The organism is Mycobacterium sp. IDUB_37 (genome assembly GCF_055419245.1).
This window is the reverse complement of record NZ_JBVAXG010000001.1, coordinates 1305635-1363305: the sequence shown is the minus strand read 5'-3', so window position 1 is coordinate 1363305 and position 57671 is coordinate 1305635. Positions and strand designations below refer to the sequence as shown.

Below are 57671 nucleotides of genomic sequence, written 5' to 3'. Positions count from 1 at the left end.
GAAATGGAGCCGCCGTTGCCGCCGGCACCGCCGTTGCCGCCGTTGGCTCCGGCATTGCCCGCCCCGCCGGGTTGGCCTTCGGCGCCGATCTCGCCGAAACTGCCCGGGGTGCCACGGCCCCCGGCCCCGCCGTTGCCGCCGTTGCCGACGGATCCGCCGTTACCCCCGGCGCCGCCGTTGCCGCCGACCACGCCCTGAGCACCTACCGGGCCGGTGCCACCCTGACCGCCAAGGCCGCCGTTGCCGCCGCTGGTAACCGGGGTGCCGTCGCTGCCGGTGGCGCCGGCTTTGCCGCCGCTGCCGCCGGTGCCGATCGCCCCGCCCTGGCCGCCGGCGCCGACCTGACCCGGATCACCACCGTCGCCGCCGCGTCCACCGTCATTGGGGATGCCCTCTCCGCCATAACCGCCGAAGCCGCCGTCGCCGGGTTTGCCGGCGTCACCACCGGTGCCGCCGACGCCGCCGGTGCCGTTGACGCCCGCGGTGCCGGATCCGCCTACGGCCACGCCACCGGCAGTACCGCCGGCGCCGCCCTTGCCGCCGACACCGCCCTTGCCGCCGTCGCCGCCGTCTTGACCTGCGCCGCCGATCGAAGTTGCGGGCGATCCGTCGAGTCCGTTGCCGCCCGTGCCGCCAGTCCCGCCCATTCCGCCGGTGCCACCGGTGCCGCCGTTGCCCGCAATGGACCCGCCCAAGCCGCCAGCGCCACCGGCCCCACCAGTCCCGCCCGCGTTGCCGGCGGTGCCCGAGTCACCCGCGATGACGCCATCGGTGCCATCGGCACCGCTACCCCCGGTGCCGCCGGTACCTCCCTGACCCCCGTTGCCGACGTTGCCGCCGTTGCCCCCGGCACCACCTTTTCCGCCTACGCCAGCGGATCCCGCGGCGGCGTCCCCACCGATGCCGCCGATCCCGCCATTACCGGTCCCAACAGGGCGCTGACCAGCGGCGCCATCGGCACCTGTCTTCCCACCACCACTGTCACCACCGGCACCACCCAGGCCGACCGTCCCAGCGTCGCCACCGTTTCCACCGGTGCCGCCGTCACCTCCTGGGTCACCCGCGCCCCCGCCTCCGCCGTCGCCGCCGGCGCCGCTGTTGCCGCCGGCACCCCCGCTGCCACCGGCGCCGTGGCCGCCATCGCTGTATCCCGCAGTCTGATGCCCGCCACCGACGCCACCGGCGCCGCCGTTGCCGCCGGCCGCACCGGCCCCACCGTTGCCGCCGTTGTTGCCCGTCCCGGCGGGAGTCGCGCCGGGTGCGCCGTCGATGCCGTTGCCGCCCGCTCCGCCGACCCCGCCGTCGCCACCGAGTCCGCCGGCCCCGCCGTCGCCGCGGACCGCCCCGCCGAGACCACCGGTTCCACCTGCCCCACCGTCACCACCGGCGGTGCCCGCCGTGCCCGAGTCACCGGGGTTGACGCCGTCGACGCCGACCATGCCTTTCGATCCGGTACCGCCGGTGCCTCCCGTACCGCCGTCACCCAGGTTGCCGCCGTCTCCGCCGGCACCACCATTTCCGCCGCTACCACCGGTGCCGGCAGTCGAGGTACCACCGTCACCGCCCATCCCGCCGTTGCCCGACACTCCCGTCGCCAACTGGCCGGCCGCGCCCTGCGCCCCGGCCTTGCCGCCCCCGCTGTCACCGCCGCCACCACCTTGACCGACGGCACCCGCATTACCCCCGCCACCGCCGGCTCCGCCGTTGCCGGCGGTGACCGCCTGCCCACCGACCCCGCCCTTGCCACCAGCACCACCAGCCCCGCTATTACCGCCCGCGCCGCCGTCGCCACCGACCCCGTGCGCGCCGTCGCTGTAACCCGCAGCCTGATGTCCCCCACCGGCACCGCCCGCGCCACCGGCACCGCCCCGGCCTCCGCCGCCCCCGGTACCCCCGGCACCACCAACACCACCGTCACCGCCAGTCGAGGGCCCGACCTGATTCATGAGCGGGAAATCTGTGGAATCCGCCGATCCGCCCGCGCCGCCGATCCCACCGGTGGCCCCAGCAGCGCCCGCACCGCCCGCACCGCCCTGACCGCCGACACCCCCTCCGCCACCGCTCCCGCGGACCGACCCACCGGCGCCACCGACACCACCGGCACCACCCGCTCCGCCGGCCTGGCCTGCGGCTCCGTCGCCGCCTCGACCACCCGTGCCGCCGGTCGCCCCGGTGGCCTGACTCAGATCCAGCGATCCGCCGGTGCCGCCGTTTCCGCCGTTTCCGCCGGGCGCACCCAGACCGCCGTCGCCGCCGTCGCCGGCGGCCGCGCCCGTTCCAGGTCCTGCGGTGGCGACGTAGGTGCCGCCGTCGCCGCCATTGCCGCCGGCCTGCCCGCCCACCGTCCCGTTGTCGCCGCCAGTGCCCGGAGTTGCGGTATTGAATGACGCCGGGTAGCCGGTGCCGTTATCGCCATTGCCGGCTGGAGCCACCGGCGGCGGATTGACCCCGTTCGCGCCGGCCGCACCGTTACCACCGGCGCCGCCCTGTCCACCGTCGCCGAAGTTGCCGCCCGCGCCGCCGGCCCCGCCCGCACCGCCGTCACCCGCACCAGCCGCGGTCGGGCTGAAACCAGCCCCACCGGCTCCGCCGTTGCCCATCACTCCGTCCGGAGTCGTGCCGGCGATGCCGTTGATACCGGTGCTGACCCCGCTGCCTCCGGTGCCCCCAGCACCCCCGACACCCGTGTCGCCACCGGCCCCACCAGCCCCGCCATTGCGGTGACTCGCATCCCCGGCCGCACCCGCGCCGCCGTTGCCCGGGGCGGCGCCGTTCCCGCCGTCACCGGCGTTGCCTCCGGCCCCAGCCGTTCCCTGCGTGCCGTGGGCGGCTAACCCGCCGGCGCCGCCATCTCCGCCGTTTCCGCCACCGCCGCCGTTTCCGCCGTTTCCGCCGGCCTGTCCGGCCTCACCTGCGGTCGTCGCGTCCGCGCCGAGCTCACCGGCTCCGCCGTGGCCACCCGACGCGCCGTTGCCACCCTTGCCGCCCGCCCCACCGTTCCCCGCCACCGACCCACCCGCACCGCCGGCGCCGCCCTGGCCGCCGGTGCCACCATTTCCGCCGTTACTGCCGGATTGGCCCGTTGCGGTGGCCGCCAACCCGTCCTCGCCGCGCGCGCCATCACCTCCGGCCCCGCCGGCACCGCCATTGCCCTGGCTGCCACCGGTCCCACCCGCGCCACCCGCACCGCCGTCACCGGCACCAACCGTGGTCGCGCTGTAGCCGGTTCCACCCGCACCGCCGTTACCCAACACCCCGTCCGGAGTCGTGCCCGCTACGCCGCTCGTGCCGGTGCTGACCCCATTACCGCCGGTGCCCCCAGCACCCCCGACACCCGTGTTGCCGCCGGCCCCACCAGCCCCGCCATTGCGATCGCTCGCGTCACCGCCCGCACCCGCGCCGCCGTCACCCGGGGCGGCGCCGTTCCCGCCGTTACCGGCGTTGCCCCCAGCCCCAGCCGTTCCCTGCGTGCCGTGGGCAGCTAACCCGCCGGCGCCGCCATCGCCGCCATTGCCGCCGCTGCCGCCGCTTCCGCCGTTTCCGCCGGCCTGCCCCGCCTCACCCGCGCTGGTCGCGTCCGCGCCGAGCTCACCCGCCCCGCCATGACCACCCGACGCACCGTTGCCACCCTTGCCGCCCGCGCCGCCATTCCCCGCAACCGACCCACCCGCACCACCGGCCCCACCTTGACCACCATGACCGCCATCGCTGCCGCTACCGCCAGATTGGCCCGTCGCCGTGGCCGCCAACCCGTCCTCGCCGCGCGCGCCATCACCTCCGGCCCCGCCGGCACCACCGTTGCCGTGACTACCCCCGGCCCCACCCGCACCCCCGTTTCCTCCGGCGCCCCCAGCGGTGGTGGCGTTGAAGCCGGCACCGCCCGCACCACCATTGCCACCGGCCACCAACACGCCCGCCGCACCGTTCACACCCGAAGCCGCACCCGGCCCCCCCGCGGCCCCACCGACACCGCCGGCACCCGCGCCGCCGGAATCACCGCCCAGCCCACCCGTACCCCCTATCGTCGCCGAATCCCCGGCCCCACCGGCACCCCCGTTGCCCGCGACCCCGGAATCGCCGCCGGCACCCCCAGCCCCACCGGTCCCATTCGCGCCCGATCCGCCCCCGAACACACCTCGCGCGTGCCCGCCCGCACCACCCGCGCCGCCGGCGCCACCGTCACCACCGGTGCCGCTGTCACCACCTTCACCGCCGCTACCGCCCACCAGCGTCGACGTCCACCCCAGACCACCGGCCCCGCCCGTGCCACCCGCGCCGCCCGCGCCGCCAACACCCCCGGCGCCGCCGGCACCCCACAACAGGCCACCACTACCCCCTGCGCCACCCGTGCCGCCGGCACCACCATTACCGCCCAAATGGCCGGTACCAGCTGCCACGAACTGTGTCCCCGCCGACCCCGCACCACCCGCGACACCACTCATTCCGGTCCCGCCCGCCCCGCCAGCGCCACCCGCCCCCAGCAACATCGCGCTTCCGCCGGCGCCACCCGCACCGCCCACGCCGCCAGCTAGCCCGACTCCACCCCTGCCCCCGGCACCGCCGTCGCCCCACAGCCAGCCGCCGCTACCCCCCGCGCCACCGGAGGCCCCGCCACCACCCGTGCCGCCAACGCCGCCCGGCCCGATCAACCCCGCGGCACCACCAGCCCCACCAGCGTGACCGGCAGCACCCGACCCCCCATTACCCCCACGACCCCACAGCAACCCACCCGCACCACCCGCAGCCCCCGACCCCGCCGCCCCATCCGTACCCGGACCGACCAACGGACGCCCCAACAACGCATTCGTCGGCGCATTCACCAGCGCCAACACGCCCTGTTCGAGCGCCTGCAACGGCGACACATTCGCCGCCTCAGCCACCGCATACGCCAACCCACCCGAGCTCAGCGCCGCCACGAACTGATCGTGAAACAGCGCCGTCCGCGCACCCAGCACCTGATACTCCGCACCAAACCCGCCGAACAACGCCGCAATAGCCGCCGACACCTCATCCCCAGCAGCCGGCAACACCTGCGTCGTCGAGGCCACCGCCGCAGCATTCGCCGACCGCAACGCCGAGGAGATGCCAGTCAAATCCCGCGACGCCGCTGCCAAAGCGCCGGGCCCGGCCACCACAAATGACGACATTTCCAACTCCAAACCGCAGCTCAAGGCAGTGGCGCGGTATCCCGCCACTGCACCACGGTGATTCTGCGGCGAATCAGCGCCATCTCAATCCGGAACCGACTACTGCAAATTCCGCGCCCGCGGCGACCGACTACGGCAAATCAGCAGAACCGAGCACCCTCAGTCCGACTTCAGCTTTCATTTCCGCGCATCATCTCGGCGAGCGCGGATCGCCCGCTGACGCCGGCTTTGGTGCTGGCGCGGTAGATGTGGCTCTCGATGGTCCGCACCGACAGTGACACCGCCTCAGCGATCTCACGGTTCGACAGGCCTTCCGCCACCAGCACCGCGATCTCGCGTTCGCGGTTGGAGAACGGAGGGGTGAACGACGCGGCCCTGATCGCCGAGCTGGTCGCGCCTCCGCACTCCGTTGCCAACCGTTGCGCGCGCGCCGCCGAGGTCATCGCGCTGCCGGACCGACCCGCACGCCGGTGCGAGGTGGCGGCCTGCCCGGCGGCGTCGGCGGCGGCCAGCAGGTCGCCCATGGCCTCGAATTCGGTTGATGCGCGATCGAGTTCGACGGCGTCATCGGCGTCGACGGCCGCCGCGTAGCGGGCCGCGACCGCCGCGCGCGGCCCCTCCACGAGCGTGGCCAACTCCGCGAGCCGGTCGGCGACGTCGGTGTCGTCGAACTGCGCCGCAGTCTGCAAAGACCACACTTCGCGGGCCAGTTGATCGTGTTCTCGTGCGAACTGCGCCGCCTCGCGGGCCAGGCGGCGTGCCTCGGTGGGCCGCGAGCGCGCCGCCGCCAGCCATGCTTCGGTCAGCAGTTCGCTGGACCTGATGTACACGTAGGCCGGATGCCGGTGGGCTCGGGCGATTTCCAGCCCAGCTTCGGCCGCGTCGGCGTGGCCGGACCGAGCAAGCGCCTGGGTGCGCAGCAGGTGGTACCGGTGGAAGCTGTTCGCCACGTGAAAACTGTTGGCCATCTCCGGTCCCATCTCGGCGAGCAGATGCCGCAGGGCCGCGTTGAGGTCCCCAGCCGCCAACATGACCAACCCGAGAATCTGGGATGCCAATGCCTGCACGTCCGCAGGCTGCTCACTTTGGTCACGTAGGTTGCGCTCGGCCACCTCGACGGCATCTGCGATATATCCCGCGGCCAACAGGGCGAACGTATGGAACTCGGTAAACGTCTGACGCAGGAACTTGCCCTGCTCACTCATCGTGACCGCTTCATCGGCCTCGACGGCCTTTGCCGCGGCCTTGTGAGGTTGGCCGAGTTCGCCGTAGGCCATGCTCTCGGCGCCGAAACCCATTGTCGCCCCGTAATGGTCGAGGTCGTGATACGCCACATCGGCCATCGTCGCCAGGACTTCGATCGGCTTGGCCTGTAACGCAAGCTGATTGGCGCGGAACACCAGCAGTTGCTGACGTCGCGGTCCGCGCGCGGTCTTGAGCGCGTCGTCGATAAGCCGCCAGGATCGCTCGGGCTCGCGCATGCCCCACAAAAGATTCGACGCGCGCATCACCACCTCGTTGATGAATGCCGATTCCGTCGCTTCATCGACCTCGACGCCCTCGAGGACCTGCAATGCAAGCTCGCCCTTTTCCCGCATGAACAGCGAGTAGGCCAGCGGTATCCGGGCCTGCGCACCGATGCCGGTCGCGGCGGCCGCGGTGAAGAGCCGCTCCGCCGTCTCGAAGTCCAGTAGCGAACTCGCCGCCGTGGCCGCCGCTAACAGCACGTCCGGCTCGGGCGGGAGGTCGGACTCCAGCCACAGCAATCCCCGCTTGACCACCTTCGCGGCTTCTCCGCCGTCCTTCATCGCAGTAGCGACCTGGCCGCGCAGGCGGCGCAACCGCGAGGTGCCACAGCGATCAAGTCGGGCCTCGGCATATAGCGGGTGCCCGACGTACACCTCGCCGGATGTCGTCCGGATCAGTTCACGCTGTTCGGCCTCTTCGATGGCGTCGGGGTCGGCGAGCAGCCGCAAGCACCCCCAGTCAATGGGCTCGGAGATTGCCACCAGATCCACGACGTCACGCACGGTGCGGGAAATCGCACCGATCTGCGCATCCACCAGCTCAGCGAGCGATCCCGAAACCGTGATGTTGCCGAGCCAGCGGACGGCACCGTCGTCGGCAAGCATCCGTCCCGCTCGGTGCTCCTGTTCCACAACTTGACGGAGAAACAGCACGTTGCCACCGGTGAGACGCCACAGTCTGTCTGCGCACTGACGATCTGGTGCAGCTCCCAGGGTTGCCGCCAACAAATCGTCAATTTGTTTGCGGGTCAACGGTTCTAGTTCGTGGCGCTGTAGCAGGCCGTCCTTCCACAACGCCGTCACCGCGGCCGGAGCCACCTCGCCGGTGCGGATCGTCACGATCACGGCGGCAGCCCCTGACTGGGCCAGTTGGTGTAGGACCAGCGAGGACAGATCGTCGAGCAGATGTGCGTCGTCGACGAAGACGAGCAGTCGGTGTGGCTGGGTGCCGTCGGTCACCGCCTCAATGACTCGGCGTGCCAGCGCAAAGGGGGCGCTTTCCACATCGTCAGTCCATTGTGAGAAGGCACCGAGCGAGATCGGGCGACTCGTCGTGGTCGCGGCAATGTTGCGAACGGTCCACCCGTTTGCCGCCGCCGCCGCGACTGCCTCTCGGGCCAGCCGCGACTTACCGATTCCAGCCTTGCCCGCCAGCGCTACTCCCCGCGCTGTATCACCGGCGATCGAGCGCATAATCGCGCTTATCTCATGATCACGGCCGACCATCGGCCACAGATCGAACACGGCAGGGATTTTAGTGAAGCATTCGCGTTCCCTCTCGACAATCGGCCTAAATCATCGGGCGCTGATAAGGGGATTTGCCGTGGTGGGCGGGGCATGCGGGGGCCTTAACCATCAATTCCCGTAGCCTGTCGGTCATGCGATTACGGCGGTCAGTTCGATGCGCGCTCGCTGCGCTATGTGCGGCGGTGCTGGTATCGAGTGGCTGCGCGCGTTTCAACGACAACCAGTCGCAGCCGTTCACGACCGCGCCCGAGTTGAAGCCGCAACCCAGCTCCACGCCGCCTCCACCTCCTCCGCTGCCGCCGAATCCTTTTCCGAAGGCATGCCCGGCACCAGGGGTTATGCAGGGCTGCCTGGAGAGCACGAGCGGCCTGATCATGGGCGTCGACAGCAAGACCGCACTGGTCGCCGAGCGCACCACTGGTGTGGTCAAAGAGGTCTCGGTCAGCGCCGAGCCCAAGGTGAAGATGGTGATCCCGGTCGACCCGTCCGGCGACGGCGGATTGATGGACATCGTGCTGTCCCCCACCTTTTCCCAGGACCGGCTGATGTACGCCTACATCAGCACTCCCACCGACAATCGGGTCATCCGGATCGCAGAAGGCGACGTCCCCAAAGACATCCTGACCGGCATCCCCAAGGGTGCCACCGGAAATACCGGCGCGTTGATCTTCACCAGTCCCACCACCCTGGTGATATTGACCGGGGACGCCGGTAACCCGGCCATGGCCGCTGATCCAAAGTCGTTGGCCGGCAAGGTGCTACGGATCGAACAGCCCACCACCGTCGGCCAGGCACCGCCCACGACGGCACTGTCCGGCATCGGGTCCGGCGGCGGCATGTGCGTCGACCCCGTCGACGGCTCGCTGTACGTCGCCGACCGGACACCCGGCGCCGACCGACTGCAGCGCATCACCCGCAAGTCTGAGGTGTCCACCGTGTGGACCTGGCCGGACAAGCCGGGCGTCGCAGGCTGTGCCGCCATGGACGGCACGGTGCTGGTCAACCTGATCAACACCAAGCTCACCGTGGCCGTGCGGATGGCGCCGAAAACCGGCGCCGTCACCGGCGAACCCGACGTCGTCCGTAAGGACACCCACGGCCACGCGTGGGCGCTGCGCATGTCGCCGGACGGCAACGTGTGGGGTGCGACCGTGAACAAGACCTCCGGTGACGCCGAGAAGCTCGACGACGTGGTCTTCCCGTTGTTCCCGCAGGGTGGCGGGTTCCCGCGCAACAACGACGACAAGACGTAGCGCCCGGGTTTCAGGGCACGTCGAGCGTGAACTTCATGCCGTAACGCTGCGTCACGCTGGCCCGGTCATCGGTGTAGAGCCGCTGCTGCTGCGGCGCCTCCTGGCCGGGGTCCAGGTCGTCGATATCAGACAGATAGAGCAGCTCTTCGGCGTTCTCCGGGGCCCACACGGCGACCGGCTCGAGCAGATACGCCACATGGTCGGCGACATCGCTGCGACTCACCGTCTTGCCTACGAACCACGCGGCCGACTCATCAAGGATCGGCATGCCGGCCGGACCTGTCCGCCAAGCGCAATGGGCGAATGCCTCGTCGGGTCGTTCAGCGAACAGTTCGGCCAGCACATGCTGGCGATGGGGCAGCACGTGCACGGCGACATATTCGGATAGAGCCGCCGCCGCGAGCAGGTTAGTACCGAGGGCCAATCCGACCATGAAACTCGGGGGCTGCACGCTGGTTTGCGTGGCGAAACCGACCAAGGCACCGGACGGAACACCCTCGGTCTGCGTGGTCACCAGGAACACCGGACCATCCAGCATGGACATCAAGTCATCGAACGATTCCGCCATCACCACACCATGATGGATGCGCGCGGCCCGTTTTCACACTCATCCGCGGTGATGAGTCTGCGAGTTCTTATTTGTCACGCCGCCGCGGCTGCGCCCTAACGAACCGACCGCTATCTCGGACAGCGATCGAAATGCATCGCTGACCAACCGCGCTAGGGCGCGTGACCGGCGTCAAGGTCGGCGACATCGGCGACACAGACCGGCTCACCGGCCTCATCGGCAAACCACGCATCGACGGGTTCGAGCAAGTAACCGAGGTCGATACGTTTTCAGCATGTTGCCCAGCAGCCAGCCGACCGCGCAGTCGAGAGTCGGCATGCCCCGCGGGCCGTGGTGCCACGCCCAACCAGTCAGCACTCACCGGCGCGACACCTTCGGGTCGGTTCAGACTTGACCGCAGGCAGCCAGGACGAGTTCGCGGACGCGCGCCGCATCGGCCTGGCCGCGGGTGGCCTTCATCACCGCACCCACGATGGCGCCTGCGGCCGCCACCTTGCCACCCCGAATCTTCTCCGCCACATCAGGATTGGCGGCCAGCGCCTCGTCGACCGCGGCTTGGGTGAGCGAGTCGTCGCGGACAACCGCCAACCCGCGGGAGGTCATCACCTGTTCGGGTTCGCCCTCGCCGGCCAGCACACCTTCGACGACCTGGCGTGCCAGCTTGTTGGACAGCTTGCCCCCGTCGACCAGTGCGATCACCTCGGCGACCTGAGCCGGGCTGATGGCCAGTTCCTCCAGCCCGATGCCGGCTTCGTTTGCCTTCTGCAACAGGAAGTTTCCCCACCAGGACCGCGCCTCTTTGCTGGGCGCTCCGTGTTTGACCGTGGCGGTGATCAATTCGATCGCACCGGCGTTGACGAGGTCACGCATCACCTCGTCGGAGAAGCCCCACTCTTCCTGAATTCGCTTGCGGCTCAACCACGGTAGCTCGGGAATGGTCTCGCGCAGCTGCTCGACCAACTCGCGGCTGGGCGCGACGGGCTCAAGGTCGGGCTCGGGGAAATACCGGTAGTCCATGGCGGTCTCCTTGGCACGCCCCGGGCTGGTGTAGCCGGCCTCGTGAAAGTGCCTGGTCTCCTGCCGGATCTCGCCGCCGGCCAGCAAAACTGCCGCCTGCCGCCGCATTTCGTAACGGACCGCGATCTCGACGCTTTTCAGCGAGTTGACGTTCTTCGTCTCGGTGCGGGTACCGAATTCGGTTGCGCCCCTGGGCTTGAGCGACACGTTGGAGTCGCAGCGCATGGAACCCTGGTCCATCCGGACGTCGGATACGTCCAGAGACTTCAACAGATCTCGCAGTGCAGTCACGTAGGCCCGGGCGATCTCCGGTGCCCGCTCGCCGGCTCCCTGGATGGGTTTCGTCACGATTTCGATCAACGGCACGCCGGCCCGGTTGTAGTCGATCAGCGAATTGGTGGCGCCTTCGATTCGACCGGTCTCGCTGCCGATGTGGGTGAGCTTGCCGGTGTCCTCCTCCATGTGCGCGCGCTCGATCTCCACGCGCCAGGTGGTGCCGTCCTCCAGCGGGGCTTCGAGGTAGCCGTTGATGGCGATCGGCTCGTCGTATTGAGAGATCTGGTAGTTCTTCGGCATGTCCGGGTAGAAGTAGTTCTTCCGGGCGAACCGGCACCACGGCACGATCTCGCAGTTCAGAGCGAGGCCGATCCGAATTGCCGACTCCACTGCGACGTTGTTGAGCACGGGCAGCGAACCCGGCAGGCCCAGGCACACCGGGCACACCTGGGTGTTGGGCTCGGCACCGAACGCGGTGGCGCAACCGCAGAACATCTTGGTGGCGGTCGAAAGCTCAACGTGGACTTCGAGTCCGAGCACCGGGTCGAAGCGTTCGAGGACCTCGTCGTATTCGAGCAGGTCAGCCTTGGAAGCAGCCGTCATAAGGGTCAATCCTAGTGGTGGTTGCGAGCGCGGCTGACCCGGGCGAAGTGCGGCCCTTACCTGCTTGGGAACAACCGGGCCACCGCGGCGGCCAGCTCGAGGTAGCAGCGCCTGCTCTCGCCACTCAAGCGATCCAGCCCGATTTCTTGACCTTGATGCACGTGCCGATCGAACGGCAACATCACCGTGGCGGCGACCTGGGCCGACAATTGTTCAAGCTCCTTGGCAGCCAACGTATCCAGTCTCGTCCGCTCGACGTGATTGACCGCAAGTACGGTCGACTCGATCAGCTTTCGATATCCGTTGTTGCGCAACCACTCCAACGTCGTCCGCGTCTTGTGAATCGCATCCAGGGAGGTGCTGGTGACGACCACCAGTGCCCGGGACTCCGGCAGAACGGCTTCCATCACACCGGTTTTGAGGGCCTTGGGGCAATCGACCAACACCAGCGAGTAGTGGCTGCGCAAAATGGAGAACGCCTTGACGAAATCCCGGCGCCCGATACTCCACTGGCTGCGCGCGTAATCGGGAAGCCCGAGCACTTCCAACCCCGAGCTGTTCATATATGTGTGCGCCCGCACGTCGGCGTAGCGCGCGATCGCACCGTCCGTCAGCAGGTCGGCCAGGTTCAGCGGATTTCGACGTCCATGCCGGTCGGCCAAATCTCCCGCGTCGATATCAACGGCGATGACTCGATCATTGCGCATGCCGGCGAAAGTCGATCCCAGCAATTCGACGACGGCGGTTTTGCCGACCCCACCTTTGAGGTTCAGCACGGAAATGGGGAACGCGCCACCCACCGGTGCGACGATCTGCTCCCGGAGTGAGTTCTCGTGCGCCGCCTCGCGACCCGCACCGAGATCGACCCCGGAATAGCGATAGACAACGTCACGCCAGCTTCGGCGGACGGGAGCCTCGAACCCGAGTTGCTCGATACCGTCCAGTGCCAGCCCCCCGGGAACGCGCTGACGCGCGACTGGCGGTTGAGGCAGCGGACCAACCACAGTTGGCGGACCTGAACTGGCCTTTTGCCGAAATGGTGACGGCACCGGACGAAGCGGTTGAGGTTCTGTGGACGCCGCGCTGACGTCGCCGTATCGCCACCCCGAATGACTGATATCGCCGCGCTGGGCAGGCCCTGGAGCTGATTGCTGCAGGACTCCGCGATGAAGACCGCGGTTACTCATACTTGACCTATAGCCGATTCTTATAAACGAGAAACCTACGAACCGGTGGAGCCTGGACTAACGGTTATCGAACAACCGGTCCGCTGGTCAGGGCGGTCTCAGCCAAAGAAAGCGGCGGCGTCGTCGTAACGACTCTCCGGAACCAACTTGAGCTGACGCACCGCGTCGGCCAGTGGCACCCGACCGATGTCCTGGCCGCGCAGCGACACCATCTGGCCGTACTCCCCCGCGTGCGCGGCGTCGGCGGCGTTGACCCCGAAACGCGTGGCCAGCACCCGGTCATAGGCCGTCGGCGAACCACCTCGCTGTACGTGACCCAACACGGTCACCCTGACGTCCTTATTGATGCGCTTCTCTACTTCGATCCCGAGTTGCGCCGCCACACCGGTGAACTTCTCATGGCCGAACTCGTCAATTCCGCCCTCTCGCAACGCGATCGAGCCGGCGACGGGCTTGGCGCCCTCCGCGACCACGCAGATGAAGTGCGAATCTCCGCGCTGGAAGCGACGTTTCACCAGCCGGCACACATCCTCGACGTCGAAGGGCTGTTCGGGGATCAATGTCATGTGGGCGCCGGACGCCAGACCCGCATTCAACGCGATCCATCCGGCGTGGCGGCCCATCACTTCGACCAGCATGACCCGCTGGTGGGACTCAGCGGTGCTGTGCAGTCGGTCGATGGCGTCGGTGGCCACGGTCAGCGCGGTGTCATGGCCGAAAGTCACGTCGGTGCAGTCGATATCGTTGTCGATGGTCTTGGGCACCCCGACCACGGGGACGTCTTCCTGCGCAAGCCAGTGCGCCGCCGTCAGCGTGCCCTCGCCGCCGATCGGGATGAGCACGTCGATGCCGTTGTCGTCCAGGGTCTGCTTGACCTGGTCCAGCCCGGCTCGCAACTTGTCGGGATTGACTCGGGCCGTGCCGAGCATCGTTCCGCCCTTGGCCAGCAATCGGTCGTTTCGGTCGTCGTTCTTCAGTTGCATGCGGCGGTTCTCCAGCAACCCGCGCCATCCGTCTTGGAATCCGACCACCGAGGAGCCGTATCGGGCGTCGCAGGTGCGCACTACCGCCCGGATGACAGCGTTGAGGCCGGGACAGTCGCCGCCCCCAGTGAGAACTCCGATCCGCATGTAATCATCTTGCCCTGCGGGTCGGCAGATGGCGCGCTAAATGGCCGACGGCAGCGCGCCGCGGGCGGCCTCGTAGGCGGCGCCCACCCGGTAAAGCCGGTCGTCAGCCAGAGCGGGCGCCATGATCTGCAATCCCACCGGCAGCCCGTCGTCCGGGGACAACCCGGAAGGTACCGACATCCCGCAGTGCCCGGCCAGGTTCAGCGGCAGCGTGCACAAGTCGAACAGGTACATCGCCAGCGGGTCGTCGACCTTCTCCCCCAGCGCGAACGCGGTGGTCGGAGTTGCCGGCGAAACCAGCACGTCGACGGACTTGTACGCCTCGTCGAGATCGCGGGCGATCAGGGTGCGGACTTTCTGCGCCTGGTTGTAGTAGGCGTCGTAATATCCAGCCGACAACGCGTAGGCGCCGATCATGATGCGTCGCTTCACTTCCGGCCCGAAACCCGCGGCCCGAGTCATCGCCATGACTTCTTCGGCGCTGTGAGTGCCGTCGTCACCCACCCGCAGCCCGAAGCGCATTGCGTCGAATCTGGCCAGGTTGCTCGACACCTCCGACGGCAGGATCAGGTAGTAGGCGGGCAAGGAGTAGTCGAAGTGCGGACAATCGACCTCGCTGACCTGGGCGCCCAATGCCTTCAGCTGCTCGACGGCGGCTTCGAACGAGGACAGCACGCCTGGCTGGTAGCCCTCGCCACTGTGCAGCTGGCGCACCACCCCCACCCGGACGCCCTTCAGGTCGCCGGCCGCACCCGCCTTGGCGGCGCCGACGACGTCGGGCACGTCGGCCTTGATCGAGGTCGAATCGCACGGGTCGTATCCGGCGATCACCTGGTGTAGCAGCGCGGTGTCCAGCACGGTGCGGGCGCACGGCCCGCCCTGGTCCAGCGACGAAGCGCACGCCACCAGGCCGTAGCGGGAAACCGTTCCGTAGGTGGGTTTGACGCCGACGGTGGCGGTCAGTGCTGCCGGCTGCCGGATCGAACCTCCGGTGTCGGACCCGATCGCCAGTGGCGCCTGGAACGCGGCCAGCGCCGCGGCGCTGCCACCGCCGGAGCCGCCGGGAACGCGTTCGACGTTCCAGGGATTGCGGGTCGGGCCGTACGCGGAGTTCTCGGTGGATGAGCCCATCGCGAACTCGTCCATGTTGGTCTTGCCCAGAATCGGGATGCCGGCCGCACGCAGCCGCGCGGTGAGGGTGGCGTCATAGGGCGCGCGCCAGCCCTCGAGGATCTTCGAGCCGCAGGTGGTAGGCATGTCCGTCGCGGTGAACACGTCCTTGAGCGCCAACGGCACCCCGGCCAGCGCGGAGGGAGGCTGCTCGCCCGCGGCCAATGCCTTATCGACGGCGGATGCCGCCGCGAGCGCCTCGTCGCCGGCGACATGCAGGAAGGCCGCGTAGCGGTCGTCGGTCGCGGCGATCTGGTCCAGGCAGGCCTGGGTGATCTCTACCGAGGACAGCTCCTTGGCGGCGATCCGAGCGGCCAACGTCGCCGCGTCGAGCCGAATGATCTCCGTCACTGGCTCTCCCCCAGAATCTGTGGGACGGCGAATCGGCCCTCGGTGGCTTCCGGCGCGGCGGCGAGCGCCTGCTGCTGCGTCAGCGACGGCCGGATCACGTCCGGGCGGGTGACGTTGACGTCTTTGAGCGGATTGTCAGTGGCTTCCACACCGGTGACGTCGACGGCCTGGATCTGGCTGACGTGCGTGATGATGGCGTCGAGCTGGCCGGCGAAGTTGTTCAACTCGTCGTCGGTCAACGCCAACCGGGCCAGCTTGGCCAGGTGGGCCACCTCGTCGCGGGAGATCTGGGACACGAGCGCCTAGCTTAACCCCTAACTTCGGCCTAACCTGCCGCGAGTGTGCGGCTGGCTTCACACTCGACGCCGAGTGTGCGGCCAGCGTCACACTCGTCGGCTCGCAACGGCGAGTGGCCCCGGCCGAAATGCCGCATGCGCGTCTCTGTGAAAGGGTGTTTGCCGTGCCCTCGTATCTGCTGCGCATCGAGTTGGTCGACCGACCAGGCAGTTTGGGCTCGCTTGCGGTCGCGCTCGGTTCGGTTGGGGCCGACATCCTCTCGTTGGATGTCGTCGAACGCATCTCGGGGTACGCCATCGACGACCTGGTGATCGAGTTGCCCGCAGGATCGATGCCGGACACCCTGATCACCGCTGCCGAGTCACTGCCTGGCGTTCGGGTGGACAGCGTGCGCCCGCATACCGGTCTGCTCGAAGCTCACCGCGAGCTGGAACTGCTCGATCTGATCGCCGCGGCCGGCAACCGTGCGAACAAGCTGCAGGTCTTGGTCGACCACGCACCCAGGATTCTGCGGGTCGGCTGGTGCACAGTTCTGTGCAGCACCGACGGCAAGTTGCAGCGGCTCGCCGGCAGTCCCGGTGCACCGGAAACCCGGGCCGATTCGGCGCCCTGGCTTCCGATCGAGCAGGCATCGACGCTGGATGGCAGCGCGGAGTGGGTGCCGCAGGCGTGGCGCGATTTGGATACCACGATGGTCGCCGCCCCCCTGGGCGACTCCCATACGGCGGTGGTTATCGGCCGGCCCGGCCCGGAGTTCCGCCCGTCTGAGGTGGCCCGACTGGGTTACCTCGCGGGCATCGTTGCGACCATGCTGCGATGAGACCGGCAGCAAACCCGCTTCGATTGGAATCCGTCACGTTATATTGACCGCGTCAAGCAGACCTCAAGCGGGTGGGCACATGCACGCGACAAGGACATAGCACCTCATGCAAGGCCATAGTCGCACGAGAAGTCTCAACGTCACGCCGCGGGCGATCAGTTCATCAACGATTTTGCGACGGGAACCGCGGCGGCCATGCAGGGACAAGGCCTGCTCGCCCGGATTGGAGGCAACGAGTTCGTCGTTATCCCAACGGCAGCAACGGATCTCGATGATGCGGCACGCCTCGCGGAAAGCCTCCACACCCGCCTGACGGACCACGTGACGATCGGCGGTGACGTCCTCAATCGCAGCGTGACCATCGGCGTCGCAACCGGCATCCCCGGCAAGGCAACAGCTTGGACCTGCTGCGGCGTGCCGACGAAGCGCTGCAGTGGGCCAAAGCAACTGGGACAGAACGCATTGGCGTCTTCTCCAGCGAGATGCTCACCCGGCGTGAGGCACGCGCGGACGTCGAGTTGCACCTGCAGGGCGGCATCGAAGGCGATGCGCTGACGCTGCTCTACCTTCCCGAGGTCGGTATGCCGACCGGCCGGGTTGTGGCCGTCGAGGCCTTGGTGCGCTGGCAGCACCCGAGTCGCGCACTGTTGCCGGACTTGTTCATTCCCGTCGCCGAGTCGCTGAATCTCGCCGGAGAGTTGGGCAAGTGGGTGATTAACGCGGCGTGTGCCGACTTGGCGCGGTGGCGTGCGGACGGGGTGGCCCTTGATACTCTGTTGCGCGTCAACGTTTCTCCCGCACAACTCGTCGCGCACGATCTGGTGGGCACCGTGCGACATGCGCTCGAGAAGTTCGGACTCGACGGCACAACCATCAGCCTGGAAATCACCGAGAGCATGCTCATCAGAGACGTGCTGAGCACCAGAGCCACCCTCAACGCACTTACCGAAATCGGTGTCGACATCGCGATTGACGACTTCGGCACCGGCTTCAGTGGGATGGGACTACTGCGCACGCTGCTGGTCAGCACCCTGAAGATCGATCGCGGGTTCGTCCATGATTTGGCCACCAGCGCCGACGACCGAGCGATCGTCCGGGCGGTGATGGGCCTTGCCGAGGCGCTGGACCTCAATGTGGTCGGCGAGGGGGTCGAGACCGAAGCTGCGGCCCGATCCCTGCTCAACGAAGGATGTAGCCGAGCGCAGGGATTCTTGTTCTGCCGTCCCATCAACGCGGAAGCAACTCAGCGACTGCTGGCCACCGGCTTCGTGCCGACGCGAATAGCGATGTAGAAATCCGTTGCGCTAGTGCGCTTTCGACGGCTCGGCGGAACTCTTCGCCATGATGGGATCGTCGTCCTCCCACAGCAGCAGTTGCCGTACCGCCGACCGCGAGCCGTAGGGACGCAGCATTGCGCTGGCCGGGCGCGGACGCACCCGCTGCGGCCACCAGAACCACCGCCCCAGCAACGCCGCGATGGATGGCGTCATGAAGGACCGCACGATCAGCGTGTCGAACAACAGACCGAGGCCGATGGTGGTGCCGATCTGACCGAGCACCTGGAATCCGCTGAACAGGAACGCACACATGGTCACGGCGAAAACCAACCCGGCGGAGGTGACCACCGAGCCTGACCCGGCCATCGCGCGAATGATGCCGGTATTCAGCCCGGCATGGATCTCCTCACGGAACCGCGAGATCAACAACAGGTTGTAGTCGGATCCCACTGCAAGCAGCAAGATCACGGCTAACGCAAGCACTACCCAGTACAGCGGGATGCCGAACATGTACTGCCACACCAACACCGACAGCCCGAACGATGCGCCCAGGGACAATGCGACGGTGCCGACGATGACCAGCGCGGCGACCAGACTGCGCGTCAGGATCATCATGATCAACAGAATCAGGCTCAGCGCAGCGATGCCGGCGATCATCAGGTCGTACTTTGCGCCTTCCTGAATGTCTTTGTAGGTCGCCGCGGTGCCGCCGAGATAGAACTTCGCTTCAGCGAGAGGGGTGCCCTTCACGGCTTCGTGCGCGGCCGCCCGGATCGGGCCGATATGCGAAATGCCTTCCGTGGTAGCGGGATCGCCCTCATGGGTGATGATCAGTCGAGCGGCCTTGCCGTCCGGCGACATGAACAACTTGAGCCCGCGCTCGAAATCCGGGTTCTTGAAGACCTCTGGCGGCAGGTAGAAGGTGTCGTCGTTCTTGGAGGAGTCGTATGCGCGTCCGAGCTCCGTCGAGTTCTCGATCGCCGCGGCGGTTTGGGCGTAAATTCCAGACAGGGTCGCATAGTTGGCCAAGGTCAGGTCGTGATTGACCTCCTGGCTGGCGATCTGCTGCGGTATCAGCGCGACCAGTTTCGGCTGCAGCGCATCGAGCCTGTCCAGCGTGGCCGTAAGGTCCTCGAATTTTCCGGCGAGCTGGTCGACGCCGTCCAGCGCATCCAGCACCGACCTGATCGCGAAGCAGGCCGGGATGTCGTAGCAGTGCTTGTCCCAGTAGAAGTAACTGCGAATCGGCCGGAAGAAGTCGTCGAAGTTCGCGATCTTGTCGCGCAGGCTGTTGATGGTGGCGATGGTGTCGTGGAAGCTCTGCGCCTCACTGTGCGTAGTGGAGGCAAGCTCCTGCTGGAGGGTGTACTGCTGCCGGAGAATATCGATTCCAGTCGACAGCTCACCGGCCTGCCTGAGCAGGTCGTCCGCGCGATCCCGTTGGTATCTCAGGTTTTCGGATTGGTTGGCGCTTTGCGTACTGATCTGGAAGGCGAGCGAGGTGTGGTCCAGTGGGGTGCCCAACGGCCGGGTGATGCCCTGCACCTGAGCGATGCCGGGGGTATGGAACACCGCCTTGGCAACCCTCTCCAACACCAGCATGTCGGCGGGATTGCGCATGTCGTGATTGCTTTCGATCATCATCAACTCGGGCTCCAACCGGGCCCGGGAGAAGTGCCGCTCGGCGGCCGCGTAACCGACGTTGGCCGGGGCGTCGTCAGGCATGTACGGGCGGGTGTCGTAGCTCGTCTTGTAGCCCGGCAGGGTGAGTATGCCGATGAGGGCCAGGATGCAGGCCACCACGAGAACTGGGCCAGGCCAGCGGACGATGGCCGTGCCGATCCGCCGCCACCCGCGGGTTCGCATTGCGCGCTTGGGTTCGAAGATGCCCACCAGCGCGCCCAGAGTTACCACCGCAGGAGCCAAGGTGAGGGCGGCCACGAGGGCGACGAGGATGCCGAGTGCGGCGGGTATGCCCAGACTCTGGAAATACGGCAGCCGAGTAAAGCTCAGACAGGCCACCGCCCCGGCAACGGTCAGGCCCGACCCCAGGACGATATGAGCGGTCCCACGAAACATGGTGTAGTAGGCGACTTCTCGGTCTTCGCCGACGCCTCGGGCTTCCTGGTAGCGGCCTACCAAGAAGATCGCATAGTCCGTGCCGGCGGCGACCACCAGCAACGTGAGCAGATTGGTTGCATAGGTCGAGAGCCCGATGACGCCGGCGTTGCCGAGGAACGCGACGATACCGCGGGCGGCGGCCATCTCAACCAATACCGTCACCAGCACCAGCAGCATGGTCAGGAAGGATCGGTAGACGAACAGCAGCATGATCGCGATGACGCCGACGGTGAGAGCGGTGACCTTCGCGGTGCCCTTACTGCCGACATCGAACTGGTCGGAGATGAGGGGTGCGGCGCCGGTGACGTAGACCTTGACCCCGGCCGGCGGTTTTGTCTGGTCGATGATTTTGCGGATCGCGCCGACGGACTCGTTCGCCAGCGCCGAGCCCTGGTTGCCGGCCAGGTTGAGCTGCACATATGCGGCTTTGCCGTCCGAGCTTTGGGATCCCGCAGCGGTCAGGGTGTCGCCCCAGAAATCTTGCACGTGTTCGACGTGCTTGCGGTCGCGCTGGAGCCTGCCGATCAGGTCGTCGTAGTACTTGTGCGCATCCGCACCGAGCGGCTGATCGCCTTCGAGGACGACCATGGCCGTGCTGTCGGTGTCGAACTCCTTGAAAACCTGGCCGATGCGCTTGGTGGCAATCAGCGAGGGCGAATCAGGGGAGATCAGCGCGACATTATGGGTCTCCCCCACCTTTTCCAGCTGCGGCACCAGGGCGTTGCTGACGCCGGCCAGGATTACCCAGAACAGCAGGATCGGCACCGCCAGCTGACGGATGAGGTGCGGTACACGAGGTGGTTTCTGATCACTCATCCGGATTTGTCCAGGCAGTAGGTGTAAGCATGGGCAGTGTTGACGGTACGTTCGTCCTTGACTTCGCCATTGACGATGATGCGACAACCGATGGTGTCGCCGTTGCCTTGTGCCACAACGTTTCCGAGCACAGCGGGCTGCGTTGTGGTGATGGTGAACGACCATGGCAACGGCGCGTTGAGGACTTGCTGAGGCTGGGCATTGACATCGAGGTAGTTGATGGTTGCCACTGCACCCGGCGCGCCGAAGACTTCGAGAACAACGTTCTTGGGATTGAACGGAACGATCTCGTTGGAGATGCCGCTGTTAGCCGCCCCGTTGTTGTGTGCACCGAACATTCCATGTAAGCGATAGATCGCGAACGCCGCGGTTGCGACGACGACGACGGCGACCAACGCCATCCACCCCCGTTTGACGGCAAGTGAAATCCCCTTCACCCGTTGGCCTTTCGCTGATCGGGCATTACCCGCCACACTCGGCGGATGACGCGAGAGCGATCGATGGGTATGACAGTACGGTACTGGACCGTACTGCACAAGAGACGCCAGCGTGCACTTTGCGGGATGCGCAGCCCGGTCAACTTACCGGCTGGATCGGGTGAGACCCGGGAGAATGAACTCGTCGACCAGAGCTTCCACGGTTTCGCGGGTCGGCGGCCGATCAGGGACGATGCACCGGAAGATGAGGTACCCCGACAGGACGTCCCAGAGGTCGTCGGTGACGGACTCCGCGCCGATCTCGCCGCGGTCGACGGCTTGTCGAAGTATCTCCCGCATCGTCGCTTCGCGTTGATTCAGGAAATCGTGCTGAAAGGCGTGACTGAGCGCCGGGTGGCGCGACAACTCTACAAGTACTGCCCGGATCGTGCCGGCCTGTTCCAGGCACTGCTCGGCACAGACCTCGCCGAGCGTGATCAAATCGCCCCGCAGCGTCCCGGTGTTCGGCAGCACTGCCACTTGCCGCACGCCTTCGGTGAATGCGGCCAACACGAGTTCAGCTTTCGACGGCCAGCGACGGTAGACCGTGGCCTTGCTGGCGCGGGCAGTATTGGCCACGGCGTCCACCGTCAACCCGTCATAGCCATGTTCTTGCAGCAGGTCCAGCGTCACCGCGAGTAACTCAGCCTCGCGCGGCGACCACGGTGATGCTGGCCGGTCGGCAGTCTGGGTCATAGCGCCCACCATAGGACTATCGCGGCGCTGCGGCGAGAATTTACTCTCCGCCGACTTCTTGGTCCCCTGCTTCGTCCTCTTCCGAGTCCATCTGGACTTCGGGACCCTCGTCCAACAATTTCCGGAACCCGTCCTCATCCAGAATCGGCACTCCGAGTTCAACGGCCTTGTCGTACTTCGACCCCGGCGAGTCGCCGGCCACGACGTAGGACGTCTTCTTCGAGACCGAACCCGCGGCCTTGCCGCCCCTCGAGACAATGGCCTCCTTGGCGTCGTCGCGGGAGAAGTTGGGCAGCGAACCGGTGACCACGATCGTCAGCCCGGCCAGGGTGCGCGGCACGCTGTCGTCGCGTTCGTCGGCTAACCGCACCCCGGCCTGGCGCCACTTGTCGACGATCTCGCAGTGCCAGTCGACGGTGAACCACTCGGTCACGGCGGCCGCGATGGTGGCCCCGACCCCCTCGACGGCGGCCAACTGATCGGTGGTCGCCTCCCTGATCAAGTCGATATCAGCGAATTCGGTAGCCAGGGCGCGGGCGGCCGTCGGCCCGACATGCCGGATCGACAGCGCCACCAACACTCGCCACAGCGGTGCGGCCTTAGCCTTGTAGAGGTTGTCCAGCAGTCGTTTTCCGTTGGCAGACAAAGTTCCCGCCTTGGTGCGGAACAACTCAGTCCGCAACAGGTGGTCCTCGGTGAGATCGAACAGCTCACCTTCGTCGGTGATCACTTGCGCCTGCAGTAATGCGACGCCCGCCTCGTAACCCAGCCCCTCGATGTCGAGGGCATTGCGGCTCGCGACGTGAAAAACCCTCTCCCGCAACTGCGCCGGACAGCGCCGGGTGTTGGGGCAGCGGATGTCGGCGTCGCCCTCCTTCTCCGGCGCCAACGTGGTGCCGCACTCGGGACATGTTGTCGGCATGACGAATTCGCGTTCCGATCCGTCACGCAGGTCGACCACCGGCCCGAGCACCTCGGGGATCACGTCGCCGGCTTTGCGGATCACCACGGTGTCACCGATCAACACGCCCTTGCGCTTGACCTCCGAGCCGTTGTGCAGCGTGGCTTGCGCAACGGTCGAACCGGCCACAAGCACCGGTGTCATAAAGGCGAACGGCGTGACCCGACCGGTGCGGCCGACGTTCACCTTGATGTCCAGCAGCTTGGTCTGAGCTTCTTCGGGCGGATATTTGTAGGCGATAGCCCAGCGCGGGGCCCGCGAGGTGGAGCCCAGGCGGCGTTGCAACGCCACCTCGTCGACCTTCACGACGACGCCGTCGATCTCATGGGCCACCTCGTGGCGGTGCTCGCCCCAGTAATCGATGCGCTCCTGCACGGCGTTCAGGTTGTCGACCAGGGTGGTGTGCTGAGAAACCGGCAACCCCCACGCCTTCAGCGCCAGGTATGCGCCGTGTTGACTGTCCGGCCGGAAACCTTCGGTCTGCCCGAGACCGTGGCAGATCATCCGCAGCTTCCGGCGGGCCGTGACGGCCGGGTCTTTCTGCCGGAGCGACCCGGCGGCGCTGTTGCGTGGGTTCGCGAACGGCGGCTTGCCCGCCTCGACCAAGCTCGCGTTGAGCGCCTGAAAGTCCTCTAGCTGGAAAAACACCTCACCGCGGACCTCGAGCAACTCGGGCACCGGGTATTCGTCGCTGTCGGCGAGGCGCTGCGGGACATCGTCGATGGTGCGGGCGTTGTTTGTGACGTCCTCGCCGGTGCGCCCGTCGCCGCGGGTGGCGGCCCTGGTCAGCCGGCCATTGCGGTAGACCAACGCCAGGGCAACGCCGTCGATCTTGAGTTCACACAGATAGTGCGCGGCATCCCCGACCTCGGCGTGCACCCGCGCTGCCCAGGCGGCGAGTTCGTCGCTGCTGAACGCGTTGTCCAGGCTCAGCATCCGCTCGAGATGCTCAGCCGCCTCGAAATCCGTTGCGAAGCCGGCGCCACCGACCAACTGGGTCGGCGAATCGGGGGTGCGCAGTTCCGGATGCTCGGCCTCGAGCGCCTCCAAACTGCGCAGCAGCTTGTCGAACTCCGCATCCGTGATGATCGGGGCATCGCGCACGTAGTAGCGGAACTGGTGTTCGCGCACTTCCTCGGCCAAGTCTTGCCATTGGCGCAACACGTCGGGCGAAGTCACTCTGGAAGGCTATCGAAGTGGTACGACAAGCCCTGGCCTCCGGTCATTCCTCCACGAACGCGCGCAATCGGTCGATCGCGGCGTCCCACCGCCGGGACAATTGCGCGAGGTAATCGCCGGCCAGGGCCAGTGGCTCGGTCTGGACAGTCCAGACCCGTTCGCGACCACGACGCGAGCTGGTGACCAGTCCGGCGGATTCCAGCAGCTGCAGATGCTTGCTGGCGGCTTGCCGCGTTACCGAAACCGACTGTGTCAGTTGAGATGTCGAGCTCGGACCGGAATCGCACAAGCGAACGACGATGCGCAGCCGGTTGGGATCGCCGAGTGCGTCGAAAACGAGCGCGTCGACGGTCACTGAGCCAGGTAGCGGCGCACCAGGTCGGCCTGGATGCTCCACCCCTCGGAGTTCGCCTCGAACGAGTCGTTGCGGCGCGCCTCGGGGATCGCGTCGAAGCCCGATTCGACGATGGTGAGCAACACCCCGTCTGGCGTGTCGGAGAGTGTGAACTCCACCAGCGTGGTCGGCTCTCGGTCGTAGTCCACATCGGGGTCGATCGCGAACGGGTGCCACCGGTAGGCGAATCGCCGTTGCGGTTCGATCGCGACGATCTGCCAGATGCTCTTGACGCCCGCGTGGGGTTCCTGGCGACGGGCGACGTCGGCGTCGACGGTGGTCGGCGCGATGGCCCCGGTGACCGAACTTCCCTCGACGAAGGGTCCATCGAAGCGGACGCCAAACCATCGTCCGAACTGCTCGGCATCGCTGATGGCCCGCCACACCCGCTCCAGCGGCGCTCGCAGCACCACCTGCTTCTCGATCCGATCAGCACCCATATGCAACCTCCTGGTTGCTTATCACCGTAGGCGACTACCGACAGAAGCGCAACTAAACGGTTGCCTAACCTAGATCTGGTCGGGGTCCTGGGCAAAAGCTTCGGCGACCTTGCGGGCCAACTCCACTGCCGTACGAGCCCACTGTGGCGTGGCACCCGCCAGACCACACGCGGGCGTGACCCCGACGCGGTCACGCAGCGCCGAACGGCTGAAACCCAGCCGGTCGGTCACCCCAACCAACGCGGTGGCCACCTCTTCGGCGGACGGCCGCCGCTCGGGTGCACGGGCGGGGACGACGCCCAACACGATGGCGCGTCCCGATTCGACGAATGCAGCGATACTGTCCAGGTCTTCGGCTTTCAGCGTGCCGGGATCGACCGAAACTGCGCTGATTTCACTGCGCTGCAACAGATCCCACGGAAGATCCGGTGCGCAGCTGTGCAGCAGAACCTCCGCACCGACCCCCTTGACGCAGGTTTCGAGCAGGGCTCCGGCCACCTGTTGATCCAGCGGGCGAACCGGACTCAGCGCGGTGACACCGGTCAGTCGTCCACCCAGCGCGGCCGGCAGCGTGGGTTCGTCGAATTGCACCACCACCGGTGTGTCCAAGCGGCGGGACAACGACGCACGATGCACTGCGACACCTTCGGCCAGCGACGCAGCCAGATCGCGCAGCGCACCCGGGTCAGTGATTGCGCGGTGGCCGTTGCTCAACTCCAGGCCCGCGGCGAGCGTGATCGGCCCAGGAGCTTGCACCTTGACCACACGGTCGCCGCCACGCAGACCCGCGGCCTCCCAGGCCTCTTCGAGCGCATCCATGTCCTCGTCGAGGAGGCTGCTCGCCCTGCGCGCCACCGCACCGGGCCGCGAGACGATCCGGTAGCCGCGTGGGATGGTGTCGATGGCCACGTCGACCAGCAGGGCGCCCCCCCGCCCCAACATGTCGGCACCCACTCCCCTGGCCGGCAACTCGACGAGGTGAGCCATCGCGCCCGCCAGTTCGCCGACCACGACCTCGGCCGCCGGCCGTGCCGCGATGCCCGGCCACGATCCGACGCCGGTGGCAGTTGCGAAAACACTCACCCGGCAACCGTATTCGACATCACATTGCGTGCTGGTCGCCAGGGGTGTCTAGCGCCGGTCCCCACCTGTAGTTTCGACGCAGAAGGGTGACAGATGGCGAGATTGGTGCAGCTGCTTTTGTGTGCGGCGTTGCTGACTACAGCGTGCACTCGAACGGTGAGCGGCGAAGCTTTGACTCCTTACAACGCGGTCCCGCTCGGGGTCCTCGACGCTGGCGCGCTGCTGCTAGACCAGTCGCGAATGCGTGCGATCACCGGCGCGGGTGAGGCGCTCACCATCGTTCCGTCGATGGACGGCAGGCAACTGGTCGACATCGACAACCTCGCGGCCACCGCCCCCGGTGAATGTCGGTTTATCTTCGCCGACACGTCGACCTTCGGCCCGGACGTCAAAGCGTTTCACAAGACGACATTTCAGGACCCGCCCGATGGCAGGCTGATCTCGGAGGGCGCGGCGAGCTACCTCGACGCGGACACCGCCCGGCGCGCCTTCGATGCGTTGGTGCACACCGTCAAGGACTGCGCGGAAAGTTCGATGGGCTCACTGTTCATCAGCACCTGGGACGCCGACACCGACGCTCTGCACATGCGGCCGGGCTCGTGCGGGCGTGACTATCGGGTTCGGTCGACCGCCTTGGTGGAAGTCACCTTCTGCGGTTTTACCGATTCGGTGTCCGACATCGTGATGACGAACATCCTCACCAAGGTGCCAGGGAGCTAGGTGCGACAATCAGACAGGCCAGGCGTGTCTGAATTAGCTTTACGGTCAATATTTGAGAAACTTATGCGTGCGAAGTGAGCCTCTTATGTTGCGCGATGGGGATCGAGAGACGTTGCTGTCGTTGACCCGGTCCTCGACGGTGACGGCCGGGGAGGCCCAGCGGGCGCGGATCGTACTGATGGCTGCCGATGGGACGTCCAACACTGAGATCGCCGCCCGCACTGGGGTATCCCGCCCGACCGTGATCGCGTGGCGGGCCCGTTACGAGCAGTCCGGGATCGACGGACTGGTCGACCGGCCTCGCTCGGGTCGCCCGCGCCGACTTGACTATGGCGACATCGTGTCAACGACATTGACACCACCGCCATCGAAACTGGCTGCAACGCAATGGATTTCACGACTGCTAGCCGATCACTTGGGCATCAGCTTCTCGGCGGTGGCCAAGGCCTGGCGTGACTACGGAATACAACCGCAGGGAGCCGAGACGTTCAGCTTCGCGACCGAACCGGAACTCGTCGCCAACGTCACGGACGTCGCGGGGCTGTATCTGGACCCGTCGTGCAGCGCGGTCGTGCTGTGCGGTGATGCGCAGAACCGGGCATCGGATCGCACCCAGCCGACGCTGCTCTCGGCGCTCGAGAGCGCAACCGGCGAGGTGGCCGGCACCCGCCAGGATTGCCACCACCGTCAGGGATTGCTGGAATTCCTCGAACACACGGCCTGCGCCTACCCGGACCAGCAGCTACACCTGGTCGCGAACAGCAGCTCCGGCCTCAGGAAACGAGGAGTCCGCAACCGGCTGACCGCCAATCCCCGCATCCACGTGCACTCCACCTCGACCTCAGCTTCATGGCTAAAGCTCCTAGAGGTCTGGTTCGGCCTCGCGGAGCGCCAGGCCTCCAGTTGCGGCACCAGCGGAAATGCCCGCGAAATTGTCGCCGTCATCACCAAGCTCATTGCCGATGGAAACGACCTGAATTACCCATTCTTGTGGACCAATTTGTGAAATACGACTTATGACAAATAGCAACCTTAATCGGTTAGGTCGACCGGATGGCGGTCGCGGATATTCGGACAACCAGCGTGCGCCAATTTCGTTGCTGGTTGCCGCGTGGACAAATCGGCTAACGGTGTCGAGCAAGTAGACGCTGACAATAATTCATTGGACGCGTCCGGCACAAAGTCACTCGGAACAATTGCTCCGACCGCGACACACGTTTTCCAAACTTCCGGCGTGGCTCGAACACAACGAAAATGACCGCCGGCTTGACAGCGTCGGATCCAGTCGGCTTCCGGCGGGTGCAGCAGAAGCGTTGCAGGCCGCTCGTGAGTTGTGGACGGAAACACACCGGTGGCCCGGGTGCGTGCAGCACCCGGGCCACCGGTGTTTGAGGTCGATCGCTTTGGTTTCTGGCCGATTAGGCAGGTCCGGCGGTACCGCCCTTGCCGCCGGTGCCGCCGGTGCCGCCAGAGGTGCCGGCGTTCGCATTGCCCGGGGTGCCAGCACCGCCGCTGCCGCCGTTGCCGCCGGTTCCGTCGCCGCCATCACCGCCCTGACCGCCGCTGCCGCCACTAGCGCCCGCCGCGACGCCGTTGCCGCCCTTGCCGCCGCCGCCGCCGGTGCCACCGACCCCGCCGGTGGCGGTGTCACCCGGATTCTGGCCAATGGCCACGCCGCCCTCGCCGCCCTTGCCGCCGACACCGCCAGCACCGCCGACGCCGCTGGCGCCGGTGCCATTGCCACCGTTACCACCCACGCCGCCGACACCGCCGACGCCTCCGACGCCGCCGTTGAGCGAATTGACCCCGTTCCCGACACCGCCTTGGCCGCCAGTGCCGCCGATGCCGCCGGCGGAGGTGCCGTTGCCGCCGTTCCCGCCGACACCGCCGGCACCGCCTGGGTCGCCAATGATTGGCCCGCCTCCACCGCCGGTGAATCCTGGGAATGCGCCCTGTCCTCCGGTGCCCCCGTTTCCGCCGACTCCGGTGGCTCCGGTGCCGGCACCTCCGTTGCCTCCGTTGCCTCCCGCGCCCTGCAAGCCGGTGGTAGCGAAGCTAGTCCCCACGCCGCCGGTACCACCTTGACCGCCTCGGATGTTGCCGGCGCCGCCGTCACCTCCATTGCCGCCATTGATGCCATCTCCGACGCCGCGGCTTATGCCGGCAGAACCGCCATTGCCGCCGGCGCCGCCGATGCCGGAGTTGCCGAGAGGACTCGAGGGGCCGTTGCCGATGCCCCCCGCACCGCCGTTGCCGGCCGTTCCACCGGCGCCCGAGCCCTGGCCTCCCGTCATGTCGCCACCACTGCCGCCGTCGCCTCCCCTGCCGCCGCTCACGCCGTTGCCACCGGCGCCGCCGTTGCCGGCGTTGCCGCCGTTGCCGGTAGTGGCGGAGTTGCTGTCACCTCCATCACCGCCCCTACCTCCGGCACCACCGGCGCTCGCATCGCCGTTAACAGCGCCGAAGGTGCCTCCGGTTCCGTTCACGCCGGCGACACCGCCGTTGCCGCCGATGCCACCGTCACCGCCATTAGAGCCGTTGCCGGTGTTGGAGGTGAAGCCCGCGCCGCCGGCGCCGCCCTTGCCGGCAGCGCCGGCACTGCCGCCGCCGCCGTTGGCCCCACCGACCACGCCGTTACCGCCGACACCGCCGTTACCGGCGTTGCCGCCGTTACCGCCCTTGCCGCCGTTGACCGCCGAACCGGTGCCCGTTGCGCCGGCGCCGCCGTCACCGCCGTTACCTCCGACGCCACCGGCGCCGGCGTTACCTACACCGCCGGCCACACCGGCGACGGTGCCAGTACCGGCCTTGCCACCGGTCCCCGCCACGCCACCAGTCCCGCCGGTGCCGCCGTCGCCGCCATCCAGGCTGGGGCCGCCGGTCGCGCCGTTGCCGCCGGCGCCGCCCGTGCCGCCAGTCCCGGCCTTACCGCCATTGCCAGCGGTGAAGCCGTTGCCGCCAGTGCCGCCGTTGCCGCCCTTGCCGCCGGTGAACCCGGTTTGGCCATCGCCGTTGACCAATGTGTTGTTGGCGCCGCCGGTGCCGCCGGTGCCGCCGGTGCCGCCGTCACCGCCGTTGCCAGTCGTGCCGGACGTACCGCCAGTGCCAGTGCCGGCGGCCCCGGCCGTCCCTGCGTTGCCACCGACGCCACCGACGCCACCGGTACCACCCGCATTGCCCGCCACCGAGCTGCCCGTGGCGCCTTGGCCGCCGTCGCCGCCGTTACCGCTGTTGCCGCCGCTGCCGGCCACGGTGCCGTTGCCACCGACGCCGCCGTTACCGCCGTTTCCGCCGGCGAACCCGGTTGCGCCGTTACCGGCGGTGTTCAGGCCGCTATCGCCGCCGTTACCGCCGTTTCCACCGTTGCCGCCGTTGCCGGTCGTGCCCGCGGTGCCGCCGGTGCCGGTGCCGGCAGCGCCCGCCGTCCCGGCGTTGCCGCCGGCGCCACCATTACCGCCGGTGCCGCCGGCCTTGCTCGATGCGACACCGGAGGTGCCGGTGGTGCCATCGCCGCCGTCACCGCCGCTGCCGCTGTTGCCACCGTTTCCGGCTTTACCAGCGGTGCCCGGGCTGGAGCCGGTTCCGGCTGCGCCCGCATTGCCGCCCTTACCGCCGTCGCCGCCGGTGCCGCCCGCTTGCCCGGTCGCGCCCGAGCCGACACCGTTGTTGCCGTCGCCACCTTGGGCGCCGCTGCCGCCATTACCGCCGGTGCCGCCGTTACCGCCGGCACCTTGCGTACCAGCGGTGCCGCCGTTGGTGGCGCCGGCAACGCCGCCGACCCCGCCCTGGCCGCCATTGCCGCCGGCGCCGCCGACGCCGCCGGTCGCCCCGGCCGCGGCGACAGTGGTGTTGTTCGTACCGTCGCCGCCGTTGGCGCCGGTGCCACCCGCGCCGCCGTTTCCGGCGGTACCGGCGGTCCCGGCCTTGGAGCCGGTGCCGGCCAGACCGGCGTCGCCGCCCTTGCCGCCAGCCCCGCCGTTACCACCGGCTTGTCCGCTCACACCGGAGCCGACACCGTCGTTGCCGTCGATACCTGCGCCGCCCTTGCCGCCGGTCCCGCCGTTGCCGCCGTTTCCGCCGACACCCTGGGTTCCTGCGGTGCCGCCGTTGGCGTTGCCCGCGCTGCCGCCAGCACCGCCTTGGCCGCCGTTGCCGCCGGCGCCACCGGTGATGCCGTTAGCTCCGGGCGGCAGAATGATCGAGCCGTTGCCAGCCGCACCGTTGCCGCCCTTGGCGCCGTTTCCGCCCGTACCGCCGTTTCCAGCGGTGCCGGCGGATCCGGCCTTGGAGCCGGTGCCGCCTAGACCTGCGTCACCGCCCTTGCCGCCGACGCCGCCGTTACCGCCCGCTTGTCCTGGACCGGCGTCCACACCGTTGATACCGAAACCGCCGTTTGCACCCTTGCCGCCTACGCCGCCGTTGCCGCCCAGGCCGCCAACACCATCGGTGCCTGCGGTGCCGCCGTTAGTGGCGCCCGCCTTGCCGCCGGCACCGCCGTTGCCGCCGTTTCCTGCGTCACCGCCGGCTCCGCCGGTCGACCCGGTGCCGACCGCGTTGTTGTTGTCCGCGCCGTTGCCGCCGGTGCCACCGGTGCCGCCAATACCGCCGTTACCAGCAGTTCCGCCCGTTCCCTTGGTGGAGCCGGTGCCCCCCAGGCCGGCCGCGCCGCCATTGCCGCCGGATCCGCCGTTGCCGCCGGACGTACCGGCCACCGTCGGGTCAGCGCTGTTGGTGCCGTTACCACCGGTGGCACCCTTGCCGCCGACGCCGCCGTTGCCGCCGAGGCCGCCGACTCCGTCAGTACCTGCGGTGCCGCCGTTGGTGCCGCCCGCCTTGCCACCGGCTCCGCCGTTGCCGCCGCTGCCGGCGTTACCGCCGGTGCCGCCGGTCGCTCCCGGCCCGACTGGCGTGGTGTTGTCCGCACCATTACCGCCCGTTCCGCCGGTGCCGCCCTGGCCGCCGTTTCCGGCGGTGCCGCCGTCGCCCTTGGTGGAGCCGGTACCGCCGGTGCCTGCGTCACCACCCTTGCCGCCGGACCCGCCGTTGCCGCCGGTCGTGCCCGCCACGGTCGGGTCCTTGCTGTCGATGCCGTTACCACCGTCGGCGCCTTTACCGCCGACTCCGCCGTTGCCGCCGACGCCACCAGCGCCGTCGGTGCCGCCGGTGCCGCCGTTCGGGTTACCAGCCTTGCCGCCGGTGCCACCGGTACCGCCGTTGCCGGCGTCACCACCATTGCCGCCGGTCCCGCCAGGTGTAACGGGGTCGGTGTTGTCCGCACCGTTACCGCCGTTACCGCCCGAGCCACCCGTGCCGCCGTTACCGGCCGTCCCGGCGTCTCCGGTGCTGGAACCGCCGCCGCCCTTGCCGGCGTCGCCGCCGTTACCGCCGGACCCGCCGGTGCCGCCGGAGGTGCCTCCCACCGTCGGGTCGGTGCTGTCGATGCCATCGCCACCGGCCGCGCCCTTACCGCCGTCGCCGCCTTTACCGCCCTCGCCGCCGGCACCCTGAATCCCGCCCGGGCCGTCCGCTAGGCCGCCTTCGCCACCCTGGCCGCCGTTACCGCCGTTACCACCGGACTCGCCGGTCCCGCCGGGAGGAGACACAGTGGTGCTGTCCGCGCCTTTGCCGCCGTCACCGCCGGTACCACCGATGCCGCCCGGACCGTCGCCAATGCCCTTACCGCCGGTGCCGCCGGTGCCGCCGTCGCCGCCGTTACCCTGGTTGCCCGCGCCGCCGGGGTTCGCGCCCTCACCACCGGAACCGCCGGTCCCGCCGTCGGCGCCGTTACCGCCCTTGCCGCCCATTTCGCCGGCCTTGGACGGGTCGGTGGCGTCCTTACCGGTGCCACCGGTACCGCCCTTGCCGCCCGTTCCACCGTCACCGCCCTGGCCGCCGTCGCCCTTGCTGCCGCCGGAACCACCCGCGTCTCCGCCGTTGCCGCCGTTGCCGCCGGTACCGCCCTTGGCACCGTCGCCACCCGTGCCACCGTTCGGGCCGCCCTTGGTGCCTTCGGCGCCTTCTCCGCCGCTACCGCCGTTACCGCCGGACCCGCCGGACCCGCCGTTGCCGTCGTTGCCGGCGACTCCGGTGCCGCCCTTACCGCCGAGCCCGCCGTCACCGCCGGACCCAGCCGCACCGGCCGCGCCGGGCGTGGAGCCGAAGCCACCGGCCCCCGCCTGCCCACCTTTACCGCCGGCGCCACCCTGGCCACCCTGGCTGCCGGCGACAGCCGGATTCGCACTGTTCGCGCCCTTTCCGCCGGTGCCGCCGGTGGCACCGTCTCCACCCGTTCCACCCTTGCCACCAGCACCGATCGTGCCCGCGGTGCCGCCATTGGCGTTACCCGCCAAACCGCCGGCGCCGCCGCTACCCGCATTGCCGCCGGCCCCGCCGGCGCCACCCTTACCGCCCGCGTCCGCAGGGGTCGCGCTGTCGATACCGGTTGCGCCCGCGATGCCCTGGCCGCCGTTGCCGCCCGTGCCACCGGCTCCACCGTTACCCGCGGTACCCGCCTTGCCGACGGTCGACCCGGCACCGCCGAGGCCGGCGTCGCCACCCAGACCGCCTTGGCCGCCGTTGCCGCCGGCCTGCCCGGACGCCCCGATACCGACACCATTTGCTCCATTACCGCCGGCAGCACCCGCACCACCGATGCCGCCGGTACCACCGGTGCCACCGGCACCCTGGGCGCCCGTTGCACCACCCGGGAGCGCCGCACCCGCGGCGCCACCGACACCGCCGACACCACCCTGACCGCCCTGTCCACCGGCGTCACCGTTAGCACCCGGTGCGGTGATCGACGTGTTAGCACCACCCTGACCACCGGTCCCGCCAACACCGCCCTGACCACCGGCACCCGAGGTGCCAACGGCGCCCGCCTTCGAACCCGAGCCACCCAAGCCCGCAATACCACCGGTGCCACCGGCGCCACCGGCAGCGCCCTGGCCACCCTTGGCGGCCGAACCCACACCATCAACGCCGACGCCACCTTGGCCGCCCTGGCCACCGACGCCACCGGTACCGCCGCCACCACCGGCACCCTGGACACCGCCCGCGACCGCGGCGCCGCCGTCACCGCCGAGCCCGCCAACACCGCCGGAGAAGCCGGTCGCCCCGGTCACGCCGGGCGCCGCCACCGTGCCGTTGGCCGCACCGGCACCACCGGTGCCACCGACACCACCCGTGCCGCCTGCGGCAACTCCGCCCGTCGCACCGCCATTGCTGAAGATCACGCCGTGAGCGCCACCGATTCCGGCCTTACCAGCCGTACCGCCAATGCCGCCGGTTCCACCGGTACCGCCCACGCCGGCCAGCGCACCGACGCCGCCGGTACCGCCGATACCGCCGGTGCCGCCACCGCCGCTGGCACCACCGGCACCACCGGCACCGAACAAGATCGAGCCCGAACCTCCGGCGCCGCCGTCACCGCCGAGTCCACCCACGCCGCCGGTACCACCGATCGCGCCGCCGCTCAGCCCGGCACCGCCAGTTCCGCCCACGCCACCGGCGCCGCCCGCGCCGCCGCCGGCAAACAGCCAGCCAGCCCCACCCGCGCCACCGTGTCCACCGGTGCCGCCAACGGCACTGACCGCGCCGTCAGCACCCGCACCACCCGCGCCACCATTACCGGCAGCACCAAAGATCAACTCCGCGCGGCCGCCGACACCTCCGGTACCGCCGCCCAAACCACCCGCACCACCATTGCCGCCGCCACCGATCAGCAACCCGCCATTACCGCCAGCACCACCCGTGCCGCCACCAGCACCGCCCGCGCCGCCGTGTCCACCAGAACCGATCAACCATTCACCGGCACCACCCGCGCCACCCGTGCCACCACCCGCGCCGCCAGCACCACCGACACCGCCAGCACCCCAGAACACGCCACCGGCACCACCGATGCCGCCCGTCCCGCCACCAGTTCCACCGATGCCACCCGTTCCACCAACGCCCATCAGAATCCCGGCGGCACCGCCGGCGCCACCTGAAGCCCCAGCACCGCCCGTGCCGCCGCCACCACCATTGCCCCACAAGCCCGCGGCTCCACCCGCGCCACCGGCCTGACCCGTCGCGCCTGCCGCACCGGCACCGCCGCTACCGAACAAGATTCCGCCAGCCCCGCCGGCCCCGCCCGCAGTCGTGGCGTTGCGGCCATCGCCGATCAGCGGGCGCCCCAGCAACACATTGGTCGGCGTGTTGATGATGTTCAGCACGTTTTGCTCAGCGTTGGTGATCTCCGTCCACACGTACGCGCCCGTCGCCGCACTCAACGCCCCGACGAACCGCGCCTGGTAGGCAGCCATCTGCGAGCTGACGGCCTGGTACTCCACCCCGTGCCAGGCGAAGAGGGCCGAGATACGCGCGGAAATCTCATCGGCCGCCGCCGGAGCAATAGACGTCGTCGCTGCCGCCGCGGCCGACTCCGCTACCGAGAGCTGTGCACCCACACCATTCAGATCCCCGACGGCCGCTGCGACCAATTCAGGCGAAAAAGAAACGAAAGACATGAATACCCCTTCAATGAGAATGCAGAATTCGTCGAACGCCCGAATGGTCAGTAGTCACAGTTCCCGAACCGTGATCGTTCGCGGCAGACGTTAGCTGGGCCTAACCCTCAAAACAAGGGATTTGCTGACAATTTTTTTCGCTGGACAGTCGTTTGTTCGCACACCTATCGATAGCGAAATTGGCACACATTAGTGATCCGAATTACGATTTACACACACGGCTCACTAGGTTGGCATCAGGGAACTAATGCTCCGTCCACCGCAGCAACGTTCGACTCAGCAACCGCGCCCACAACTCGCCAGCGGGTCAGCACTGTCAAACGATTTAAAACACAGGTCGATGGGGTGCCGACGCGCCGACTACCGGCGCGCGACCGCCGAACCGCTAGGCAGTACCGGCGATAGTGGCGCTACCCAGCACCTCGTCGCCGTCAGCATCCGGGCGGTACAGCACCAGCGTCTGGCCGCGGGCCACCCCGCGCAGCGGCGCACGCAGTTGCACGCGTAGCTCGTCGCCCACCAATTCCGCCACGGAACTGGTTATATCGCCGTGCGCCCGCACCTGGACTTCACATTCGATCGGACCGGACGGCGCCGTGCCGGCGGTGAAGATCGGTTGCCGGCCGGTCAGCGCGTGAACGTCGAGGTCGGACAAACTGCCGACGTGCACAGTCGCGCTGTCGGCGTCGATCGCCGTCACGTAGCGTGGTCGGCCATCCGGTCCCGGGCCTGCGATACCCAGGCCCTTGCGCTGCCCGATGGTGAAGCCGTGCACGCCTTCATGTTCGGCCAGCACCGAGCCGTCCTGGTCGACCACGCTCCCCCGCCGTACGCCGATGCGCTCACCCAGAAATGCCTGGGTGTTGCCGGACGGGATGAAGCAGATGTCGTGACTGTCCGGCTTGTCGGCGACCGCCAGCCCGCGCCGCGCGGCCTCGGCCCGGATTTCCGGCTTCGGGGTGTCGCCGATCGGAAAGGCGGCATGGCGCAGTTGCTTTGCGCTCAACACCGCCAACACGTACGACTGATCCTTGTCCCGGTCCACGGCGCGGCGCAGCCGTCCATCCGAGAGCCGCGCATAGTGCCCGGTGACGACGGTGTCGAAGCCCAACGCCAGCGCGCGCGCCGAAAGAGCCGAGAACTTGATCTCCTGGTTGCAGCGAACGCAGGGATTGGGGGTTTCACCACGCTCATACGAAGACACGAAGTCGTCGATCACATCTTCGGCGAACTTGTCCGCGAAATCCCACACGTAGAAAGGAATTCCGAGCACGTCAGCGACCCGGCGCGCATCGGAAGCGTCTTCTTTGGAGCAGCATCCGCGCGAGCCGGTGCGCAACGTGCCAGGTGCGCGAGACAACGCAAGGTGCACGCCGACCACGTCGTGTCCGGCATCGACCATTCGCGCGGCGGCGACAGACGAGTCGACGCCACCACTCATCGCGGCCAGAACCTTCACTACGACAACCCCGCAGCAGCCAGGGCGGCACGCCGCGCCCGGGCCACAGCCCCGGGCAGCACCTGCAGTACCGCATCGACATCAGCATCAACGCTGTTGTGCCCCAACGACAACCGCAACGAGCCGCGAGCGCTGGCCGGATCGGCACCCATCGCGATCAGCACGTGCGACGGCTGAGCGATACCCGCGGTGCACGCCGAACCGGTCGAACATTCAATTCCGTTGGCGTCCAACAACATCAGCAATGAGTCGCCTTCACAGCCCCGGAAGGTGAAGTGTGCGTTGCCCGGTAGCCGCAGCGGATCAGGGGCACCGTTGAGACGCACGTCGTCAATCTCGGTGAGCACACCCTCGACCAGGCGGTCACGCAGCACCCGCAACCGGGCACTATCGGCCTCGATGCCATCGACCGCGATCTGAGCAGCAGTCGCCATACCGACGGCACCGGCGACATCTGGTGTGCCGGAACGGATATCGCGCTCCTGGCCGCCGCCGTGCAACAGCGGCACACAGGTGACGTCGCGGCGCAGCAGCAGCGCGCCCACACCCGGCGGGCCACCGAACTTATGCGCGGCCACACTCATCGCCGACAAACCACTGGCCGCGAAACCAACGGGCACCTGGCCCACCGCCTGAATGGCATCGCTGTGCATGGGTACGCCGAACTCAGCCGCTACCGAAGCCAATTCGCTGACCGGCATGATGGTGCCGACCTCGTTGTTGGCCCACATCACCGACACCAGCGCCACGTCGTCATGGGTTTCCAGCACCTCGCGCAGTGCGGTCGCCGACACCGAACCGTCGGCAGCGGTGGGCAGCCACGTCACCTCGGCACCCTCGTGTTCGACGAGCCAGGTCACCGTGTCCAGCACGGCGTGGTGTTCAACCTCGGTGGTGACGATCCGCCGACGGCTCGGGTCGGCGTCACGGCGTGCCCAGTAGATGCCCTTGACGGCCAGGTTGTCGCTTTCGGTGCCGCCGGCGGTGAAGATGATTTCCGAGGGTCGCGCGTCCAATTTGGCGGCGATCAACTCGCGGGACTCCTCGATCCTGCGGCGTGCGGTACGACCGGAGGTGTGCAGCGAGGACGCATTGCCCACGGTGCCCAGCACAGCCGTCATCGCCTCGATGGCAGCGGGGTGCATCGGGGTGGTGGCAGCGTGATCGAGGTAGACCATGACTCGTGCCACGATACCGGGCCATATCGGTGACTCAGAACTCCTGAGCAGGCCGGACAGGCGCTGGACGGGGCCGCTAGGGGGCGACCGTCGAGACCGCCGCCACGCTGGCGACCCCAGGATAGGTCGCCGAGTACGCCGACGCGGGCAGAAGACCCAGGGTGACCAGCGCGTTGTTGACGCCCTGCTGGGTTCCGGTCGCCAACAGCCCGGCGACGCTGAACGGGTTGAAGTTCGGGTTCGGCGACGTCGGATAGCTGGGCGGATAGATCCCCACCTCGTTCAGTTCCGGCCGCAGATAGTTCAACAGGTCCTCGACCGGGCTGAAGCCGGGCACCAGTTGCGCGGGTGTGGGCACGTCGGCGTACCCGTTCGGGTTGTAGCCCAGGTCGACGAGCACCCGCAGATTCGGTTGCAGCAGTTCGGCCAGCGGGTTGCCCAGAACGGGAATGGCGCGCAGCGGCTGCAGCAGGGGCAGATTCTGGGTCGGGAACATGTAGTACCGGGTGACGCCGCCATTCTCGTAGTAGCCCGGTGACGTGCCCAGTTGAACCGCGTTCTGCACCTGCTCGGGCGTGAGCGAGGTGTAGTACGGGTGCACGTACACGTTCCCGAGGACAGCATTGAGGGTCGAGAAGACGTTGAGCGGGTACTGCGGGAAATTCGCGACGTTGTCGTACTGGCCGGTGTAGATGTAGGTCGGATACGGGGTGTCCGGCGGAGTGGGGCCGAAGGACGACATGCCAAGCAACGAGCCCAGGATCGGAATGTTGAAGGGCAGCCTGGTGGACATGCCGCCGTTGGGATTGTCCGGATTGCCGATCAACATGAAGGTCAGGTCGTCGGGGCTCGGCCGCATGCTGGCCGGCAGCGCCGCGAGCGCCCGCATCTCCGCCGAAGCGATACTGGCGCTCTGCGAGTAGCCGAATATCAGGTTCTTGGTGCCGGGCGGCAGCCCCATGATCGCGTTGTTCAGGATCAGCTGGCCTTGAATCAATGACTGGTCGTAGCTGATGGCGCTCAGGAAGGGTATGCCGCCCTCCGGCGTGTACAGGCCGAATGCGCTGAGTCCCGCGTAGGCCGGGTTGGCCTGTACAAACGGGGTGATGAAGGCGTTGTTGATGGCCGCGACGAAGGCGGGTGCGGGTTGCGGGTTGCCCGTTCCGCCCATGATGAACGCGGTGCCTGCGGCGGTAGCGCCGACGCCGGGCTCAATCACCTGGTCGAGCGCTTGCCGGAGCAGGTTCGCACCGACCGCCTCGGCACGGGCGTAGGCAGATGCCCCGGTGTCCACGGCCCGCACGAAGGTGTCGTGAAATGCCGCCGCCTGCACGCTGACCTGCCGATACGCATCCGCATGGCCACCGAAGATCGCCGCGATCTGCTCCGACACTTCGTCGGCGGCCGCGGGCACCAGCTCCGTCGTCGCACCCGCCGCCGCTGCTCCCGCGGAGTTGAGCGCCGAACCGATGCCCGCCAGTTGCCGCGCTGCCGTCGCTATCAGTTCCGGCGCCGCTATCGCGAACGACATCCGCACTCCTCCCCACGTTGCTGGCCTACATCCTGGCCAATCATTCACCGGACGACCGGGAAACGGCGAAAGTGGCGGCGGCGCAACACGTGCGTGTTTGGCGCCGATTCAATTGGTGAATGGCTACCCCGACCATGACTACCGACCGCCGCTGGTGCTTCGCCGACCAACTCGGCCCGCACTTCCTGGACGAACCCGATCAGCCGGTGCTGCTGATCGAGTCTCGCGCGGTATTCGGACGGCGCCGATACCACCGCCGCAAGGCGCACCTGGTGCTGTCCGCGTTGCGGCACCGGGCCGCCGAACTCGGCGAGCAGGCAGTGTTTCTGCAGACCGACAGCTACGCCGAAGCGCTCGACCAAGTCAAAGGGCCGATCAGCGTGTGCCAGCCGACCACCTGGGCGGCCGACCAATTCGTGCGATCGCTGCCTTCGGTCGAAGTCCTGCCGGCGCGCGGATTCTGCACCAGCCGAGAGCAATTCGACGAGTGGACAAAACAGCATCGCACGCTGCTGCTGGAGAATTTCTACCGAAGCGCCCGCCGCCGCTTCGACTTATTGATGGACGGCGACGAACCCGTCAAGGGCCGTTGGAATTTCGATGCCGACAATCGAGAGCCCGCCCCGAAAAATGAAACAACACTTGGTGTTCCAGAGCCGTGGCGGCCGGAAGAGGACGAGATCGACGAGCAGGTTCGCGACGACCTGGACCGCTGGGAACGCGACGGCACCGTGTCGTTTGTCGGCCGCGACGGCCCGCGCGAATTCGCCGTAACCGCAACCGAAGCGCAGCAGGCCCTCGACGTTTTCATTCGGGATCGGTTGCCGCACTTCGGCCCTCACGAAGATGCCATGCTCACCGAAGACCGCTTTATGGCCCACAGCCTGTTGTCGCCGACGATGAATCTTGGCTTGCTGGATCCACTGGAATGCGCCTATGCCGCTGAGGACGCCTACCGCCGCGGAGATGCCCCGCTCGGCAGCGTAGAAGGCTATATCAGGCAGCTGATCGGGTGGCGCGACTACATCTGGCACGTCTACTGGCATTTCGGCCGAAACTACCGGCGCCGCAACGCATTAGCAGCGCGCGCCGAACTGCCGGACTGGTTTGCCGACCTGGACGCCGACGCGGTGCAAGCGCACTGCCTCAAAGATGTGCTGGCGCAGGTGCGCGATCACGGCTGGGTTCACCACATCCCGCGATTGATGGTGCTGTCCAACTACGCCTTGCAACGCGGTTGGCATCCCGGCGCCGTCACCGACTGGTTTCACAATTGCTTCGTCGACGGCTACGAGTGGGTAATGGTGGCCAACGTGGTGGGGATGTCCCAGCACGCCGACGGCGGACTGATGGCGACCAAGCCGTACGCGTCCGGCGGGGCCTACATCAACCGGATGAGCGATTATTGCGGTCAATGCCGGTATCGGCCCAGCAAGCGGGTCGGCGAAGATGCCTGCCCGTTCACTGGCGGCTACTGGTGGTTCCTATCCCGCAATGCCGAGCAGTTGGCCGGCAACCACAGGATGGCCCAACCGCTGGCGGGCATGAAGCGCCTCAAGGATCTCGACGAAGTAGTCGCCCAACAACGCCGCCTCGGCGGACAGCCTCCTTAATCCGCCGCAGACGCCGCGAGCGCCATTTTTTCTATGCGGCGCAATGCAATTGAGCACACCGCCAGATACGCGGGAGCCCACCACGGGACACCGAAGGTGACTCGGGCGCCCGCGGCCACCGGGTCGACGCGGTGCCAGGTCGCGGGAACACCTGCGACCTTCCAGGCCCAGTAGTGGCCGGCCTCGAAATCCGTGACGACAAAAGGCAGCGCCACCAACAGTGACGTGTGGACAACGCCCGTCGCGCAAGAACTCAACTGATCAAAGGGCGGATCGAGCTCGGCGCGGCTGATGGATGGTCCCCATCGTGGCCAAGCATCCAGGTCTACCAGCAGTTTCCAGACCACCTCGGACGGCGCATTGATGTCGCGATGCACGTTCACCCACACAGAGTTGCCCGATCAGGGGCTACCAACCCATAGATCCCGGAATTCCCTTGAACGGTCCGACAATCCAGCTGGTTATCCAGCCGCCGTAGAAACCGCCGGGCTGCGCAACGACGTCTTCCCCATTGACTGTGCAGCGATCGACCTGGGCGGCCATCACCGCAATCGCATCCACGATCGGCGCGAAGGCGGTCGACGGCCGCTCATAGGTCCAGGCGGCGCGCGGCGCCGTGCGGCCCGCGACCACCAGGTCGAGGTAGCTCGCCTGCCCCTTCCATTCGCACCACGACGCACCGCGGGTGGGTTGCAGCACGTCAGCCTCGAACGCCTCGCGGGGCAGGTAGTACGACGGCGGGTGACTGGTCTCCAGCACCCGCCACCCGCGGGTCGCGGAGGCGATCAGCTGACCACCGAATTCGATGGTGATCGAACCGGCGAATTCTTCCAACCGCGGCGGGCGCGGATAGTCCCACACCGATTCCTGTCCCGGACCAGGAACATCGGGTTTCGGCCAGCGAGTCACTGCCATCACCTCCTCCGCTGATGCATGTACCCCGATTCTCTCGCCGACGCGCCGACGGTGGCCAAAACATTTGGCGGACCGGCTAAGCAACCAGGGCGTGCCCGCGGCCCGCGCGGCCCACAGTCTCCGGCGCACCCAGAACGGCAGATTGGCAGCGCACAGCCAAGGCACGACGACTGGCGCCGGGCAGCTCGAGCGACTCGACACGCACACACGCCACCGTGCGCCGCACACTGATGATGCGCAGGAACGACTTCGCCAGGGTGTCCTCACCAACGAAGGCCGGCGTCGTCGATACGGAGCCGTCGACGTCGCGATATGTCAATCGCAGCGGCTGAACCGGGCGGCCCGCATCGATCGCCGCTTGAAACATCGCCGGATAGAACTTGCCCGAGGCCACACCGCACCAGGTGGTGCCCTCCGGAAAAGCCACTACCGTCTGTCCCGCACGCAGTCGTCGTGCCATGGCGTCCACCACACCGGGCAGCAAGCGCAGGCTGGTCCGCTCGATCGGGATGATCCGCAAGATGCGGGCCACGATCCCCGTCGCCGGGCCGGTGAACATATCGGCACGCGCGACGAACGACCCCGGCATCACCGCCCCGATCACGAAGACGTCCAGCCAGGACACGTGGCTGCTCACCACCAGAACGCCACGCAGATTGCGGATTGGGCTGCCGGACTTCGCGATTCGCACCCCGAAGCAGCGTAGCGCAAACCGGCAGTACACACGTTGGATGTGCGTGCGCCCGGGCACCGGCATCCCGAGCAGCGGCAAACCGGGTGCAACCAGCAGTGCCAGCGTCACGCGAAGTGCCACCCGCAATCTCGTTCTCAGCGACGGCTTCGCATCCGAGCCACCCGTCCCGACACAGCTTTCATCGCACGACGCGCGCGGCAACCAGGCGTGCCCTGCTGAGGGATTCATCAAGCCGCTCCGCCCTGCACCGAGCCCATCTCCGCCGCCGCCGACACCGACCGCAGCCGCTTGAGATAGCGGGTGTCGGCGTCCCGCTTGCTCAGCAGCACACAGAAGTCGCCGACACCGAAGTCCGGATCGTGGGCAGGTTCGCCGCAGGCCCGCGCACCCAGTCGCAGATAGCCGCGCATCAGGGCCGGGACCGTGGGCCGCCCCGGTGGCGCGATGTCGTCGAGCCCTCTGCCATCGATGTGCACCGGCCGATAGGGGCGCACCCGATATTGCGCCGCGTGGCGTTTCAGCACGAAGTCGCGGACACCGCGGATCTGCGTGCCGGGTGCGTCACCATCGGTCTCGACGGGCACCGACACGCAGCCGGTGACGTGGTCGTAGTCGAACCGGTCCAGGTAGGCCAGGATGCCGGCCCACATCAGTAGCACCACGCCACCGTTGCGGTGGCCGTCGCGCACTACGGCGCGACCCATCTCGACCAGGGACGGCCGCAGCGGGTCGAAGGCCCGCACGTCGAATTCCGTTGCGGTGTAGAGGCCTCCGGCGGCAATCGCACCGGCCGGCGGCAGCATCCGGTAACAACCCACCAGCTCGCCGGTGTCATCGTCGCGAACCAGCAGGTGATCGCAGAATTCGTCGAACCGGTCGGCGTCACGGCCATCGTGGGTGTCCGGCAGGCTGAACCCGGGCGTGGTGCTGAACACGTCGTAACGCAGCCGCTGGGCGGCTTCGATCAGGCTGGGGTCGGTGGACAGCAACAGGGAGTAATGCGGTCCGTCCGAGGATCCCGAAACAGCAGGAGTCGCCGGACCACGGGGCTTGTCGCTGGGTATGAGGACTGATGCGATGCTCATGGGAACCAACGTGGCCTAGCCGGTCTGCCAAACGGCATCCGCGCCATGACATGTCGGTGCACGCAAGATGACGAAATACCTTGCGTTGCCTGTGATTTCGGCCCAACAACGGGACGCGACAGGTGGAAGCTTTCAGTATTGCGCACCAAGGTTGCGCCGGTGCGAACAGGCAGAAAAAACGCCGCCCCGCAGGAATGAACCTGCGGGGCGGCGGCTGTTGCTCAGCTCACACGTCAGCCCTTGCGCGACTTGACGCCTGCGGTCAGCTGCGGAGCGACCTTGAACAGGTCACCCACGATGCCGTAGTCGGCGATCTCGAAGATCGGCGCTTCCTCGTCCTTGTTCACCGCGACGATGGTCTTCGAGGTCTGCATCCCGGCACGGTGCTGGATTGCGCCGGAGATACCCAACGCGATGTACAGCTGCGGCGAGACCGTCTTGCCGGTCTGACCCACCTGGAACTGGCCCGGGTAGTAGCCGGAGTCGACCGCGGCACGCGATGCGCCCACAGCCGCGCCGAACGAGTCGGCCAGTTCCTCGACCACGCTGAACTTCTCCGCGCTGCCGACGCCACGTCCACCGGCCACGACGATGCTGGCTTCGGTCAGCTCCGGGCGGTCACCGCCAACCACCGGCTCACGCGAGGTGATCTTGGTCGCGTTGTCGGCCGGAGCCGGAACGTCCACGTTGATCTGCTCGCCGGCACCATCGGCCGGTTCCGCCTCGACCGCGCCGGCGCGCACCGAGATCACCGGGGTGTCACCGTTGGCCTGCGCGTCGACGGTGAACGCGCCACCGAAGATGCTGTGCACACCGATCCCACCCTCTTTGACCTCAACCACGTCGACCAGCAGGCCGGAGCCGATCCGGGCGGCAAGCCGTCCCGCGATCTCCTTGCCGTCCGCAGTGGCAGCAACCAGGACGGCCGCCGGCGCGTTGGACTCGGCCAGCGCTGCCAGCACGTCGACGAAGGGGGTGATCAGGTAATTGCTCACGTCGTCGGACTCGGCGACGTAGATCTTGGCGGCACCGGCCGCCTTCAGCCCGTCCACCAGCGGCGCGGCCGTGCCCGGCGCACCGATGACGACGGCGGCGGGCTCGCCCAGCGCGCGGGCGGCGGTGATCAACTCGGCGCTGACCTTCTTCAGCGCACCATCAGCGTGCTCAGCGAGCACCAATACTTCAGCCATGGGTTGTTGCTCTTCTCGTCTCTGGGGTGAACGCCGGTCAGATGATCTTCTGGGAAACCAAGTACTTGACGATGTCGTTGCCGCCCTCGCCCTCGTCGGTGACCTTCTCACCCGCAGTCTTGGGGGGCTTCGGTGTCGAGGACTTGACCGTCGATCCGGCGTTGGCCAGTCCGACCTCGTCGCCTTCGACGCCGATGTCAGCCAGCGTCAAGACGCTGACCTCCTTCTTCTTGGCGGCCATGATGCCCTTGAAGGAGGGGAAGCGTGGCTCGTTGATCTTCTCGTTGACGCTGACCACGGCGGGCAGCGAAGCCTCGAGCCCGAACACACCGTCGTCGGTCTCGCGCTCGGCGGTCACCTTGCCGCCTTCGACGGCCAACTTGCGCACGTGGGTGAGCTGGGGCAGGCCCAGGTACTCGGCGATGATGGCCGGTACCGCACCGCCGCTGCCGTCGGTCGCCTCGTTGCCGGCGATCACCAGTTCGACACCCTCGATGGCACCCAGAGCCCGGGCCAGCGCCCATCCGGTCTGGATGACATCGGAGCCCTTGAGCCCGTCGTCCTTGAGGTGCACAGCCTTGTCGGCGCCCATGGACAGGGCCTTGCGAATCGCCTCGGTGGCGCGCTCGGGGCCGGCGGTCAGCACGGTCACCGATCCATCGCCGCCCTCGCGCTCGCGGATCTGCAGCGCCTCTTCTACGGCACGTTCATTGATCTCGTCCAGGACCGCGTCGGCGGCCTCGCGGTCGAGCGTCCAGTCGCCGTCGGATAGCTTGCGCTCCGACCAGGTGTCTGGGACCTGCTTGATCAGAACCACGATGTTCGTCATGGGTGGGGTTCGTCCTCCTCGAAGGAGTCCCGCAGCGGTCGACTGCAGGACCTAGGTCACGCGTACGGCAACCGCAAGCGCATGTTACTTAAGGGTAACTTTGTGCGGTCTGCTTTCACACCATAGCGGGTGTGAGTTGCCCGACTTTCCGCTGCTCCCTGGTCCGTTAGCGCAGGCGGTTCGCTGGCGGGCGCGGGCATTCCGGCGCCGTGATCCGCTCTCCGGTTCGCGAATCGGATGCCAGGCGTTAGCCTGCCTTAGCAATGAGCGCAATAGTCCCTGACGGACCACAACAGATCTCCGCCGAGCACGCCGCCGGCGGCGCGGACTGGTCGGCGGACTCCGTGTTGACCCTGACCGGCGAACGCACCATTCCCGATCTGGACATCGAGAACTACTGGTTCCGCCGCCACGAGGTGGTCTACGAGCGTCTGGCACCGCGCTGCGCGGGCCGCGACGTCCTGGAAGCCGGCTGCGGCGAGGGCTACGGCGCGGACCTGATCGCCGGGGTGGCCCGCCAGGTGGTCGCGGTGGATTACGACGAGTCGGCAGTGACTCACGTCCGCAGTCGTTACCCCCGTGTGCAGGTTCAGCAGGCCAATCTGGCGGAGCTGCCGTTGCCGGACGCATCCGTCGACGTGGTGGCCAACTTCCAGGTCATCGAGCATTTGTGGGACCAGGGCCAGTTCATTCGGGAGTGCGCGCGGGTGCTGCGCCCGTCGGGGCTGCTGATGATCTCCACCCCCAACCGGATCACCTTCTCCCCCGGCCGCGACACCCCGATCAACCCGTTCCACACCCGCGAGCTCAATGCAGATGAGCTCACCGAACTCTTGGTGGACAACGGATTCTCCGACGTCTCGATGAGCGGCCTGTTTCATGGGCCGCGGCTGCAGCAAATGGACGCCCGCCACGGCGGATCCATCATCGACGCGCAGATCGCGCGGGCAGTGGCCGACGCGCCTTGGTCGCCCGAGCTGGTAGCAGATGTGGCGGCGGTGACCACCGGCGACTTCGACCTGGTACCGGCCGCCGGCGGTGATGTCCGCCACATTGATGACAGTTTGGATCTGGTCGCAATCGCGGTGCGGCTTTGAACGATTTCCGGGCAGATCAGGCTGACACCCCGCGCAACGGGGTGCCGGGCATGTTCACCCTGGTCCTGCACACTCACCTGCCTTGGCTGGCCCATCACGGCCGGTGGCCGGTGGGCGAGGAATGGCTATACCAGTCGTGGTCGGCCGCCTACCTGCCGTTGTTCCGGGTGCTGCGCACGCTGGCCGACGAGGGTCGCCGCGGGCTGATCACGCTCGGCATGACGCCGGTGGTCAACGCTCAGCTCGACGACCCGTACTGCCTGGAAGGCATGTATCACTGGCTGGCGAATTGGCGGCTGCGCGCTTTCGAAGCAACTACTGTCCGCACTGCCGCGGGTTCGAAGTCGGCCGACTATCTGTCCTGCACACCCGAAGCGCTGCGAACCTTCGGTGTTCGCGAGTGCGAAGAGGCCGAAGAGGCACTCGATGACTTCGCGACGCTGTGGCGGCACGGCGGCAGCCCGCTGCTGCGTGGGCTGATCGACGCCGGCACCGTCGAGTTGCTCGGCGGCCCGCTGGCGCACCCCTTCCAGCCGCTGCTGGCCCCACGCCTGCGTGAATTCGCCCTGCGCGAAGGTCTGGCCGACGCAGGGCAGCGACTGGCATACCGCCCCACCGGCATCTGGGCGCCGGAATGCGCTTACGCCCCGGGCATGGAGAACGACTACGCCGCCGCGGCGATCAGCCACTTCATGGTCGACGGCCCATCGCTGCACGGCGACACCGCACTGGGCCGCCCGGTCGGCGCCACCGACGTCGTGGCCTTCGGCCGCGACCTGCAGGTCAGTTATCGGGTGTGGTCGCCGAAATCCGGCTACCCCGGCCACGCCGCCTACCGCGACTTCCACACCTACGACCACCTGACCGGCCTCAAGCCGGCACGGGTCACCGGCCGCAATGTCGGGTCGGAGGGCAAGGCGCCCTACGACCCGGCCCGCGCCGATCGCGCGGTGGACGTGCACGTCGCCGACTTCGTCGAGGTGGTGCGCAACCGGTTGCTGTCCGAGTTCGAGCGGATCGGCCGCCCGGCGCACGTGGTCGCCGCTTTCGACACCGAGTTGTTCGGCCACTGGTGGTACGAGGGCCCGACGTGGCTGGCACGAGTGCTGCGGGCACTGCCGGCCGCCGGTGTCCAAGTGGGCACCCTCAGCGACGCGATGTCAGCCGGATTCGTCGGCGCTCCGGTCGAATTGCCGCCCAGCTCTTGGGGTTCCGGTAAGGACTGGCAAGTCTGGAACGGCGAGAAGGTGGCCGATCTGGTCCAGCTCAACTCCGAAGTGGTCGATACCGCGCTGTCGACGGTGGATAAGGCGCTGGCTCAGACGGCGTCGCTCGATGGGCCGATCCCCCGCGATCACGTTGCCGACCAGATCCTGCGCGAGACGCTGCTGACCGTATCCAGCGACTGGCCCTTCATGGTGAGCAAGGACTCCGCCGCCGACTATGCGCGCTATCGCGCTCACCTACATGCGCACGCCACCCGGGAAATCGCCGGAACGCTGGCGGCAGGCCGGCGGGACGCCGCGCAGCGATTGGCCGAGGGCTGGAACCGGGCCGACGGGCTGTTCGGGGCGCTGGATGCCCGTAGGCTGCCCAAATGACCTGTTCCTGGCCCCGCGAGCGCGCGTGTCTGCTCGACGACACGCCGCCGGCGACGACAGTTGGCGGTCGCTCGCGGTCCGAGGGTCCGCGCGCGTGAAGATCCTGATGGTGTCGTGGGAATACCCGCCGGTGGTGATCGGCGGGCTCGGCCGGCACGTGCACCACCTGTCGACCGCGCTGGCCGCGGCCGGGCACGATGTCGTCGTCTTGTCCCGCCGTCCGACGGGTACCGACCCCAGCACCCACCCGTCGTCGGATGAGATCAGCGAGGGCGTCCGGGTTGTCGCGGCCGCACAAGACCCGCACGAGTTCACCTTCGGCACCGACATGATGGCCTGGACGCTCGCGATGGGGCACGCGATGATCCGGGCCGGCTTGTCACTGGGAACCCGTGTCCAACGACGCGGCGCCGACCGGCCCTGGCGGCCCGACGTGGTCCACGCCCATGACTGGCTGGTCGCCCACCCGGCCATCGCGCTGGCCCAATTCTATGACGTGCCAATTGTTTCCACGATTCACGCGACGGAGGCCGGTCGGCACTCGGGCTGGGTCAGCGGAGCGATCAGCCGTCAGGTGCATGCCGTCGAATCGTGGTTGGTGCGCGAATCCGATTCGCTCATCACGTGTTCGGCGTCGATGAGCGACGAGATCACCGAGTTGTTCGGCCCCGGCCTGGCCCAGACGACGGTGATCCGCAACGGAATCGACGCCGCGCGTTGGCCGTTCGCGGCTCGCTGCCTGCGCACCGGACCGGCCGAGCTGCTCTACGTCGGACGGCTGGAATACGAGAAGGGCGTGCACGATCTGATCGCCGCACTACCGCGGATCAGGCGCGCCCATCCGGGCACCACGCTGACCGTCGCCGGCGACGGCACCCAGCAGGACTTCCTCGTCGCTCAGGCCCGTAAGCACAAGGTGCTCAAGGCAACTCGGTTTGTCGGGCATCTGCACCACGACGAGCTGCTGGCCGCGCTGCACCGCGCTGACGTCGCGGTGTTGCCCAGTCACTACGAGCCGTTCGGGCTGGCCGCGCTCGAGGCGGCCGCGGCAGGCGCACCGCTGGTGACGTCGAACAGCGGCGGCTTGGGCGAAGCCGTGATCAACGGCGTCACCGGGCTTTCCTGCCCGCCCCGCGATGTGGCGGCGCTGGCGGCTGCCGTGGGTACCGCTCTGGACGATGCCGCCGCCGCACAGCGACGCGCCCGCGCGGCCAGAGAACGCCTCACCTCCGACTTCGACTGGCAAACGGTGGCCCAGCAGACCGCCCAGGTGTACCTGGCCGCCAAGCGCGGCGTACGCCAGCCGTTGCCACGGCTACCGATCGTCGAGCACGCGCTGCCGGACCGCTAACCCTCGTCGGTTTCCAGCCCGATTGCCTCGGCGCAGTAGCGCCACATCCGCTCCCGCGCCCCTTCGCTGTACCTCGTAGACAGCAGGTAGTGCTGAGGACGAGACCGCCGATCGTGCCAGAACCGCCCCGTCGGCGGTGCCGGTCTGGTTGCTGCCAGCCAGATGGCGGTGTCGGCACCCTCCTCTGCCGTGCGCAGCAACGGGCTGGTCAGCCGCCGGAAGGCAGGCAGCGATGCTGCCACTCCCGGCGTATCGGCCCAGCCAGGATGCATGGAGTACACCCTGATGCCGGGCCAGCGCCGAGCCAGAATCGGCGTGAATGCAACCTGTATTCGCTTGGTTCGCGCGTACGCGATCGCGCCGCGGTATTTGCTGTTGAGGTACTCGGGATCGTTGGCGGGCAGCGGTTGGGTGTACATCCCTCCCGACGACATCAGGATCACCCGCGGATCCGCCGAGGCGGTCAGTAGCGGAACCAATCGCTCGGTCAACAGCAACGGGCCCAGCACGTGTGTGGCCAGGGTGACTTCATGCCCGTCGGTCGTTTCGGCCCGTTCGGCGGGCAAAACACCGGCATTGTGGATGAGCACGTCCAACACCGAGATCCTGCCGGTCAGATCGGCGGCAAAATTCCGCACTGCGTCCAGGTCAGACACATCGCACACCTCCACGCGTATGTCAGGATCCGGGTTGTCCGTGGCGATCTCCTCGACGATCTCCGCACGCGCCTCCTCGCCCTTCTCGCGGTCGCGCACAGTCAACAGCACCGTCGCGCCCAACCGGGCCAGACCTGAGGCGATCGCCTTACCGAGGCCCCGATTGGCGCCGGTCACCAGCGCGGTGCGACCCCGAAGCGCATGCGGAGGTGGGTCGTCGGCCCAGCCCAGTTGCCTGAGCCGATATCCCACCGTTGTGTAGCCCGGGACGACCGCCCGGTCGAGGGCGGTATCGAATATCGCTCGAATCCCTTCGCCAACGTCCATGCAGACACTGTTCCCTAGAACCGCTGTCGCCACGCCGTCCGAAACGCCGGTAGCGTCAGGGAATGGGGATCAGTTACTCAAGTGTGATCGACGCACCGCGCGACGAGGTGTTCGAGTGGTTCAGCCGGCCGGGTGCATTCCAGCGCCTGTCGCCACCTTGGTCGCCGATGAAGTTGGTTTCGGAGGCGGACTCACTCGAGGACGGGCGCGCCACCCTGGCATTACCCGCCGGCCTGCGCTGGATCGCTCAGCATCAGGCCGAATCCTACGATCCGCCAAGACGTTTCGTCGACGATTTGAGCAGCGACGGGATCGCCTCGCTACCGCCACGCCTCGTCGGCAAGTGGCGACACGTACACGACTTCGAGGAGGTCGGGGACAGCAAGACGCGGGTGATCGACCACGTCGAGACGCCGGTACCCGCCGCATTGTTGCGCTCGATGTTCGCCTACCGGCACCGTCAGTTGTCCGACGATCTCGCCGCGCACGCTCGGGCCACCAAACACGGTTTCAGCTCGGCGACCGTTGCGGTGACGGGTTCGTCCGGGCTGGTTGGTTCCGCTTTGACGGCTTTCCTGACCACCGGTGGCCACCGGGTCATCCGACTGGTCCGCGGCACGCCGAAGGGCTCCGACGAGCGCCAGTGGAACACCGATGACCCAGACTCCGATCTGCTCGCCGGAGTGGACGCGGTCATCCATCTGGCCGGCGCATCCATCGCTGGGCGCTTCTCGGACAAGCATCGAAAAGCCATCCGCGACAGTCGCATCGGACCGACGCGGCGGCTATCCGAATTGGCCGCACGGACCGGTACTGCCGTGTTCGTCAGCGCGTCAGCGATCGGGTACTACGGATACGACCGGGGCGACGACACGCTCACCGAGGACAGTGCCCGCGGCGACGGGTTCCTCGCGGACGTGGTCGCCGACTGGGAGGACGCCACGGCACCCGCCGAACAAGGCGGGGTGCGGGTGGTGAAAGTACGCACCGGCATCGTCCAGTCCCCCGCCGGCGGCACCCTGCGACTGATGCGGCCGCTCTTCAGCGCCGGGCTGGGCGGCCGACTGGGCGACGGGCAACAGTGGTTCTCCTGGATCGGGATCGATGACCTGGTGGACATCTATCACCGCGGACTGTGGGATCCAGAGCTCTCTGGTGTGGTGAATGCCGTTGCACCGCAGGCGGTCCGCAATGCCGACTACACCAAAACACTGGCGCACGTTCTGCACCGTCCCGCGGTGCTGCCCGTCCCCGCGCTGGGCCCCCGGGTACTACTCGGCGCGCAGGGAGCCCAAGAACTCGCCCTGGCCAACCAGCACGTGCTTCCCGCCAGGCTCAACCGGGCCGGGCACCCATTCCGCCAGCCTGACCTGGAATCTGCGCTACGCCACGTGCTCGGCAAGTAGAGCCGGGGTCAATCCTCTTCTCTGCCATCGCGGCTGCGCGAGTAGGCACCAGCCCTGAGATCGGCGAGCCAGCCGGGAAACAGCTTCACCCCTGGCGCAGTATTGAGTATCGGATCGAAGGAAATGTCTCGGCCCGACGTCGGATCCATGACACGTATGAGGCGGAGTCGAGCCAGCTGCTCGAAGTCAGAACTGCCGCAGGCCTGATCGATCGCAACCTCGAGTCCGTGCTGGTCGATTCGCTTGCGCATGTCATCGAGCGAAACGCCGAAGCCGTTGATCTCACTCATGATTCGGGCCCGCAGCCACCACTTTTTGCCGCGATAGTTCAGCGGCATCAGGGTCGTCATGGTTTGTCCAGTCCACGATCGCACCGGGTGCAGCGCAACTGCTCGCGATATGACACCCGAGCCCGCTGACACCAGCAGAACGTCCCAGGAATGGTCGTGTGAGTCACCCGAGGTGACTTTGATGGCCAACCCGATGAAATCAGGCAGTCGTCCGGGAGTGCCGGCGGCCTTGGAGAATCGGGCCACAACCTGCGAAGTGGGAACCGGTAGACCGATGCCGTCCGCCGCTAAACGCTCAATCTCGCCCTCCGCGCACACGCCGAAGGGATGAAAAATTCGCTTGCCGCGCAGGGACGATGCCAACTGGAACGGTGCGGAAACAAGATTGGTGAAGCTCACCGTCGCGTGTTCCCGTTCCGCCCTGCGGCGAACGGGTCGAACGCGGGATGAAGCGAAACCCGTTGCATGTTTTGACGCATGTGACGATTTCCTGACCGTCGATTTGACCCCACGGGTGGCGAACGACTGATTCTTTCACTAGTTTAATCGTTAAATATGTGAACGATGATCGTGTCAGTGGCAGAGCGCCGGAACTTTCGCACCGCTTGTTTGCCTAGTCGCTAAGGGGGTACCTCGCGTGAATCCGATCCGTTCGGACAAGCGGCTGCCCGAGGTTGAAAGGGAGGCCTCCGTGGGGACTTTGCATGAACTTACTAGGGTGCGTCTTGACGAATCCGCCCGAACAGCCGTGTCTCAGCTGCTCGCGAACGGCGAATTCGACACCTGGAGAGCGAGTTTGCGGCGGTCCGTGCTGGCAGAAGTCGCTTCCTTCGTCTCCGCACGGTGCGCCGAAGAACTCGGCGAATGTGGCGTCGACGTCGCCGGCACGATTTTGCTCGAGTTCGTCGACAGCGGCAAGTGCCTACGGTCGACCTATATGTATCTGGGCTGGTTGTGTGGCGCAGCACCTAACGAGGCAGCACTCTCGGCGACCGCCAGTCTGGAGTTGCTGCACGCGTTCGCACTGCTGCAAGACGATGTGATGGACGATTCACCCTCTCGACGGGGACGCCCCGCTGCCCATGTCCAGTTCGCCCGCTGGCACCACGAGCAAAACATGTCCGGCTCGTCGCGGCGATTCGGGGAGTCGGCCGCCACCTTGCTGGGTGATCTGTGCCTTATCTGGGCAGAGCAGATGCTGCGGGATTCCGGACTCAAACGTCACCATCTGCAGCGGGCCTGGCCTCGTTATGATGCGATGCGCACCGAGCTCGCTGTCGGTCAATTCGCAGATCTGGCAATGGATCTGAGAAACTCTCCGACGATGGACTCGGTGCTCGGCGTGGCACGGAAGAAGTCCGGAAACTATACGGTCCGCCGGCCGTTGGAGATCGGCGCTGCAATGGCGGGGTGCGATCAGCCCACCCTGGCAAGGCTCGGCGAATACGGTGTCGCTATCGGTGAGGCGTTTCAGCTTCGAGACGACATCCTGGGCATCTTCGGCTCGCCGGACACCACTGGCAAACCCAATGGCGGAGACCTGCTGGAACACAAGGCAACCAGTCTCGTAGTCACAGCGTGGGACATGGCCGACGCGTCAACCCGTCGACAGTTCGACGTGCTGATGAACACCGATGTACTCGACGAAGCCGCGATTGAGCACTGGCGAAGCCTGATCTTTTCCACCGGTGCGGTCCAAACCATTGAGGAACTGATCAGTGAACGTGTCGAGATCGCACAGAACGCCTTGAACAGCAGCGGAATTGACAGTGCGATCAAGGCCGCGCTGATCGATATGGCCAGCGTCTGCACACGGCGGGCCGCATGACGGAGCGGGTGAGGAACTGATGCGAACAGTGCGAGGTCGAACCGATCACGTGGTGGTGGTCGGTGCCGGTTTGGCTGGGCTCTCTGCTGCGCTGCACCTGGCCGGTCGAGGCCGGGAGGTCACCGTGCTGGAACGGGAGTCCTGGCCTGGCGGCCGTGCCGGCCGACGCGACATCCGCGGTTACCTGATCGACACCGGGCCCACGGTGCTCACCATGCCCGACATCATCGACGACGTTTTCGCCGCCGTCGGTGAAACCCGTAGTCAGCGCCTGGAACTACTGCCGGTGGACCCGGCCTATCGGGCCCAGTTCGCCGATGGCAACTCGATCGACGTGCACAGCGATGCCGACCGGATGGCCGCGGCGCTGCAGGAATTCGGCGGTCCGGACGACGCCGCCGGCTATCGCGCGTTGCGCGCGTGGCTGGAAAAGCTGTACCGCACCGAGTTCGACGGCTTCATCTCCTCGAACTTCGACTCCCCGCTGTCCATGCTGACGCCCCAACTGGCTCGACTGGCGGCGATCGGGGGCTTCCGGCGCTGGGACTCCATGGTCAGGCGCTACATCAGCGACCCGCGGTTGCGCCGACTCTTTACATTCCAGTCCCTCTATGCCGGAGTCGCACCGCAGCACGCCTTGGCGGTGTACGCCGTGATCGCCTATATGGACACGATCTCGGGTGTCTTCTTCCCGCGTGGCGGCGTCCGCGCACTGCCCGACGCTCTCGCCGCGGCCGGCCAGGACGCAGGTGTGCGGTTCCAGTACGGTTCCGCCGTAACAGCATTGGAGCGCAGCGGTGATCGAATCACCGCGGTGGTGACCGATCAAGGCGAACGCGTGCCGTGCGACGCGGTGGTGCTGACCACCGAATTGCCGCTCACCTACGAGCTGCTGGGCCGGCGTCCAAAGAGAGTACTTCCACTGCGCGCCGCGCCATCAGCGGTCGTGCTGCATGTGGGCTGCGCAGCGGTGGACCGCCACCCGCTCGCACACCACACCATCCTTTTCGGCGATGCCTGGGAGGAGACGTTCACCGACATCATCCGCGACGGCCAACTCATGCGGGATCCGTCGTTACTGGTGACCCGCCCCACGGCAAGCGATCCCACGCTCGCTCCCCCGGGCCGAGATCTCCTGTATGTGCTGGCTCCTGCACCGAATCTGTCGCAACAACGCATCGATTGGTCCAGCACCACGGAACCGTACGCGCAGTCCATGCTCGACGCGGTACAGGAACGGTTGCTGCCCAATCTGCAGGACGGCGCCGAACTCCTGCATGTCGACACCCCAGCAACCTGGGCGCGACAGGGGATGGCGGCGGGCAGTCCATTCGCGCTTGCGCACACGTTCGCGCAGACTGGGCCGTTCCGACCCACCAATATGCCGCGTGGCATTGACAACGCAGTGCTGGCCGGATCGTCGACGGTGCCGGGCGTAGGTGTGCCGACGACGCTGATCTCCGGGCGGCTTGCGGCCGACCGCATCACGGGGGCGGTGGATACAACCACAGCTTCACGTCTGGATCTCAAGGCCCGATTGCCATGATCCGCACCGAATTGGACGCCGCAGGCATCGACGATCGCGCTCTGCGCGACGCGTACCGGCGCTGCCGCAAGATCGCGGCCGAGAACGGCCGCACCTACTTCCTGGCCACCCGCCTGCTGGCCCCCGACCAACGCCCCGCGGTCCATGCGCTGTACGCATTCGCCCGTCTCGCCGACGACATCCTTGACGACTTCAACCCGAACCTCGACGTGGGCGCGCGGGCCGAGCGGCTGCAGCAGTTCTCCGACCGGTTCTTCGCCAGCGCAACCGATGTCGGCGATCCGGTACTGGCAGCGGTCAATGACACCGTGGCACGGTACGGCATCACCGCAGATCTATTCGAAGATTTTCTGGCATCCATGCGGATGGATCTGACCATTACCGACTACCCGGACCGGGCCGCGCTCGATCGCTACATGCGCGGCTCGGCGGAAGTCATTGGCTTGCAGGTACTTCCGGTACTGGGCACCGTGTCTGCGATCGAAGAGGCCGCGCCCTACGCCGCCGCCTTGGGCCGCGCGTTCCAGCTCACGAATTTTCTGCGGGACGTCGATGAAGATCTGGTGCGCGACCGGATCTACCTGCCGGCCGACGAACTCGCCGCGCACGGGGTGGACCGCGAACTTCTGCTGTGGTGCCACCAACACCGCTGCACCGACATCCGGGTGCGCAACGCATTGGCGGCGCAGCACGAAACCACCCGGGAGATCTACCGGTTCGCCGCCGAGGGGGTCGCTCTGCTGGAGCCCCGATCACGCCCCTGCGTGGCGACCGCCCTGATCTTGTACTCCGAGATCCTGGATCGCATTGAGGAAAGCGACTTCTCGGTGTTCAGCCACCGCGCCACCGTGGGCACGACGCGCCGACTTCAAGTCGCCGGCAGTGCCTTGTTCCGTTCCTGGCGCGCCCGACACGCCCAACCCGAATCCCATAGGCGCGGCGCGGCATGAGCGAACACTGGCAGTACCTGATCGTGCTCGGACTGTGCCTGGCCATCACGGCTCCGTTGGAAATGTTCGGCAACGGCGTCTACCGCCAGGCCCGGCGCGTCGTGTATGCGGTAGCACCGATCGCGGCGGTATTCCTGATCTGGGATGCGGTGGCCATCGCCGCCGGTATCTGGACGTACGACGGTAAATACATTCTTGGCCTTGACATTCCACCGCACTTTCCGATCGAGGAGGTGCTGTTCTTCATAGTGATTCCCCTGTGCGGACTGCTGACGTACAACGCGGTGAGCACCATCCTCGAGTGGAGCAAGCGGAGCAAGCGTCTGGACCGGAGCGGGCAGCGATGACCGGGCTTGGCTACACACTGCCTGCGGTGACCTCCGTGCTGGCCGTATGCGCGCTGGAGCTGGCGCTGCTGCACACCGGCCTGTTCCGTCGGCCGGCGTACTGGCTATCGATGGCGATCGTGCTGGGCTTTCAGGTCCCCGTCGACGGCTGGCTGACCAAGCTCAGCGCACCTGTGGTCATCTACAACGAGAAGCAGTCCAGCGGCCTGCGTTTCCCGTTCGACATTCCCGTCGAAGACTTCTTCTTCGGCTTCGCATTGGTCACCGGCGTGTTGCTGCTGTGGGAACGCCAACGCGTGAGCGGGAACTCATGAACCGAACCGGCCTGAATCGCAGTGCCGTGCCAGACGCCTTCGACGTTGGCGCAGGCGCCTACGACCGTCTGGTGGGCGCGAACCCCGGCTACCACGAAAACCTGCGACTTTCGGCGCGGCGCATGGGTTTACCCGATTCGGGCCGGGGACTCCGATTGCTCGACGCCGGCTGCGGCACGGGCGCATCGACGGCAGCGTTGCTGG

43 protein-coding genes and 1 pseudogene (2 of these 44 running past the window's edge) are annotated in these 57671 nt (G+C 67.4%); 17 read left to right on the top strand and 27 right to left on the bottom strand.

The genetic code is table 11. The features are described 5' to 3' along the window. Positions 1-5147, bottom strand: partial view of a PE family protein gene (locus ACZY1I_RS06370; RefSeq protein ID WP_463753393.1) — the 5' portion only. 2590 nt of this gene lie to the left of the window's left edge; 5147 of the gene's 7737 nt are visible here — the first part of the coding sequence; its start codon is at positions 5145-5147; the stop codon falls past the left edge of the window. A 170-nt stretch (positions 5148-5317) separates the two neighbouring features. Beyond that, a complete protein-coding gene (locus tag ACZY1I_RS06365; RefSeq protein WP_463753392.1) occupies positions 5318-7918 on the bottom strand; it encodes a helix-turn-helix transcriptional regulator in 2601 nt (866 codons plus the stop codon). A 134-nt stretch (positions 7919-8052) separates the two neighbouring features. Between ACZY1I_RS06365 and ACZY1I_RS06360 the strand changes: the two genes are divergently transcribed. Continuing rightward, on the top strand, positions 8053-9174 hold the full coding sequence (locus tag ACZY1I_RS06360; protein ID WP_463753391.1) for a PQQ-dependent sugar dehydrogenase: 1122 nt from the start codon (positions 8053-8055) through the stop codon (positions 9172-9174). A 10-nt stretch (positions 9175-9184) separates the two neighbouring features. Here ACZY1I_RS06360 and ACZY1I_RS06355 read toward each other — a convergent pair whose 3' ends face one another. The 6 genes from ACZY1I_RS06355 to gatC all read right to left on the bottom strand — a co-directional run bounded on the left by ACZY1I_RS06355 (position 9185) and on the right by gatC (position 15772). Continuing rightward, a complete protein-coding gene (locus ACZY1I_RS06355; RefSeq protein ID WP_463753390.1) occupies positions 9185-9742 on the bottom strand; it encodes a flavin reductase family protein in 558 nt (185 codons plus the stop codon). Between the two features lie 384 nt (positions 9743-10126). Further along, the gene (gene gatB, locus ACZY1I_RS06350) at positions 10127-11638 is read right to left on the bottom strand and encodes an Asp-tRNA(Asn)/Glu-tRNA(Gln) amidotransferase subunit GatB (RefSeq protein ID WP_463753389.1); all 1512 of its coding nucleotides are present in this window, start codon (positions 11636-11638) and stop codon (positions 10127-10129) included. A gap of 56 nt (positions 11639-11694) precedes the next feature. Then, complete coding sequence (locus ACZY1I_RS06345) at positions 11695-12642, bottom strand: MinD/ParA family ATP-binding protein (RefSeq protein WP_463753388.1); 948 nt, start codon at positions 12640-12642, stop codon at positions 11695-11697. Between the two features lie 281 nt (positions 12643-12923). Next, positions 12924-13955: an ATP-dependent 6-phosphofructokinase gene (locus ACZY1I_RS06340; protein ID WP_463753387.1), complete on the bottom strand. Its 1032-nt coding sequence runs from the start codon at positions 13953-13955 to the stop codon at positions 12924-12926. A 36-nt stretch (positions 13956-13991) separates the two neighbouring features. Next, positions 13992-15476, bottom strand: a complete 1485-nt coding sequence (gatA, locus tag ACZY1I_RS06335; RefSeq protein ID WP_463753386.1) for an Asp-tRNA(Asn)/Glu-tRNA(Gln) amidotransferase subunit GatA — start codon at positions 15474-15476, stop codon at positions 13992-13994. Next, a complete protein-coding gene (gene gatC, locus ACZY1I_RS06330; protein WP_463753385.1) occupies positions 15473-15772 on the bottom strand; it encodes an Asp-tRNA(Asn)/Glu-tRNA(Gln) amidotransferase subunit GatC in 300 nt (99 codons plus the stop codon). The genes gatA and gatC overlap by 4 nt, the downstream gene beginning before the upstream one ends. Positions 15773-15936: 164 nt before the next feature. Here gatC and ACZY1I_RS06325 point away from each other — a divergent pair, with 164 nt between their 5' ends. From ACZY1I_RS06325 to ACZY1I_RS06315, 3 genes and pseudogenes are all read left to right on the top strand, one after another. Then, the gene (locus ACZY1I_RS06325; protein WP_463753384.1) at positions 15937-16593 is read left to right on the top strand and encodes an ACT domain-containing protein; all 657 of its coding nucleotides are present in this window, start codon (positions 15937-15939) and stop codon (positions 16591-16593) included. Between the two features lie 153 nt (positions 16594-16746). Beyond that, positions 16747-16965 (top strand): annotated as a pseudogene (locus tag ACZY1I_RS06320) (diguanylate cyclase domain-containing protein); the annotation flags it as partial. A 26-nt stretch (positions 16966-16991) separates the two neighbouring features. Next, positions 16992-17885, top strand: coding sequence for a putative bifunctional diguanylate cyclase/phosphodiesterase (locus tag ACZY1I_RS06315; protein ID WP_463753383.1), 894 nt, complete (start codon positions 16992-16994; stop codon positions 17883-17885). 12 nt (positions 17886-17897) lie between these two features. Here the strand turns inward: ACZY1I_RS06315 and ACZY1I_RS06310 are convergent, their stop codons facing one another. From ACZY1I_RS06310 to ACZY1I_RS06280, 7 genes are all read right to left on the bottom strand, one after another. Beyond that, the gene (locus ACZY1I_RS06310; RefSeq protein ID WP_463753382.1) at positions 17898-20807 is read right to left on the bottom strand and encodes an MMPL/RND family transporter; all 2910 of its coding nucleotides are present in this window, start codon (positions 20805-20807) and stop codon (positions 17898-17900) included. Continuing rightward, on the bottom strand, positions 20804-21244 hold the full coding sequence (locus tag ACZY1I_RS06305) for an MmpS family transport accessory protein (RefSeq protein ID WP_463753381.1): 441 nt from the start codon (positions 21242-21244) through the stop codon (positions 20804-20806). Before ACZY1I_RS06305 ends, ACZY1I_RS06310 begins: the two co-directional genes overlap by 4 nt. Before the next feature lie 144 nt (positions 21245-21388). Next, on the bottom strand, positions 21389-21991 hold the full coding sequence (locus ACZY1I_RS06300) for a TetR/AcrR family transcriptional regulator (RefSeq protein ID WP_463753380.1): 603 nt from the start codon (positions 21989-21991) through the stop codon (positions 21389-21391). Positions 21992-22019: 28 nt separating this feature from the next. After that, positions 22020-24119 carry an NAD-dependent DNA ligase LigA gene (gene ligA / locus ACZY1I_RS06295; RefSeq protein ID WP_463753379.1) on the bottom strand — a complete coding sequence of 700 codons (2100 nt, stop codon included), beginning with the start codon at positions 24117-24119 and terminating at the stop codon, positions 22020-22022. Positions 24120-24162: 43 nt separating this feature from the next. Further along, positions 24163-24474, bottom strand: a complete 312-nt coding sequence (locus ACZY1I_RS06290; RefSeq protein WP_463753378.1) for an ArsR/SmtB family transcription factor — start codon at positions 24472-24474, stop codon at positions 24163-24165. Next, positions 24471-24953 (bottom strand): SRPBCC family protein, encoded by a 483-nt coding sequence (locus ACZY1I_RS06285; protein ID WP_463753377.1) that lies wholly within the window; start codon positions 24951-24953, stop codon positions 24471-24473. Before ACZY1I_RS06285 ends, ACZY1I_RS06290 begins: the two co-directional genes overlap by 4 nt. 69 nt (positions 24954-25022) lie before the next feature. After that, positions 25023-26036 (bottom strand): uroporphyrinogen decarboxylase/cobalamine-independent methonine synthase family protein, encoded by a 1014-nt coding sequence (locus ACZY1I_RS06280; RefSeq protein ID WP_463753376.1) that lies wholly within the window; start codon positions 26034-26036, stop codon positions 25023-25025. A gap of 93 nt (positions 26037-26129) precedes the next feature. Here ACZY1I_RS06280 and ACZY1I_RS06275 point away from each other — a divergent pair, with 93 nt between their 5' ends. Together ACZY1I_RS06275 and ACZY1I_RS06270 are read left to right on the top strand one after the other, a co-directional pair. Continuing rightward, positions 26130-26756, top strand: coding sequence for a sensor domain-containing protein (locus tag ACZY1I_RS06275; protein ID WP_463753375.1), 627 nt, complete (start codon positions 26130-26132; stop codon positions 26754-26756). An 85-nt stretch (positions 26757-26841) separates the two neighbouring features. After that, the gene (locus tag ACZY1I_RS06270) at positions 26842-27762 is read left to right on the top strand and encodes a helix-turn-helix domain-containing protein (protein WP_463753374.1); all 921 of its coding nucleotides are present in this window, start codon (positions 26842-26844) and stop codon (positions 27760-27762) included. Positions 27763-28174: 412 nt separating this feature from the next. Here the strand turns inward: ACZY1I_RS06270 and ACZY1I_RS06265 are convergent, their stop codons facing one another. The 4 genes from ACZY1I_RS06265 to ACZY1I_RS06250 all read right to left on the bottom strand — a co-directional run bounded on the left by ACZY1I_RS06265 (position 28175) and on the right by ACZY1I_RS06250 (position 39428). Further along, the gene (locus ACZY1I_RS06265; protein WP_463753373.1) at positions 28175-35260 is read right to left on the bottom strand and encodes a PE family protein; all 7086 of its coding nucleotides are present in this window, start codon (positions 35258-35260) and stop codon (positions 28175-28177) included. A gap of 385 nt (positions 35261-35645) precedes the next feature. After that, positions 35646-36719, bottom strand: a complete 1074-nt coding sequence (gene mnmA, locus ACZY1I_RS06260) for a tRNA 2-thiouridine(34) synthase MnmA (protein ID WP_463753372.1) — start codon at positions 36717-36719, stop codon at positions 35646-35648. Continuing rightward, positions 36719-37897, bottom strand: a complete 1179-nt coding sequence (locus tag ACZY1I_RS06255) for a cysteine desulfurase family protein (RefSeq protein WP_463753371.1) — start codon at positions 37895-37897, stop codon at positions 36719-36721. The genes mnmA and ACZY1I_RS06255 overlap by 1 nt, the downstream gene beginning before the upstream one ends. 76 nt (positions 37898-37973) lie before the next feature. Continuing rightward, positions 37974-39428: a PE-PPE domain-containing protein gene (locus ACZY1I_RS06250; RefSeq protein WP_463753370.1), complete on the bottom strand. Its 1455-nt coding sequence runs from the start codon at positions 39426-39428 to the stop codon at positions 37974-37976. Positions 39429-39547: 119 nt separating this feature from the next. Between ACZY1I_RS06250 and ACZY1I_RS06245 the strand changes: the two genes are divergently transcribed. Continuing rightward, positions 39548-41041 carry a cryptochrome/photolyase family protein gene (locus ACZY1I_RS06245; RefSeq protein ID WP_463753369.1) on the top strand — a complete coding sequence of 498 codons (1494 nt, stop codon included), beginning with the start codon at positions 39548-39550 and terminating at the stop codon, positions 41039-41041. On the opposite strand, the gene ACZY1I_RS06240 is transcribed toward ACZY1I_RS06245, so the two are convergent. The 6 genes from ACZY1I_RS06240 to ACZY1I_RS06215 form a co-directional block, all read right to left on the bottom strand. After that, on the bottom strand, positions 41038-41424 hold the full coding sequence (locus ACZY1I_RS06240; protein ID WP_463753368.1) for an SRPBCC family protein: 387 nt from the start codon (positions 41422-41424) through the stop codon (positions 41038-41040). The two genes, ACZY1I_RS06245 and ACZY1I_RS06240, sit on opposite strands and share 4 nt — an antisense overlap. Positions 41425-41449: 25 nt before the next feature. Continuing rightward, positions 41450-41950 carry a DUF427 domain-containing protein gene (locus tag ACZY1I_RS06235; protein WP_463753540.1) on the bottom strand — a complete coding sequence of 167 codons (501 nt, stop codon included), beginning with the start codon at positions 41948-41950 and terminating at the stop codon, positions 41450-41452. An 82-nt stretch (positions 41951-42032) separates the two neighbouring features. Beyond that, positions 42033-42878 carry a lysophospholipid acyltransferase family protein gene (locus ACZY1I_RS06230; RefSeq protein WP_463753367.1) on the bottom strand — a complete coding sequence of 282 codons (846 nt, stop codon included), beginning with the start codon at positions 42876-42878 and terminating at the stop codon, positions 42033-42035. Then, positions 42878-43735, bottom strand: a complete 858-nt coding sequence (locus ACZY1I_RS06225; protein WP_463753366.1) for a GNAT family N-acetyltransferase — start codon at positions 43733-43735, stop codon at positions 42878-42880. Before ACZY1I_RS06225 ends, ACZY1I_RS06230 begins: the two co-directional genes overlap by 1 nt. A gap of 233 nt (positions 43736-43968) precedes the next feature. Beyond that, positions 43969-44925 (bottom strand): electron transfer flavoprotein subunit alpha/FixB family protein, encoded by a 957-nt coding sequence (locus tag ACZY1I_RS06220; RefSeq protein ID WP_463753365.1) that lies wholly within the window; start codon positions 44923-44925, stop codon positions 43969-43971. Positions 44926-44962: 37 nt separating this feature from the next. Then, the gene (locus ACZY1I_RS06215; protein WP_463753364.1) at positions 44963-45754 is read right to left on the bottom strand and encodes an electron transfer flavoprotein subunit beta/FixA family protein; all 792 of its coding nucleotides are present in this window, start codon (positions 45752-45754) and stop codon (positions 44963-44965) included. A gap of 263 nt (positions 45755-46017) precedes the next feature. Here ACZY1I_RS06215 and ACZY1I_RS06210 point away from each other — a divergent pair, with 263 nt between their 5' ends. From ACZY1I_RS06210 to ACZY1I_RS06200, 3 genes are all read left to right on the top strand, one after another. Then, positions 46018-46851, top strand: a complete 834-nt coding sequence (locus ACZY1I_RS06210; protein ID WP_463753363.1) for a class I SAM-dependent methyltransferase — start codon at positions 46018-46020, stop codon at positions 46849-46851. 50 nt (positions 46852-46901) lie between these two features. Then, the gene (locus ACZY1I_RS06205; RefSeq protein ID WP_463753539.1) at positions 46902-48452 is read left to right on the top strand and encodes a 1,4-alpha-glucan branching protein domain-containing protein; all 1551 of its coding nucleotides are present in this window, start codon (positions 46902-46904) and stop codon (positions 48450-48452) included. 94 nt (positions 48453-48546) lie between these two features. After that, positions 48547-49803 (top strand): glycosyltransferase family 4 protein, encoded by a 1257-nt coding sequence (locus ACZY1I_RS06200; protein ID WP_463753362.1) that lies wholly within the window; start codon positions 48547-48549, stop codon positions 49801-49803. On the opposite strand, the gene ACZY1I_RS06195 is transcribed toward ACZY1I_RS06200, so the two are convergent. After that, on the bottom strand, positions 49800-50786 hold the full coding sequence (locus tag ACZY1I_RS06195; protein ID WP_463753361.1) for an SDR family NAD(P)-dependent oxidoreductase: 987 nt from the start codon (positions 50784-50786) through the stop codon (positions 49800-49802). The genes ACZY1I_RS06200 and ACZY1I_RS06195 overlap by 4 nt on opposite strands. A 62-nt stretch (positions 50787-50848) precedes the next feature. Here ACZY1I_RS06195 and ACZY1I_RS06190 point away from each other — a divergent pair, with 62 nt between their 5' ends. Beyond that, positions 50849-52192 carry a TIGR01777 family oxidoreductase gene (locus ACZY1I_RS06190; RefSeq protein ID WP_463753360.1) on the top strand — a complete coding sequence of 448 codons (1344 nt, stop codon included), beginning with the start codon at positions 50849-50851 and terminating at the stop codon, positions 52190-52192. 8 nt (positions 52193-52200) lie between these two features. Here the strand turns inward: ACZY1I_RS06190 and ACZY1I_RS06185 are convergent, their stop codons facing one another. Beyond that, on the bottom strand, positions 52201-52881 hold the full coding sequence (locus tag ACZY1I_RS06185) for a phosphodiesterase (RefSeq protein WP_463753359.1): 681 nt from the start codon (positions 52879-52881) through the stop codon (positions 52201-52203). A gap of 319 nt (positions 52882-53200) precedes the next feature. Between ACZY1I_RS06185 and ACZY1I_RS06180 the strand changes: the two genes are divergently transcribed. The 6 genes in view from ACZY1I_RS06180 to ACZY1I_RS06155 are tightly spaced (at most 19 nt apart) and all read left to right on the top strand, a layout consistent with a single transcriptional unit that may run on beyond the window. Then, positions 53201-54310: a polyprenyl synthetase family protein gene (locus tag ACZY1I_RS06180; RefSeq protein ID WP_463753358.1), complete on the top strand. Its 1110-nt coding sequence runs from the start codon at positions 53201-53203 to the stop codon at positions 54308-54310. A 19-nt stretch (positions 54311-54329) separates the two neighbouring features. Then, positions 54330-55856: a phytoene desaturase family protein gene (gene crtI / locus ACZY1I_RS06175; protein ID WP_463753357.1), complete on the top strand. Its 1527-nt coding sequence runs from the start codon at positions 54330-54332 to the stop codon at positions 55854-55856. Next, positions 55853-56806: a phytoene/squalene synthase family protein gene (locus ACZY1I_RS06170; protein ID WP_463753356.1), complete on the top strand. Its 954-nt coding sequence runs from the start codon at positions 55853-55855 to the stop codon at positions 56804-56806. Before crtI ends, ACZY1I_RS06170 begins: the two co-directional genes overlap by 4 nt. Beyond that, entirely contained in the window at positions 56803-57153 is a 351-nt protein-coding gene (locus ACZY1I_RS06165) for a lycopene cyclase domain-containing protein (protein ID WP_463753355.1), read from the top strand. The genes ACZY1I_RS06170 and ACZY1I_RS06165 overlap by 4 nt, the downstream gene beginning before the upstream one ends. After that, positions 57150-57467: a lycopene cyclase domain-containing protein gene (locus ACZY1I_RS06160; protein WP_463753538.1), complete on the top strand. Its 318-nt coding sequence runs from the start codon at positions 57150-57152 to the stop codon at positions 57465-57467. The genes ACZY1I_RS06165 and ACZY1I_RS06160 overlap by 4 nt, the downstream gene beginning before the upstream one ends. Continuing rightward, positions 57464-57671 carry the beginning of a class I SAM-dependent methyltransferase gene (locus tag ACZY1I_RS06155; RefSeq protein ID WP_463753354.1) on the top strand. It continues 527 nt past the right edge of the window, so 208 of the gene's 735 nt are visible here — the first part of the coding sequence; it begins with the start codon at positions 57464-57466; the stop codon falls past the right edge of the window. Before ACZY1I_RS06160 ends, ACZY1I_RS06155 begins: the two co-directional genes overlap by 4 nt.

Bases quoted from the DNA above. Each gene is read 5' to 3' on its own strand.
- ACZY1I_RS06360 (WP_463753391.1), top strand. From the start codon at position 8,053: ATGCGATTACGGCGGTCAGTTCGATGCGCGCTCGCTGCGCTATGTGCG.
- ACZY1I_RS06355 (WP_463753390.1), bottom strand. From the start codon at position 9,742: ATGGCGGAATCGTTCGATGACTTGATGTCCATGCTGGATGGTCCGGTG.
- gatB (WP_463753389.1), bottom strand. From the start codon at position 11,638: ATGACGGCTGCTTCCAAGGCTGACCTGCTCGAATACGACGAGGTCCTC.
- ACZY1I_RS06340 (WP_463753387.1), bottom strand. From the start codon at position 13,955: ATGCGGATCGGAGTTCTCACTGGGGGCGGCGACTGTCCCGGCCTCAAC.
- ACZY1I_RS06310 (WP_463753382.1), bottom strand. From the start codon at position 20,807: ATGAGTGATCAGAAACCACCTCGTGTACCGCACCTCATCCGTCAGCTG.
- ACZY1I_RS06300 (WP_463753380.1), bottom strand. From the start codon at position 21,991: ATGGTGGGCGCTATGACCCAGACTGCCGACCGGCCAGCATCACCGTGG.
- ACZY1I_RS06285 (WP_463753377.1), bottom strand. From the start codon at position 24,953: ATGGGTGCTGATCGGATCGAGAAGCAGGTGGTGCTGCGAGCGCCGCTG.
- ACZY1I_RS06275 (WP_463753375.1), top strand. From the start codon at position 26,130: ATGGCGAGATTGGTGCAGCTGCTTTTGTGTGCGGCGTTGCTGACTACA.
- ACZY1I_RS06270 (WP_463753374.1), top strand. From the start codon at position 26,842: ATGTTGCGCGATGGGGATCGAGAGACGTTGCTGTCGTTGACCCGGTCC.
- ACZY1I_RS06265 (WP_463753373.1), bottom strand. From the start codon at position 35,260: ATGTCTTTCGTTTCTTTTTCGCCTGAATTGGTCGCAGCGGCCGTCGGG.
- ACZY1I_RS06255 (WP_463753371.1), bottom strand. From the start codon at position 37,897: ATGGTCTACCTCGATCACGCTGCCACCACCCCGATGCACCCCGCTGCC.
- ACZY1I_RS06250 (WP_463753370.1), bottom strand. From the start codon at position 39,428: ATGTCGTTCGCGATAGCGGCGCCGGAACTGATAGCGACGGCAGCGCGG.
- ACZY1I_RS06245 (WP_463753369.1), top strand. From the start codon at position 39,548: ATGGCTACCCCGACCATGACTACCGACCGCCGCTGGTGCTTCGCCGAC.
- ACZY1I_RS06230 (WP_463753367.1), bottom strand. From the start codon at position 42,878: ATGAATCCCTCAGCAGGGCACGCCTGGTTGCCGCGCGCGTCGTGCGAT.
- ACZY1I_RS06225 (WP_463753366.1), bottom strand. From the start codon at position 43,735: ATGAGCATCGCATCAGTCCTCATACCCAGCGACAAGCCCCGTGGTCCG.
- ACZY1I_RS06220 (WP_463753365.1), bottom strand. From the start codon at position 44,925: ATGGCTGAAGTATTGGTGCTCGCTGAGCACGCTGATGGTGCGCTGAAG.
- ACZY1I_RS06215 (WP_463753364.1), bottom strand. From the start codon at position 45,754: ATGACGAACATCGTGGTTCTGATCAAGCAGGTCCCAGACACCTGGTCG.
- ACZY1I_RS06210 (WP_463753363.1), top strand. From the start codon at position 46,018: ATGAGCGCAATAGTCCCTGACGGACCACAACAGATCTCCGCCGAGCAC.
- ACZY1I_RS06205 (WP_463753539.1), top strand. From the start codon at position 46,902: ATGTTCACCCTGGTCCTGCACACTCACCTGCCTTGGCTGGCCCATCAC.
- ACZY1I_RS06195 (WP_463753361.1), bottom strand. From the start codon at position 50,786: ATGGACGTTGGCGAAGGGATTCGAGCGATATTCGATACCGCCCTCGAC.
- ACZY1I_RS06190 (WP_463753360.1), top strand. From the start codon at position 50,849: ATGGGGATCAGTTACTCAAGTGTGATCGACGCACCGCGCGACGAGGTG.
- crtI (WP_463753357.1), top strand. From the start codon at position 54,330: ATGCGAACAGTGCGAGGTCGAACCGATCACGTGGTGGTGGTCGGTGCC.
- ACZY1I_RS06170 (WP_463753356.1), top strand. From the start codon at position 55,853: ATGATCCGCACCGAATTGGACGCCGCAGGCATCGACGATCGCGCTCTG.
- ACZY1I_RS06165 (WP_463753355.1), top strand. From the start codon at position 56,803: ATGAGCGAACACTGGCAGTACCTGATCGTGCTCGGACTGTGCCTGGCC.
- ACZY1I_RS06160 (WP_463753538.1), top strand. From the start codon at position 57,150: ATGACCGGGCTTGGCTACACACTGCCTGCGGTGACCTCCGTGCTGGCC.